The sequence below is a fragment of the Naasia lichenicola genome, from assembly GCF_004801885.1.
Classification (GTDB): domain Bacteria; phylum Actinomycetota; class Actinomycetes; order Actinomycetales; family Microbacteriaceae; genus Naasia; species Naasia lichenicola.
In genome coordinates this window covers 283,433-341,103 of sequence record NZ_SSSM01000001.1, presented here as the reverse complement: position 1 = coordinate 341,103, position 57,671 = coordinate 283,433, and the positions used below count along the sequence as shown (strand labels likewise).

At 70.0% G+C, this 57,671-nt stretch carries 50 protein-coding genes, 1 tRNA gene and 1 pseudogene (2 of these 52 running past the window's edge); 3 read left to right on the top strand and 49 right to left on the bottom strand.

Annotated features, from left to right (window positions below; genetic code table 11):
- The 4 genes from rpsA to polA all read right to left on the bottom strand — a co-directional run.
- Window positions 1-1,397: the 5' portion of a 30S ribosomal protein S1 gene (gene rpsA, locus E6C64_RS01620; RefSeq protein WP_136425866.1), read on the bottom strand. The gene continues 61 nt to the left of window position 1, outside the view; the window shows 1,397 of its 1,458 coding nt (coding positions 1-1,397); it begins with the start codon at window positions 1,395-1,397; the stop codon falls past the left edge of the window.
- 345 nt (window positions 1,398-1,742) lie between these two features.
- On the bottom strand, window positions 1,743-3,449 hold the full coding sequence (locus E6C64_RS01615) for a DUF885 domain-containing protein (protein WP_136425865.1): 1,707 nt from the start codon (window positions 3,447-3,449) through the stop codon (window positions 1,743-1,745).
- A 187-nt stretch (window positions 3,450-3,636) separates the two neighbouring features.
- On the bottom strand, window positions 3,637-4,086 hold the full coding sequence (locus E6C64_RS01610; protein WP_136425864.1) for a PTS mannitol transporter subunit IIA: 450 nt from the start codon (window positions 4,084-4,086) through the stop codon (window positions 3,637-3,639).
- A gap of 47 nt (window positions 4,087-4,133) precedes the next feature.
- The gene (polA, locus tag E6C64_RS01605) at window positions 4,134-6,839 is read right to left on the bottom strand and encodes a DNA polymerase I (protein WP_136425863.1); all 2,706 of its coding nucleotides are present in this window, start codon (window positions 6,837-6,839) and stop codon (window positions 4,134-4,136) included.
- Between the two features lie 168 nt (window positions 6,840-7,007).
- Here polA and E6C64_RS01600 point away from each other — a divergent pair, with 168 nt between their 5' ends.
- Window positions 7,008-7,352: a PaaI family thioesterase gene (locus tag E6C64_RS01600; RefSeq protein WP_438941835.1), complete on the top strand. Its 345-nt coding sequence runs from the start codon at window positions 7,008-7,010 to the stop codon at window positions 7,350-7,352.
- An 86-nt stretch (window positions 7,353-7,438) separates the two neighbouring features.
- Here E6C64_RS01600 and E6C64_RS01595 read toward each other — a convergent pair whose 3' ends face one another.
- Window positions 7,439-8,197 carry an SDR family NAD(P)-dependent oxidoreductase gene (locus tag E6C64_RS01595; protein ID WP_136425861.1) on the bottom strand — a complete coding sequence of 253 codons (759 nt, stop codon included), beginning with the start codon at window positions 8,195-8,197 and terminating at the stop codon, window positions 7,439-7,441.
- Between the two features lie 30 nt (window positions 8,198-8,227).
- Window positions 8,228-8,833, bottom strand: a complete 606-nt coding sequence (locus tag E6C64_RS01590) for an ANTAR domain-containing response regulator (protein WP_136425860.1) — start codon at window positions 8,831-8,833, stop codon at window positions 8,228-8,230.
- A 97-nt stretch (window positions 8,834-8,930) separates the two neighbouring features.
- On the opposite strand from E6C64_RS01590, the gene E6C64_RS01585 reads away from it, so the two are divergent.
- Window positions 8,931-9,011, top strand: a tRNA-Leu gene (locus tag E6C64_RS01585).
- An 80-nt stretch (window positions 9,012-9,091) separates the two neighbouring features.
- Here the strand turns inward: E6C64_RS01585 and E6C64_RS01580 are convergent.
- From E6C64_RS01580 to pyrR, 32 genes and pseudogenes are all read right to left on the bottom strand, one after another.
- Window positions 9,092-9,415, bottom strand: a complete 324-nt coding sequence (locus E6C64_RS01580; RefSeq protein WP_136425859.1) for a hypothetical protein — start codon at window positions 9,413-9,415, stop codon at window positions 9,092-9,094.
- A gap of 134 nt (window positions 9,416-9,549) precedes the next feature.
- Window positions 9,550-10,308 (bottom strand): alpha/beta fold hydrolase, encoded by a 759-nt coding sequence (locus E6C64_RS01575; RefSeq protein ID WP_136425858.1) that lies wholly within the window; start codon window positions 10,306-10,308, stop codon window positions 9,550-9,552.
- Between the two features lie 5 nt (window positions 10,309-10,313).
- Window positions 10,314-11,756 carry a pyruvate kinase gene (gene pyk, locus E6C64_RS01570; protein ID WP_136425857.1) on the bottom strand — a complete coding sequence of 481 codons (1,443 nt, stop codon included), beginning with the start codon at window positions 11,754-11,756 and terminating at the stop codon, window positions 10,314-10,316.
- Window positions 11,757-11,842: 86 nt separating this feature from the next.
- Window positions 11,843-13,300 (bottom strand): glutamate synthase subunit beta, encoded by a 1,458-nt coding sequence (locus E6C64_RS01565; protein WP_136425856.1) that lies wholly within the window; start codon window positions 13,298-13,300, stop codon window positions 11,843-11,845.
- Window positions 13,301-13,344: 44 nt separating this feature from the next.
- Complete coding sequence (gltB, locus tag E6C64_RS01560) at window positions 13,345-17,874, bottom strand: glutamate synthase large subunit (protein WP_136426367.1); 4,530 nt, start codon at window positions 17,872-17,874, stop codon at window positions 13,345-13,347.
- 427 nt (window positions 17,875-18,301) lie between these two features.
- Entirely contained in the window at window positions 18,302-19,324 is a 1,023-nt protein-coding gene (gene lgt, locus E6C64_RS01555) for a prolipoprotein diacylglyceryl transferase (protein WP_136425855.1), read from the bottom strand.
- Complete coding sequence (trpA, locus tag E6C64_RS01550; protein WP_136425854.1) at window positions 19,321-20,199, bottom strand: tryptophan synthase subunit alpha; 879 nt, start codon at window positions 20,197-20,199, stop codon at window positions 19,321-19,323. Before trpA ends, lgt begins: the two co-directional genes overlap by 4 nt.
- A complete protein-coding gene (trpB, locus tag E6C64_RS01545) occupies window positions 20,196-21,485 on the bottom strand; it encodes a tryptophan synthase subunit beta (RefSeq protein WP_136425853.1) in 1,290 nt (429 codons plus the stop codon). Before trpB ends, trpA begins: the two co-directional genes overlap by 4 nt.
- A complete protein-coding gene (gene trpC, locus E6C64_RS01540) occupies window positions 21,482-22,258 on the bottom strand; it encodes an indole-3-glycerol phosphate synthase TrpC (RefSeq protein WP_136425852.1) in 777 nt (258 codons plus the stop codon). The genes trpB and trpC overlap by 4 nt, the downstream gene beginning before the upstream one ends.
- A 6-nt stretch (window positions 22,259-22,264) precedes the next feature.
- Window positions 22,265-22,498: an HGxxPAAW family protein gene (locus E6C64_RS01535; RefSeq protein ID WP_136425851.1), complete on the bottom strand. Its 234-nt coding sequence runs from the start codon at window positions 22,496-22,498 to the stop codon at window positions 22,265-22,267.
- 154 nt (window positions 22,499-22,652) lie between these two features.
- Window positions 22,653-23,240 carry a Trp biosynthesis-associated membrane protein gene (locus E6C64_RS01530; RefSeq protein WP_136425850.1) on the bottom strand — a complete coding sequence of 196 codons (588 nt, stop codon included), beginning with the start codon at window positions 23,238-23,240 and terminating at the stop codon, window positions 22,653-22,655.
- Window positions 23,241-23,356: 116 nt separating this feature from the next.
- Window positions 23,357-24,910, bottom strand: coding sequence for an anthranilate synthase component I (locus E6C64_RS01525; protein ID WP_136425849.1), 1,554 nt, complete (start codon window positions 24,908-24,910; stop codon window positions 23,357-23,359).
- Window positions 24,911-24,989: 79 nt separating this feature from the next.
- Window positions 24,990-25,376 carry a phosphoribosyl-AMP cyclohydrolase gene (gene hisI / locus E6C64_RS01520; protein ID WP_438941834.1) on the bottom strand — a complete coding sequence of 129 codons (387 nt, stop codon included), beginning with the start codon at window positions 25,374-25,376 and terminating at the stop codon, window positions 24,990-24,992.
- A 2-nt stretch (window positions 25,377-25,378) separates the two neighbouring features.
- On the bottom strand, window positions 25,379-26,143 hold the full coding sequence (hisF, locus tag E6C64_RS01515; RefSeq protein WP_136425847.1) for an imidazole glycerol phosphate synthase subunit HisF: 765 nt from the start codon (window positions 26,141-26,143) through the stop codon (window positions 25,379-25,381).
- 5 nt (window positions 26,144-26,148) lie between these two features.
- Complete coding sequence (gene hisG, locus E6C64_RS01510) at window positions 26,149-26,988, bottom strand: ATP phosphoribosyltransferase (RefSeq protein ID WP_136425846.1); 840 nt, start codon at window positions 26,986-26,988, stop codon at window positions 26,149-26,151.
- A 96-nt stretch (window positions 26,989-27,084) separates the two neighbouring features.
- On the bottom strand, window positions 27,085-27,348 hold the full coding sequence (locus tag E6C64_RS01505) for a phosphoribosyl-ATP diphosphatase (RefSeq protein ID WP_136425845.1): 264 nt from the start codon (window positions 27,346-27,348) through the stop codon (window positions 27,085-27,087).
- Window positions 27,349-27,504: 156 nt separating this feature from the next.
- Window positions 27,505-28,191: a ribulose-phosphate 3-epimerase gene (gene rpe, locus E6C64_RS01500; RefSeq protein ID WP_136425844.1), complete on the bottom strand. Its 687-nt coding sequence runs from the start codon at window positions 28,189-28,191 to the stop codon at window positions 27,505-27,507.
- 10 nt (window positions 28,192-28,201) lie between these two features.
- Window positions 28,202-29,812, bottom strand: coding sequence for an RsmB/NOP family class I SAM-dependent RNA methyltransferase (locus E6C64_RS01495; protein WP_136425843.1), 1,611 nt, complete (start codon window positions 29,810-29,812; stop codon window positions 28,202-28,204).
- Window positions 29,809-30,756 (bottom strand): methionyl-tRNA formyltransferase, encoded by a 948-nt coding sequence (locus E6C64_RS01490; protein WP_136425842.1) that lies wholly within the window; start codon window positions 30,754-30,756, stop codon window positions 29,809-29,811. Before E6C64_RS01490 ends, E6C64_RS01495 begins: the two co-directional genes overlap by 4 nt.
- Window positions 30,757-30,834: 78 nt before the next feature.
- Entirely contained in the window at window positions 30,835-32,790 is a 1,956-nt protein-coding gene (locus tag E6C64_RS01485; RefSeq protein ID WP_332908208.1) for a primosomal protein N' family DNA-binding protein, read from the bottom strand.
- Window positions 32,791-32,793: 3 nt separating this feature from the next.
- Window positions 32,794-33,999, bottom strand: a complete 1,206-nt coding sequence (gene metK / locus E6C64_RS01480; RefSeq protein ID WP_136425841.1) for a methionine adenosyltransferase — start codon at window positions 33,997-33,999, stop codon at window positions 32,794-32,796.
- 138 nt (window positions 34,000-34,137) lie between these two features.
- The gene (gene coaBC, locus E6C64_RS01475) at window positions 34,138-35,322 is read right to left on the bottom strand and encodes a bifunctional phosphopantothenoylcysteine decarboxylase/phosphopantothenate--cysteine ligase CoaBC (protein WP_233255402.1); all 1,185 of its coding nucleotides are present in this window, start codon (window positions 35,320-35,322) and stop codon (window positions 34,138-34,140) included.
- 53 nt (window positions 35,323-35,375) lie between these two features.
- On the bottom strand, window positions 35,376-35,630 hold the full coding sequence (gene rpoZ / locus E6C64_RS01470; RefSeq protein ID WP_136425839.1) for a DNA-directed RNA polymerase subunit omega: 255 nt from the start codon (window positions 35,628-35,630) through the stop codon (window positions 35,376-35,378).
- Window positions 35,631-35,754: 124 nt separating this feature from the next.
- A pseudogene (gmk, locus tag E6C64_RS01465) lies at window positions 35,755-36,312 on the bottom strand (guanylate kinase); the annotation flags it as partial.
- Between the two features lie 109 nt (window positions 36,313-36,421).
- Entirely contained in the window at window positions 36,422-36,859 is a 438-nt protein-coding gene (gene mihF, locus E6C64_RS01460; protein ID WP_136425838.1) for an integration host factor, actinobacterial type, read from the bottom strand.
- Window positions 36,856-37,734, bottom strand: a complete 879-nt coding sequence (gene pyrF / locus E6C64_RS01455) for an orotidine-5'-phosphate decarboxylase (RefSeq protein ID WP_136425837.1) — start codon at window positions 37,732-37,734, stop codon at window positions 36,856-36,858. Before pyrF ends, mihF begins: the two co-directional genes overlap by 4 nt.
- Window positions 37,731-41,114, bottom strand: a complete 3,384-nt coding sequence (gene carB, locus E6C64_RS01450) for a carbamoyl-phosphate synthase large subunit (RefSeq protein ID WP_136425836.1) — start codon at window positions 41,112-41,114, stop codon at window positions 37,731-37,733. The genes pyrF and carB overlap by 4 nt, the downstream gene beginning before the upstream one ends.
- Window positions 41,114-42,343 carry a glutamine-hydrolyzing carbamoyl-phosphate synthase small subunit gene (gene carA / locus E6C64_RS01445; protein WP_233255401.1) on the bottom strand — a complete coding sequence of 410 codons (1,230 nt, stop codon included), beginning with the start codon at window positions 42,341-42,343 and terminating at the stop codon, window positions 41,114-41,116. Before carA ends, carB begins: the two co-directional genes overlap by 1 nt.
- A complete protein-coding gene (locus E6C64_RS01440; protein WP_136425835.1) occupies window positions 42,344-42,895 on the bottom strand; it encodes a PH-like domain-containing protein in 552 nt (183 codons plus the stop codon).
- Complete coding sequence (locus tag E6C64_RS01435; protein ID WP_136425834.1) at window positions 42,888-44,255, bottom strand: dihydroorotase; 1,368 nt, start codon at window positions 44,253-44,255, stop codon at window positions 42,888-42,890. The genes E6C64_RS01440 and E6C64_RS01435 overlap by 8 nt, the downstream gene beginning before the upstream one ends.
- Window positions 44,252-45,199 (bottom strand): aspartate carbamoyltransferase catalytic subunit, encoded by a 948-nt coding sequence (locus E6C64_RS01430; RefSeq protein WP_136425833.1) that lies wholly within the window; start codon window positions 45,197-45,199, stop codon window positions 44,252-44,254. Before E6C64_RS01430 ends, E6C64_RS01435 begins: the two co-directional genes overlap by 4 nt.
- Window positions 45,196-45,843, bottom strand: coding sequence for a bifunctional pyr operon transcriptional regulator/uracil phosphoribosyltransferase PyrR (gene pyrR, locus E6C64_RS01425; protein WP_136425832.1), 648 nt, complete (start codon window positions 45,841-45,843; stop codon window positions 45,196-45,198). Before pyrR ends, E6C64_RS01430 begins: the two co-directional genes overlap by 4 nt.
- A 249-nt stretch (window positions 45,844-46,092) precedes the next feature.
- Here pyrR and E6C64_RS01420 point away from each other — a divergent pair, with 249 nt between their 5' ends.
- The gene (locus tag E6C64_RS01420) at window positions 46,093-47,370 is read left to right on the top strand and encodes a glycosyltransferase (RefSeq protein ID WP_136425831.1); all 1,278 of its coding nucleotides are present in this window, start codon (window positions 46,093-46,095) and stop codon (window positions 47,368-47,370) included.
- Window positions 47,371-47,383: 13 nt separating this feature from the next.
- On the opposite strand, the gene E6C64_RS01415 is transcribed toward E6C64_RS01420, so the two are convergent.
- The 11 genes from E6C64_RS01415 to alaS form a co-directional block, all read right to left on the bottom strand.
- Entirely contained in the window at window positions 47,384-48,271 is an 888-nt protein-coding gene (locus tag E6C64_RS01415; RefSeq protein ID WP_158437697.1) for an endonuclease domain-containing protein, read from the bottom strand.
- 250 nt (window positions 48,272-48,521) lie between these two features.
- Entirely contained in the window at window positions 48,522-48,944 is a 423-nt protein-coding gene (gene nusB, locus E6C64_RS01410; protein ID WP_136425829.1) for a transcription antitermination factor NusB, read from the bottom strand.
- Between the two features lies 1 nt (window position 48,945).
- On the bottom strand, window positions 48,946-49,509 hold the full coding sequence (efp, locus tag E6C64_RS01405; protein ID WP_136425828.1) for an elongation factor P: 564 nt from the start codon (window positions 49,507-49,509) through the stop codon (window positions 48,946-48,948).
- A gap of 60 nt (window positions 49,510-49,569) precedes the next feature.
- Window positions 49,570-50,010: a type II 3-dehydroquinate dehydratase gene (gene aroQ / locus E6C64_RS01400; RefSeq protein ID WP_136425827.1), complete on the bottom strand. Its 441-nt coding sequence runs from the start codon at window positions 50,008-50,010 to the stop codon at window positions 49,570-49,572.
- A gap of 122 nt (window positions 50,011-50,132) precedes the next feature.
- Complete coding sequence (gene aroB, locus E6C64_RS01395) at window positions 50,133-51,230, bottom strand: 3-dehydroquinate synthase (RefSeq protein ID WP_136425826.1); 1,098 nt, start codon at window positions 51,228-51,230, stop codon at window positions 50,133-50,135.
- On the bottom strand, window positions 51,223-51,882 hold the full coding sequence (locus E6C64_RS01390; RefSeq protein ID WP_136425825.1) for a shikimate kinase: 660 nt from the start codon (window positions 51,880-51,882) through the stop codon (window positions 51,223-51,225). Before E6C64_RS01390 ends, aroB begins: the two co-directional genes overlap by 8 nt.
- The gene (aroC, locus tag E6C64_RS01385) at window positions 51,875-53,077 is read right to left on the bottom strand and encodes a chorismate synthase (protein ID WP_136425824.1); all 1,203 of its coding nucleotides are present in this window, start codon (window positions 53,075-53,077) and stop codon (window positions 51,875-51,877) included. The genes E6C64_RS01390 and aroC overlap by 8 nt, the downstream gene beginning before the upstream one ends.
- A gap of 2 nt (window positions 53,078-53,079) precedes the next feature.
- A complete protein-coding gene (locus tag E6C64_RS01380; RefSeq protein WP_158437696.1) occupies window positions 53,080-53,904 on the bottom strand; it encodes a shikimate dehydrogenase family protein in 825 nt (274 codons plus the stop codon).
- Complete coding sequence (mltG, locus tag E6C64_RS01375; RefSeq protein ID WP_136425822.1) at window positions 53,904-55,433, bottom strand: endolytic transglycosylase MltG; 1,530 nt, start codon at window positions 55,431-55,433, stop codon at window positions 53,904-53,906. The genes E6C64_RS01380 and mltG overlap by 1 nt, the downstream gene beginning before the upstream one ends.
- A gap of 11 nt (window positions 55,434-55,444) precedes the next feature.
- A complete protein-coding gene (gene ruvX, locus E6C64_RS01370; RefSeq protein ID WP_136426363.1) occupies window positions 55,445-55,906 on the bottom strand; it encodes a Holliday junction resolvase RuvX in 462 nt (153 codons plus the stop codon).
- Window positions 55,907-55,945: 39 nt separating this feature from the next.
- Window positions 55,946-57,671, bottom strand: partial view of an alanine--tRNA ligase gene (alaS, locus tag E6C64_RS01365; protein ID WP_136425821.1) — the 3' portion only. 932 nt of this gene lie beyond the right edge of the window; only the last 1,726 of its 2,658 coding nucleotides appear in the window; its start codon lies off the right edge, out of view; it ends in the stop codon at window positions 55,946-55,948.

Sequence of the window (57,671 nt, the reverse complement as noted above, 5' to 3'; positions counted from 1 at the left end):
CCGGCCGAACGGGTCTCGCTGGTGAAGGTGTTCGGCGTCTCGGTGATGCCGGCCGCCTCGTCCGCGATGCCCTTGACGATCTGCTCCTTGTGCTGCTCCCAGCGGGCCTGAGCATCTGCATACTCCTGCTCCCACTTGGCGCGCTGCTCCTCGAAGCCTTCCTTCCACTCGTTCGTCTCGGGGTCGAAGCCCTCCGGGAACTTGTAGTTGCCGGCCTCGTCGTACTCCGTGACCATGCCGTACAGGGCGGCGAGGCCGGAGTCGAACTCGGTGTTGGCCGGGTCGATGCTCTCGCTGGCCTGCTTGAGGCTGAGCGAGATGCGGCGACGCTCGAGATCGATGTCGATGATCTTGACGAAGACCTCGTCGCCCACCGAGACGACCTGCTCGGCCAGCTCGACGTGCTTGTTCGACAGCTCGGAGATGTGCACGAGGCCCTCGATGCCGTCCGCGACACGCACGAAGGCGCCGAACGGAACCAGCTTGGTGACCTTGCCCGGTGCGATCTGGCCGATCGCGTGGGTGCGGGCGAAGACCTGCCACGGGTCCTCCTGCGTCGCCTTGAGCGACAGCGAGACGCGCTCGCGGTCGAGCTCGACGGAGAGCACCTCGACGGTGACCTCCTGGCCGACCTCGACGACCTCGCTCGCGTGCTCGATGTGCTTCCAGGAGAGCTCGGAGACGTGGACGAGTCCGTCGACGCCGCCCAGGTCGACGAACGCACCGAAGTTGACGATCGACGAGATGACGCCCTTGCGGACCTGTCCCGGGTGGAGGTTGGCGAGGAAGGTGCTGCGGCTCTCGGACTGGGTCTGCTCGAGCAGGGCACGGCGCGACAGGACCACGTTGTTGCGGTTCTTGTCGAGCTCGAGGATCTTGGCCTCGAGCTCCTGGCCGAGGTACGGCGTGAGGTCGCGGACGCGGCGCAGCTCGATGAGCGAGGCCGGCAGGAAGCCGCGGAGGCCGATGTCGACGATCAGGCCGCCCTTGACGACCTCGATGACCGTACCGGTGACGACACCGTCGACCTCCTTGATCTTCTCGACGTCTCCCCATGCGCGCTCGTACTGGGCGCGCTTCTTGGAGAGGATCAGACGACCCTCCTTGTCCTCCTTCTGGAGAACGAGGGCCTCGACCATGTCGCCGACCTTGACGACCTCGTTGGGGTCGACGTCGTGCTTGATGGAGAGTTCGCGGGAGGGGATGACGCCCTCGGTCTTGTAGCCGACGTCGAGGAGGACCTCGTCGCGGTCGATCTTGACGACGGTGCCCTCGATGAGGTCTCCGTCGTTGAAGAACTTGAGGGTCTTCTCGACCGCGGCCAGGAAGTCTTCAGCAGATCCGATGTCGTTGATGGCGACCTGCTTGGTGGCCGGGGCGGTCGTAAGGGTTGACATGTAGTAGTAGCTCCAGGGATGGACATGATTCAGGCCACGGTGGAGGAGCAGGTTCCAAGGCATGGTTCCGTGGAACGCGTGCTCAGGGATGCTCCGCCGTGACGAGCGGACAGGATGTTGCGGGACTCGCACCGCGTAACCAGAAGGCACAGCACTCGGAAGCACAGCAGCACTTCTCGGCGCAACGGCGCAGAAGCAACACAACAGTCTAACCCGCGGGACGCCCCACCTCTACCGGTTCGGACGGCCGAACTGCGTGTTCGACGAACCGTGACGCCGAGCTGCCGAGTTCTGCCGCCGGGAAGCGCGGGCAGGCAGTAGAACTGGGCAGATCGGCCTCCGAAGCTAGTCTGCGAGCGCCTCGCGGAGGGTGTCGAGGCCGACCCCGCCGACGTCGAGCGCCCGCCGGTGGAAGCGCTTGATCGAGAAGTCGGCGCCCTCCCGCTCGCGAGCCTCGTCGCGCAGCTGCTCCCAGATCCGCTGGCCGACCTTGTAGGCGGGCGCCTGCCCGGGCCAGCCGAGGTAGCGATTGACCTCGAACCGGATGAAGGCGTCGTCCATGTTCACGTTGGCCCGCATGAACTCGAGCGCATAGTCGGCATCCCACAGTCCCTGGCCGTCCGGGCGCTGCTTGCCGAGGTGCACGCCGATGTCGAGGACGACGCGGGCGGCGCGCATCCGCTGGCCGTCGAGCATGCCGAGCCGGTCGCCCGGGTCGCTGAGATAGCCGAGCTCGTCCATCAGCCGCTCCGCATAGAGGGCCCATCCTTCGGCGTGCCCGGAGGTGCCGGCGATCCGCCGCCACGAGTTGAGCTGCGCCTTGTTGTAGGTCGCGATGCCGATCTGCAGATGGTGCCCGGGGACGCCCTCGTGGTAGACGGTGGTCGTCTCCCGCCAGGTGTCGAACTCGGTGACCCCCTCGGGGACGGACCACCACATCCGCCCGGGACGGGAGAAGTCGTCGGACGGGCCGGTGTAGTAGATCCCGCCGCTCTGGGTCGGCGCGATTCGGCACTCGAGGGCACGCACCTCGACGGGGATGTCGAAGTGGCTGCGGCCGAGCTCCTCGATGGCCCGGTCGCTGAGGTCCTGCATCCACGCCTGCAGCCCCGCGGTGCCGTCGAGCTTGCGGGACACGTCCTGGTCGAGGTGGGCGATCGCCTCGGCGATGGTGCCATCGGGATCGCCGAGGATCTCGCGGGCGATCTGCTCCTGCTCCGCCGTCATCCGCGCGAGCTCGGCGAGGCCCCACTCGTAGGTCTCATCGAGGTCGACCGTCGCACCGAGGAAGTCGCGCGAGGCCAGCGAGTAGAGCTCTCGGCCGACGCCGTCCTGCTCCACGGCGGCGGGCGCGAGCTCCGTCTCGAGGAAATCGGCGAACTCCGCGTAGGCGGTCGCCGCGGCGAGAGCACCTGCGTCGAGGTCGCGGCGGAGCGCATCGGTGACGGGCACTCCCCCGACCTCGGCCGCACCGACGAGGGAGTAGAAGAAGCCGTCGGACGCGGCATGCCCTCGGCATTCGGTGATCACCTCGGTCACCTGGCGGATCGCCGGGGTGATCCCCTGACGGATGCCCTCGCGCAGCGTCTCGGTATAGCCCTCGAGGGCGCCCGCGACATTGCCGAGCCGGCGAGCGATGTGCTCGTAGGCGCCCTCGGTGTCCGTCGGCATGAGGTCGAAGATCTCGCGGATGCCCTGAGCCGGTGACGCGATGACGTTGAGGTCGCGCAGCTGGAAGCCCGCTTCGTGCTTCTCAACCTTGAGCCGCAGCTCGCGGGTCAGATCCGCCTTCGTGACCCGGTCGATCGCATCGACCGGATCGGTCGCATCCAGCTCGGCGAGCGTCGCGCGGATCGCCGCCAGCATCCGTTCATCGCCCGCTGGGGAGTAGTCGCTGTATTCGCCTTCGCCGCCGGGGCGACCGAGCCAGACGGCCCATTCCGGTGACAGCGCGACCATGGTGTCGACCCAGCGCTCGGCGACGGCGTCGATGGCCGTGGGCGTGCGCCCGGCCGGCTGTTCGGCAGGTGCGGAGTGGGATTGGTCGGTCATCCTCCGAGCCTATTGACGTCGGCCTGCGCCCTCGCCGCGATCATCTTCACGGTTCAGGCTTTCGACCACGGATCAGGAGAAAATCGCCTGATCCACGTTCGAAATCGCAGAATCACCTGAACGGTGAAGATCGCCTGAACGGTGGAGATCTTCTGAACGGTGGAACCGGGGCGAGGCGGACGCGCGGCTACGCGGAGAAGAGTTCGATGATGTCCTCGGGGGCGGCCGCTGTCCGGAGTCGGGTCGCCAGGGCCGGATCGAGGAGGATCTCCGCGAGCCGGGCAACCAGAGCGACGTGGCCGCCGGCCGATGCGGCGATGCCGACGCAGATGAAGGCGAGCTCGTCGCCCCACTCGATCCCCTCGGGGAAGCCCAACACCACCATCGCGCTGCGGTGCACGGCGTCCTTGCCTGCGAGGGTGCCGTGCGGGATCGCGACTCCCTCGCCGATGTAGGTGGAGACGGAGTGCTCGCGTTCGAGCATCGAGTCGAGGTACACCGACGTGGCGGCACCGGCGGCGATCAGCGCCTCACCGCACTGCCGCACCGCGTCGAAGCGATCGACGGCCGTGAGGCCCAGCTGGATCGACGAGTCGCCGAGCAGCTCGGTCAGCGGACGTCGCGTCGGCCCTGCCATCGTGCCGTCTCCGTCCCGCCTTCTGACCTGCGTCAGACGCTCGCCGCTCAGTGCGCGGCCTGATCCCAATTCTGGCCGCGGCCGACCTGGACGTCGAGCGGCACCCGCAGCTGTGCGGCGTGCGACATCCGATCGGTGACGATCTGGGCCACGCTGTCCCACTCCCCCGCCGCGACCTCGAACACCAGCTCGTCGTGCACCTGCATCAGCATCCGGGAGCGAAGGTCCTGCTTCTGCATGTCGGCGTCGATGTCGATCATCGCGATCTTCATGATGTCGGCGGCCGAGCCCTGGATCGGCGAGTTGAGCGCCTGGCGCTCGGCGTTGTCGCGGAGCACCCGGTTGGCGCTGTTGAGGTCGGGGAAGGGCCGCCGGCGACCGTAGATGGTCTCGGTGAACCCGTCGGCCCGCGCCTGCTCGACGACGTTGCGCAGGTAGTCGCGCACGGCGCCGAACCGCGCGAAGTAGTCGGTCATCAGGCGCTTGGCCTCGTTCGTGTCGATCCGCAGCTGCTTGGACAGGCCGAAGGCGCTGAGACCGTATGCGAGGCCGTAGGACATGGCCTTGACCTTGGTGCGCATCAGCGGGGTCACATCGGCGGGTTCGACGTCGAAGATGCGCGCGCCGACGAAGCGGTGCAGGTCTTCGCCTCCGTTGAAGGCCTCGATCAGGCCGGCGTCCTCGGAGAGGTGCGCCATGATCCGCATCTCGATCTGGGAGTAGTCGGCGGTGAGCATCGACTCGAACTCGGCCCCGTGCACGAAGGCGGCCCGCATCCGCCTGCCCTCTTCTGCCCGCACCGGGATGTTCTGCAGGTTCGGGTCGTTCGACGAGATGCGGCCGGTGGTCGTGCCGTTCTGGACGTAGGTCGTATGGATGCGCCGGTCGGGACCGATGCCGCGTTCGAGCGTCTCGATGATCTGGCGGAGCTTGGTGGCATCGCGGTGCTGGAGCAGCACATCGAGGAACGGGTGCGGGCTCTTGTCCATGAGGTCGGCCAGCGAGTCGGCGTCGGTGGAGAACCCGGTCTTCGTCGAGCGGGTCTTCGGCATGCCGAGCTCCTCGAAGAGCACCTGCTGCAGCTGCTTGGGCGAGCCCAGGTTCATCTCGCGGCCGATGACCGAGTACGCCTCCTGCGCGAGCCCCTCGATGCGGGTCGAGAGCTCGGCGCCGAGGCTGGAGAGCAGGTCGGTGTCGATCGCCACCCCGCTCGTCTCGATGGTGGCGAGCACGCGCAGGGTCGGCAGCTCGATGTCGGTGAGCACGCGGAGATCCCGCTCGTCCATCACGTGGTGCAGCGCGTGCACGACGCGGCGGACGTACCAGGCCTGCGCGGGCGATCCGGTGTCGCCCTCGTCGTCGGGCACGAGCTGGTTGGGATCGCTCTCGGGCAGCTGCTCGGCGAGATAGCGCTGGACGAGGCTGGCGAGCGTCTTGTCGACGCCGGAGGGGCGGAGCAGCCAGCCGGCGATCAGCGTGTCGAAGGCGAGGCCCCCGAGCTCGAGTCCGGAGGCCCGCATGGCCTTGAGCTGCGGCTTGGCGTCGTGGAAGAGCTTGGCCGAATCGCCCGCGAGCCAGGCGACGAGCGGTTCGAGCCCGGCGCGCGCGGCCTCGTCGGTGCTGGGTGGCCAGGACAACGACAGGGAGTCGTCGGCGCCGGCGATACCGAAGCCGATCGCCCGCCCCTCCTGGCGTTCGACGACCACGCCGATGCCGTCGGGGTTCGCCGCCGTCTGCTCGGCAAGCCATGCCTGGAGCTGCTCGCCGCGGAGCTCACGCTGCGGCACCGGAGCCTTGGGGGCGGTGCTCGGCTCGCCCTCGATGACACCCTCGGGGGTGTCGGCGGACGACTGGGAGCCCATCGACCCCTCGAGCTTGAAGACCCGCTCGAGCAGGGTGCGGAACTCGAGGCGGCCGAACAGCTCGCGGACCGCGGGCTCGTCCATCGGCCTGCGCACGAGATCGGCGGGGCTGAACTCCAGCTCGAGATCGGTGCGCAGCCGGTTGAGGCGTCGGTTGCGCTCGACCCGGTCGCGCTGCTCGCGGAGGTTGTTGCCGACGACGCCCTTGATCTCATCGGCGTGGGCGAGGATCTCCTCGAGCCCGCCGTACTGCAGGATCCACTTGACCGCGGTCTTCTCGCCGACCTTGTCGACGCCGGGCAGGTTGTCGCTCGTCTCGCCGACCAGAGCGGCGACCTCGGGGTACTGCCATGGCTCGATGCCGTAGCGGTCGCGCACCTTGGCGGGGTCGTAGCGGGTGAGGTCGCTGACGCCCTGCCGAGACGGGTAGAGCAGCGTGACCTCGTCGTTGACCAGCTGGATGGCGTCGCGGTCGCCGGAGACCAGCAGGACCTTGAAGCCGGCGTCGGTGCCCTGCTTCGCGAGGGTGGCGAGGATGTCGTCGGCCTCGAAGTCCTCTTTGGTCATCGTGATGATGTTGAGCGCCTTGAGGGCGTCCTGCAGCAGCGGAACCTGTCCGACGAACTCGGATGGCGTCTCGCCGCGGGTCCCCTTGTACTCGGGGTAGTCGCGGGTGCGGAACGAGGCCCGGGAGATGTCGAACGCCACGCCGAGGTGGGTGGGCTTCTCCTTCTGCAGGAGGAGCAGCAGCATCGACAGGAAGCCGTGGATGGCGTTCGTGTGCTGACCGTCATGGGTCTGGAAACTGTCGACGGGAAGGGCGTAGAACGCCCGGAATGCCAGCGAGTGGCCGTCGATCAACAGGAGGGTAGGCTGATCGCTTTCTGACACCCAGCCAGCCTAGCCGGGGCGTCCGACACCGCCGATCCGGGTGCCGACGACCGCCGCGGTGCCGCTCTCGGAACGAGGACACTGCCGATGACGAAGCTTCCCGACGACCTCGATCCCGAGCTCCGTGCGCGCATCGCCGACACCCAGGGCGGGGAGCTGAGCCGCAAGATGGGCATCGACTTCGTCGAGCTGTCGGCGTCGCATTCGGTGGCCCGGATGCCGGTCGAGGGCAACCGCCAGGTGGTCGGACTGCTGCACGGCGGAGCGCATGTCGTGCTCGGCGAGTCACTCGGCTCCATCTCGGCGGCGATCCACGCGGGTCCCGGGCGCTACGCGGTGGGCATCGAGATCAACGCCAGCCACTCGCGGTCGGTGACCGACGGCTGGGTGGTCGCCACCTGTGAGGCGCTGACTCTGGGCCGCACGCTGACCACTCACGAGATCGTCGTCCGCGACGAGCAGGAGCGCCGGCTCTCCACCATCCGGATCACCAACATGCTCCGGGACGCCTGACCTCGGCTTCCGGCCACTCGAGATGCCACTTTCCGTCCCTATAGAGGCGTTTTAGGGACGGAAAGTGGCATCTCGATATTCACTGATCAGCTGATCGGGCGGTGCGACTCCGGGTCGATGCCGAGGATCGAGCGTCCGCCGTCGACGGGGATGACGGCGCCGGTCACCAGGCTCGAGGCCGGCCCGAGCAGGAACGCGATGACCTCGGCCGCCTCCTGCGGGGTTCCCACGCGGCCCAGCGCATGCACGCGGTCGAGCTCGGGGCGCTGACCCTCGTCGAAGCGAGGCGTGACGATGCTGCCGAGGGCCACGGCGTTGCAGCGGATGCCGTCGAGCCCGTAGTCGACGGCGACCGCGCGGGTGAGGCCCTCGAGCGCGGCCTTCGCGACCGCGTAGGGCAGAGCGCCGGGCACGGGCCGCTGCGCCTGATGCGATGACACGTTGACGATGGATCCGCCGGTGCCCGCGGCACGGAAGGCGCTGACGGCTGCGGCGCAGCCGGCCGTGGCCAAAGCGAGATTCACCCCGATGATGCCCAGCGCCGTGCGCTCGTCCTCGTGCAGGAAGCGGTCGTCGAAGATCGCGGCGCAGTTCACCCAGCCGCCGAGGGGCGCAAGGGTCTCGGCGAGCAGAGCGGCCCGCTCGCAGGTCTCGGGATCGGTCGCGTCGCCCGCCATCCACAGCTCGCGGCCGGGTTTGATCTCGGCGACGGCCGGAACATCGTCGGGCTCGTCGTCGTCCAGAGGACGATCGAGGATGACGACGGCGTCACCGACCGCGAGGAGGCGCTCGACGATCGCCTGGCCGACTCCTCCCCCGCCACCGGTGACGACGTGGGAGCGCATGACGGTCTCGGGAGAGGCTGGGCCGCGGAGCTACTTCTTGGCGGCGAGCTGCTCGATGATCGCGACGGCGACGTCGCGCATGGTCAGCCGGCGGTCCATGGAGGCCTTCTGGATCCAGCGGAAGGCGTCGGGCTCGCTGAGTCCCATCTTCTCGTTGAGCAGGCCCTTGGCGCGGTCGACGAGCTTGCGGGTCTCGAAGCGCTCCACCATGTCGGCGACCTCGGACTCGAGGGTGACGATCTGCTGGTAGCGGCTGAGGGCGATCTCGATGGCCGGCAGGAGGTCGTTGGGCGTGAACGGCTTGACGACGTAGGCGAGGGCGCCCGCCTCGCTGGCCCGCTCGACGAGCTCCTTCTGGCTGAACGCAGTGAGCAGGACGACCGGCGCGATGTGGTTCTTGGAGAGCCGTTCGGCGGCGGAGATGCCGTCGAGCTGCGGCATCTTGACGTCCATGACGACGAGGTCAGGGCGCAGCTCCGTGGCGAGCGCGACGGCGGTCTCGCCGTCGCCCGCCTCGCCGACGACCTCGAATCCGTTGTCGCGGAGGATCTCGACGATGTCGAGGCGGATCAGGGATTCGTCCTCGGCGACGACTACGCGGCGGGGCGCCGCGGGGGCTTCAACTGGCTCTGACACGGGGTAGAGCCTACGGTATCCTGGCCCGGGCTCGCGGTCGGAGACGGCAGGTCGAGGCGGCCCAGCGCCGCAGGGTGGAAGTATTCTGACCGAGCAGGCCGGTGTGGCGGAATGGCAGACGCGGAGCACTCAAAATGCTTTGCCGAGAGGCGTGTGGGTTCGAGTCCCACCACCGGTACCGATGCCGAACTGCCCAGTTCTGTCGCTTGGACCTCGTGCGGAGCGGCAGAACTGGGCGGTTGGGTGCCTGAAGGTGATCTAGGAGTCGCCGCCGACGGCGGGCTCCCCCACGAAGTCATGCGCCTCATGGGCCAGCTCGGGCCAGAGCTCGGCGTCGCTGACCTTGACCCAGTTGCGGTCGGGGTGGCCGTCGTGGCTGTACTCCTCTGCGACACCGCGGGCGAGCAGATCTGAGGCGCGCGCTTCGGGGACCTCGACGACGAGCTCGCCCTCGGCGAAGTAGGCGAAGAGGGTGCCGTGGACGAGCAGCCCGTCCGGGCCGACGGTGATCCCCTCGTCAGAGGTCAGGGTGGCGAGAAGGTCGTTGTAGGCGGAGGTGCTCGAGGAGGCTGAGTCGGTCATGCATCCATCCAACACCCGCGGACGGTCGCTCGGTTGCGACGGTGAACTGCCCGGTTCTGCCGCTCGGAGGGCGATTCAGGCGGCAGAACTGGGCAGCTGACCGGATCAAAAGCTCGGGTCAGCGAGTCAGCGCATCAGGCCGTCAGGATCGCGGCGGCGACCAGATCGGGGCGTTCGATCGCCGCCTGATGGCGCAGCCCGGGCAGTACGACTTCGGTGACCAACGGCAGCTCGGTCAGCGGCGCCATGGCCTCTGCCGTCGCTCCGGTGTCGAGCTCCGCACGCAGCGCCAGCACGGGCATCGCGAGTTGGGACAGTCGGGACCGGGAGTCCCAGGCGCCGAGCGCCTCGCAGCAGAGGGCGTAGCTCTCGTCGTCGGTGGCGGCCACCCCGGCGAGGACCCGCTCGACCACGGCCGCCGATGACCGGAGGAAGTCGTCGCTGAACCACCTGCCGCGCAGGGCGTCCAGCAGCCCTGCCGTCCCGTCAGCGCGGACCGCGGCCGCGCGCTCGGTCCAGCCGTGCGCATCGCCGATCTTCGGGGACGAGCAGATCACGGTGCTGGCGTCGAGCCGATCGGTCCAGGAGAGGGCCAGCTCGATGGCGAGCCCTCCGCTCAGCGAGACGCCCGCGAAGGCGAAGCTCTCCGCACCGAGCCGGGTGGCCACGCTGACCACAGCGGCGGCGAGCTCCCCCATCGCGAAGCCCTCGACCGCGGCAGCTGACGCGCCGTGCCCGGGCAGATCGAGGCCGACGACCCAGTACTCCGCGCCGAGCAGCTCCGCGGCATCCGTCCAATCGGCGACGGTGCCGCCGAGGCTCGGCATGACGATCAGCAGCGGATCGTCGACCGAGCCGGCGAGCGGCGTCGCCGCGAGCACCGGCTCGGTCATGGCCGCTACTCCTCCCAGGCGGGGGCGAGCCGATTGATGGCGTCCCCGATCCTGTGCACGCGGACGTCGTTGGTGGAGCCGGGCGAACCGGGAGGGGATCCGGAGATCACGACGACCATGTCGCCGATCTCGGCCAGGTTCTCCCTGATCAGGACCTCGTCCACCTGGCGGTACATCGCGTCGGTGTGCTTCACCCGAGGGGTCGCGAACGACTGGATGCCCCAGATGACCGCCATCTTGCGACGGGTGGCCTCCTCGGGGGTGAACGCCTTCATTGGGAACGGACTGCGCAGCCGCGACATCCGCCGGGCGGAGTCGCCGGACTCGGTGAAGACGCAGAGGTACTTGGCACCGACGAACTCGGCCACCTCTGCGGCGGCGAGGGTCATCGCGCCGCCCAGGGTGCGCGGCTTGGTGCCGAGCGGCGGGATGCGCTCGAGGCCGTGCTCTTCGGTGGACTCGACGATGCGCGCCATGGTCTGGACGGTGACGACGGGGTACTCCCCCACGCTCGTCTCGCCGGACAGCATGACCGCGTCGGCGCCGTCGAGGACGGCGTTGGCGACGTCGGAGGTCTCTGCGCGGGTCGGGACGGGGCTGTGGATCATCGACTCGAGCATCTGGGTCGCGACGATGACCGGCTTGGCCATCCGCCGTGCCAGCTCGATGGCCCGCTTCTGCACGATGGGCACGGCCTCGAGCGGAAGCTCGACGCCGAGGTCGCCGCGGGCGACCATGAGCGCGTCGAAGGCGTCGATGATGCCCTCGAGGTTGTCGACGGCCTGCGGCTTCTCGATCTTGGCGATGACGGGGACGCGCTTGCCCTCTTCATCCATGATCTGGTGCACGCGGTCGATGTCGGCCGCGTTGCGGACGAAGGACAGGGCGATCATGTCGGCGCCGATCCTGAGACCCCAGCGGAGGTCGGCCTCGTCCTTCTCGGACAGGGCGGGCACGTTGACGGCGACCCCGGGCAGGTTGATGCCCTTGTTGTTCGACACGGGTCCGGCGACGATCACCTTGGTGGTGACGACGACGCCGTCGGTCTCGACGACCTCGACGCGCACCTTGCCGTCGTCGATCAGCAGGAAGTCGCCCGCCTTCACATCGTGCGGCAGGCCCTTGAAGGTCGTGCCGACGATCTCCTTGGTGCCGAGGATGTCCTCGGTGGTGATCTTGAAGATGTCGCCCTCGGCGAGCTCGTGCGGCCCGTCGGCGAACTTGCCGAGCCGGATCTTCGGCCCCTGCAGGTCGACGAGGATGCCGACCGCGCGGCCCGCGTCCTCGGCCGCCTTGCGGACGGTCGCGAACACGCCCTCGTGGACGTCGTAGGTGCCGTGGCTCAGGTTCAGCCGGGCGACATCGACACCGGCATCGATGATGGCCCGGATCGATTCATAGCTCGAGGTTGCGGGCCCGAGGGTCGCAACGATCTTGGCGCGTCTCATGACGAAGGGTCCTCCAGAGGACGTAGTGGTGTGTCCAGCCTAGGCACGATGCCCGACCGGTGAGGAAACGTCGGATTGATGCTGAATCAGATCGCGATCGCGTGGTCGGTCGGACGGACCGGGAAGGGCAGCTCGGTGCTGCCTTCGAGGTAGGCGTCCACCGCAGAGGCCGCGGCGCGGCCCTCGGCGATCGCCCAGACGATGAGCGACTGGCCGCGGCCCGCGTCGCCAGCCACGAACACGCCGGGCAGGCTGGTCTGGTAGTCGCCGGCGCGCTCGACGTTGCCGCGCTGGTCGAACGGGATCGCGAGCTGGTCGATGAGCTGATCGCTCTCGGGGCCGGTGAAGCCGAGGGCGAGCAGCACGAGGTCCGCGGGGATCTCGCGCTCGGTGCCCGCCTTGGGCACGCGCCTGCCGTCGAGGAACTCCGTCTCCGCGACGCGGATCGCCCGGACGTTGCCGTCGCCGTCGCCGAGGAACTCGACGGTGGAGGCCAGGTACTCGCGCACTCCGCCCTCCTCGTGGGCGCTGGCGACCTCGAACAGGGTCGGGAAGGTCGGCCAGGGCTGGCCTTCGATGCGCTCGCTCGGCGGCTGCTTGCCGATCGCCAGGGTGGTGACCGAGGCGGCCTTCTGGCGGTTGGCGGTGCCGAGGCAGTCGGCTCCCGTGTCGCCGCCGCCGAGGATGACGACGTGCTTGTCCTCCGCGACGATCTGACTGTCGACCACATCGCCCGCGACGGCCTTGTTGGCCTGGACCAGGTACTCCATGGCGAAATGCACGCCGTCGAGGTCGCGTCCGGGGATGGGCAGATCGCGCGGGACCATGGCGCCGGTCGCGATGACGACGGCGTCGTAGCGGGCCCGAAGGTCGCTCCAGGAGATGTCCACGCCGATGTTGACGCCGGCGCGGAAGCGGGTGCCCTCGGCGAGCATCTGGCCCAGGCGGGTCTCGAGGACCTTCTTCTCCATCTTGAACTCGGGGATGCCGTAGCGCAGCAGTCCGCCGATCCGGTCGTCGCGCTCGTAGACCGCGACGGTGTGGCCGGCACGGGTCAGCTGCTGGGCGGCCGCGAGGCCTGCCGGGCCGGACCCGACGACGGCGACCGTCTTGCCGGTGAGGCGCTGCGGCGGGTGGGGCTCGATCCAGCCGTTGCTGAACGCCATGTCGGCGATCGACACCTCGACCTGCTTGATGGTGACAGCAGGCTGGTTGATGCCCAGCACGCAGCTCGCCTCGCAGGGCGCCGGGCAGAGGCGCCCGGTGAACTCGGGGAAGTTATTCGTGGCATGCAGCCGATCGCTGGCCTGGCGACCCTCGCCACGCCAGGTGAGGTCGTTCCACTCCGGGATGAGGTTGCCGAGCGGGCAGCCCTGGTGGCAGAACGGGATGCCGCAGTCCATGCAGCGTCCGGCCTGTCGAATGAGCTCGCCGCTCTTCTGCTTCTCGTAGACCTCTTTCCAGTCCATGAGCCGCACGGGCACGGGGCGCCGCTTCGGCAGCTCGCGCTTCTGGACCTTGAGGAATCCCTTGGGATCAGCCATTCAGAACAACCTTCTCGAGAACCGGACGCGAAGACTCATACCCCTCAGCCACCGGTCACCTCCATGATGCGTCCCCAGACGACGTCGCCGTCGGGGTCGAGTCCCTCGTCGACCGCCGTCTGACGGGTGGCGAGCACCGCGGCGTAGTCGCGCGGCAGCACCTTGGTGAAGCCGGCGACGGATGCGTCGAAGTCGGCCAGCATCCGCTCCGCCACGGCGGAGCCCGTCTCGGCGAGGTGCCGTTCGAGCAGGTCGCGGACGATCTCGACATCGGCGGAGTCGAGGGCGGACAGGGTGAGCTCGCCGGTCGCGATGGCATCGCGGTTGACGCTCTCCGTCTCGAGTCCGTACACGTAGGCGGTGCCGCCCGACATGCCGGCGCCGAGGTTGCGGCCGACGGAGCCGAGGATGAGCGCGAGCCCACCCGTCATGTACTCGAGGGCGTGGTCGCCCACTCCCTCGACGACCGCCGTTGCGCCCGAGTTGCGGACCAGGAAGCGCTCGCCGACGATGCCGCGCAGGAACATGACGCCCTGCGTGGCGCCGTAGCCGATGACGTTGCCGGCGATCACGTTGTCCTCGGCGACGAAGCCGGCGTTCGCCGGCGGCCGCAGGATGATCGAGCCGCCCGAGAGCCCCTTGCCGACGTAGTCGTTGCTGTCGCCGATGAGGCGCAGCGTGATGCCGCCCGGCATGAAGGCGCCGAGCGACTGGCCGGCCGATCCCCGGAGGGTCACGTCGATCGAGCCGTCCGCGAGACCGTTGACGCCGTGGCGCTTGGTGACCTCGTGGCCGAGCATGGTCCCGACGGCGCGCTCGGTGTTGCGGATCGGCAGGTCGAGCAGGAGCCGACCGCCGTTCTCGAGCACGTCGGCGGCCTTGTGGATCAGCTGGCGGTCGAAGTGGTGCTCCAGCTCGTGGTCCTGCGCGACGGTGCCGATGCGGGGCTCGTCGGCGCTGAACTCCGGGCCGACCAGGATCGGCGACAGGTCGAGGCCGTCCGCCTTCCAGTGGTCCACGGCGCGGTCCACGTCGAGCAGGTCGTTGCGGCCGATGACCTCGTCGAGCGTCCTGTAGCCGAGCTCGGCGAGCAGCTCGCGGACCTCCTGGGCGAGGAACTCGAAGAAGTTCACGACGAACTCGGGCTTGCCCGTGAAGCGCTTGCGCAGCTCGGGGTTCTGGGTCGCGACGCCGACCGGGCAGGTGTCGAGGTGGCAGACCCGCATCAGGATGCAGCCCTCGACGACGAGAGGCGCGGTGGCGAAGCCGTACTCCTCGGCGCCGAGGAGCGCGGCGATGAGCACGTCGCGGCCGGTCTTCATCTGGCCGTCGACCTGCACGGTGACCCGGTCGCGGAGCCCGTTGAGCATGAGGGTCTGCTGGGTCTCGGCCAATCCGAGCTCCCATGGCGTTCCGGCGTGCTTCAGCGAGTTGAGCGGGCTGGCGCCCGTTCCGCCGTCGTGCCCGGAGACGAGCACGACGTCCGCCTTGGCCTTCGCGACACCGGCCGCGACGGCGCCGATCCCGTTCTGGCTGACCAGCTTGACGTGCACTCGCGCGTCGGGGTTTGCCCGCTTGAGGTCGAAGATCAGCTGCTTGAGGTCTTCGATCGAGTAGATGTCGTGATGCGGGGGCGGGGAGATGAGGCCGACGCCCGCGGTGGCGTGCCGGGTGCGGGCGATCCACGGATACACCTTGCCCGGGGGTAGCTGCCCGCCCTCACCCGGCTTGGCGCCCTGGGCGAGCTTGATCTGGATGTCCGTGGCATGGGTCAGGTACATGCTCGTGACGCCGAACCGGCCGGACGCGACCTGCTTGATGGCACTGCGGCGCTCCGGGTCGAGGAGGCGATCGACGTCCTCGCCGCCCTCACCTGTGTTGCTGCGTCCGCCGAGCTGGTTCATGGCGATCGCGAGCGTCTCGTGCGCCTCCTTGGAGATGGAGCCGTAGCTCATCGCCCCGGTGTTGAAGCGGCGGACGATGCTCTCGATCGGCTCGACGTCGTCGAGCGGGATCGGCTTCCTGTCGTGGTGCTTCACCTTGAACAGTCCGCGCAGCGTCATCAGCTTCTCGGCCTGGTCGTCGATGAGCTTGGTGTACTCGCGGAAGATGTCGTACCGGCGCTGGCGGGTGGAGTGCTGCAGCCGGAAGACGGTGTCGGGGTTGAAGAGATGGGGCGGGCCGTCGCGGCGCCACTGGTACTCGCCGCCGGTCCACAGGCGCTCGTGCGCGACGATGGCCGCGTCGTCCGGGTACGCGGAGGTGTGCCGGGCGGCGCTCTCGGCCGCGATGACGTCGATGCCGACACCGCCGAGCTTGGTGACCGTGCCCGTGAAGTACTCGTCGATGAAGGCCTGGGAGAGGCCGACGGCCTCGAACGCCTGGGCGCCCGCGTAGGACGAGACGGTCGAGATCCCCATTTTCGACATGATCTTGAGCACGCCCTTGCCGAGAGCCTTGATCACGTTCTTGACGGCCTTCTCGGGCGTGATGCCCGTGATGGCGCCGGAGCGGACGAGCTGCTCGCAGGACTCCATGGCGAGGTACGGATTCACCGCCGATGCGCCGTAGCCGATCAGCAGCGCGACGTGGTGCACCTCGCGGACGTCCCCGGCCTCGATCACGAGGCCGACCTTCATCCGGTTCTCCCTGCGGATGAGGTGGTGGTGGATCGCGGCGGTCATCAGCAGGGACGGCATGGGAGCGAGCTCGCGGGTGGAGTCGCGGTCGGATAGCACGATGAACTGGGCGCCGCTCTCGATCGCCTCGTCCACCTCGTCGCACATGGCGGCGATCCGGCGCTGCAGGGCCATGGGGCCGTCATCGACCCGGTACAGGCCGCGGACGGTCGTGGTCACCGAGCTTCCGGGCGACGGGTCGATGTGCTGGATCTTGGCGAGCTCGTCGTTGTCGATGACCGGGAACGAGAGCACGACCTGCTTGGCGTGCTCCGGCCCCGCCGAGAGCAGGTTGCGCTCCGGGCCGAGTCCGCAGCCGAGGGAGGTGACGACCTCTTCGCGGATGGAGTCGAGCGGCGGGTTGGTCACCTGGGCGAACTGCTGGGTGAAGTAGTCGAAGAGCAGCCGAGGACGGTCCGAGAGGACCGCTATCGGGGTGTCGGATCCCATGGCGCCGAGGGGCTCGGCTCCGGCGCGGGCCATGGGCGCGAGCAGGATGCGGACCTCCTCCTCGGTGTAGCCGAAGGTGCGCTGGCGGCGGGTGACGGAGGCGGGCGTGTGCACGATGTGCTCGCGCTCGGGCAGGTCGGCGAGGTGGATCCGGCCGCCTTCGAGCCACTCGGCGTACGGCTCGGCGGATGCGAGGTCGGCCTTGATCTCGTCGTCTTCGATGATCCGACCGGCGACGGTGTCGACGATGAGCATCCGGCCGGGACGGAGGCGGCCCTTGCGGACGACCTTGGCGGGGTCGACGTCGATGACGCCCATCTCGCTGGCGGCGACGACGAGTCCGTCGTCGGTGACGAGGAATCGTCCGGGGCGCAGCCCGTTGCGGTCGAGTGTGCCGCCGACGAGCGAGCCGTCGGTGAAGACGAGGGCGGCGGGCCCGTCCCACGGCTCCATGAGCATCGAGTGGTACTCGTAGAAAGCGTGACGCTCGGGGTCCATGGCGGGGTTGTTCTCCCACGCCTCGGGCACCATCATCATCACGGCGTGCGGCAGGGACCGGCCGGTGAGGCTGAGCAGCTCGACGACCTCGTCGAAGGAGGCGGAGTCGCTGGCGCCGGGGGTGACGATGGGGAGCATCGGGCCGATGTCTCCGATCAGCTCGCTCTCGAGCTGCGACTGGCGAGCGCGCATCCAGTTGCGGTTGCCCTGCACCGTGTTGATCTCGCCGTTGTGGGCGATCATCCGGAACGGCTGGGCGAGTGGCCACGACGGGAAGGTGTTCGTGGAGTAGCGGGAGTGCACGAGCGCGAGGGCGGTCGAGAAGCGCTCGTCCGACAGGTCGGGGTAGAACGGCTCGAGCTGCAGGGTCGTGACCATCCCCTTGTACACGAGGGTGCGGCTGGACAGCGAGCAGAAGAAGGCGCCGTACTCGCGTTCGGACCGCTTGCGCAGTCGGAAGGCCTGCCGGTCGAGGACGATGCCCGCGAAGGGGATCCCGCCCTTGTCGTGCCGGACGCTCTCGAGGAACAGCTGCTCGAAGACGGGCATCGCGCTGCGGGCGAGGTTGCCGACCTCCTCGGGGCGGTGGGGAACGTCGCGCCAGCCGAGGACCTTCAGGTTCTCCTCTTCGGCCAGCTTCTCGATGTTCGCCTTGAGGGCGGCGCGCTCGGCGTCGTCGGTGGGCAGGAAGGCGAGGCCGACGAGGTACTGACCGACGGGCGGCAGCTCGAACGGCACGACGGCGCGGAGGAACTCGTCGGGGATCTGGGTGAGGATGCCGGCGCCGTCACCGGTTCCGGCGTCGGAGCCGACCGCCCCGCGGTGCTCCAGGTTGCGCAGCGCGCCGAGCGCAGCGTCGATGATGTCGTGGCCGCCGTAGCCGCGCATGGTGGCGACCATCGCGAGCCCGCAGGCGTCCTTCTCCGCGGAGGGGTCGTACATGCCCATGGCCGCGGGCCGGGTGGAGAACTGGCCGAACGGAGTCGGAGCAGATGGAGCAGGCACAGATGGAACCGGTAGGGCCGTGGAGCCGTCGCGCGAGGCGACCTTGTCCTGTCCGCTGTTCATCGGCACGCCTTCCTCGAGGGATGGTGGTGGGGCAGGGACGTCGATGGCCCTCTAAGAGTGTGTGGTGCTGGCAGGTGGTGCTGGCAGGGTGCTGCCGGCTTCGTTCGCGTGGATCGCTGTCAGGGTGCGGGCGGTCCGTGAGGTCGTCGCCGGTTCGGCGAGGTCCATCCATTGTGCGGCACGGCGGGCCGGGTCGATGTCGCTCGACCGATGCTGGGCACTCGTTCGACGGACTGAGGCGTCTTCCCGACGTGAGGCGGAGATCCTCGGCGCTGCGTAGCGTCGAGGATCGGGTGCCGATCCGGCGCTACTTGCTTCTCGCTGCTCCGCTTGTGGCGGCTTCGCGGGGCGCGGCATCCGTGGTGTCCGGGCCGGCGCCATCCTCGAAGTCCGAGGCGGTGTAGCTGGAGCCTACCGGTTTGCGATCGCCCGCCCACTCGCGGCCGGGTCGGTAGGGGCTGGGCTCGAGGCCCGGGTGGCGACGCGACTGCACGACGAAGATCACGACGCCGATGAGGATCGCGGCGAAGCCCGCCCAGACGTTGGTGCGGATGCCGAGGAAGACCTCGCTGGTGTCGATCCGGATGGATTCGATGGCCGAGCGGCCGATGCCGTACCAGATGAGGTAGAGCGCCAGGGTCTTGCCCCACTGCAGCGAAGCCCTGCGGCCGAGCACGATCAGCAGGGCGGCGCCGATCAGGTTCCAGATCAGCTCGTAGAGGAAGGTCGGGTGGAAGAGCGTGCCGTCCGCGAGCCCTGCGGGGAAGGCGGAGTTGCTCGATGGCACCTCGAGGCCCCACGGCAGGTCGGTGGGGATCCCGTAGAGCTCGACGTTGAACCAGTTGCCGAGCCTGCCCAGGGCCTGCGCGATGAGCAGCCCGGGAGCGAGCGCGTCGGCGAAGGTCCAGAAGCGCAGTCCCGAGATCCGGCAGCCGATGAGCACGCCGATCGCTCCGCCGATCAGCGATCCGAAGATGGCGTTGCCGCCCTCCCAGATCGCGATGACGCCGATGAAGGTGTCCAGCGGGCTCTTGCCGGCCACGAAGTAGTCGGAGACGTGGGTGAACACGTGGTAGAGCCGTGCTCCGATGATGCCGAGCGGCACAGCCCAGAGGGCGATGTCGATGACGATGCCCGGCTCTGCCCCGCGGGCCGTGAGACGGCGCGAGGTGAGCACGATGGCCGCGATGATGCCGACCAGGATGATCAGCGCGTAGGCGTGGATGGTGAAGGTCAGCCCGCCGACGGGGATGACGTAGGTCACCCATTCGCTGGGAGGACTGGGGATGCTGAGCGGCGCCACGAGCGACGAGCCTACAAGACCGCTCATGCCGAGACCGAGCCTTCGCGCGCGACGTCGGCGACGGCTGCGATGGCGTCGTCGGCGCCGACCGGCGCCGTGCCTTCGGAGAGCCCGGCGGCACAGGCCGCGACCGCGCTGACTCCGCCTTCGGCGAGGGCGGCAACGAGCGCCGATCCGACGATCGCGCCGTCGGCGTAGCCGAGCACCTCACGGACCTGCTTGCCGGTCGAGATGCCGATTCCGACGCAGGTGAAGGCGCTCTCGCCGTCCACTCCGACATCTCGGAGTCGGCCGACGAGTCCGCGGGCAGCGCGGTCGACGTCGGCGCGCGCACCGGTGATGCCCATGGTCGAGACCGCGTAGACGAAGCCGCGACTGACCTCGGCCGTGCGGCGGAGGCGGGTCTCGGAGGAGGACGGGGCCGCGAGGAAGACGCGGTCGAGTCCGGTGCGGTCGGACGCGGCGAGCCAGCCTGTCGCCTCGTCCGGTACGAGGTCGGGCGTGATGAGCCCCGCTCCCCCGGCCGCCTGCAGCTGGTCGGCGAAGCTGTCGACGCCGAACTGGATGATCGGGTTCCAGTAGGTCATCAGCAGGACCGGCGCCGAGACCCGCTCCTTCACCGCGCGGACGGCGTCGAACGCGTGGCGGAGCTTGAAGCCGTTCGCGAGGGACTGCTGAGCTGCGGCCTGGATGACCGGGCCGTCCATGACGGGGTCCGAATACGGCAGCCCCAGCTCGAGGATGTCGACGCCGTTCTCGACCAGCGCGACGGCGGCCTCGATGCTCGTGTCGAGGTCGGGGAATCCGATGGGGAGGTAGCCGACCAGCGCGCCCGTGCCGTCGTCGCGGCGTTGACTGATCCTGGCGGCGACCGGGCTGGTGCTCGAAGAGGCGCCGCTCACTGCTGCTCCGCTCCCGCGTCGAGGAGGTCGAAGTAGGTGCCGGCGGTCGTCATGTCCTTGTCGCCGCGGCCGGAGAGATTGACCAGGATGACGGACTCGGGGCCGAGCTCCTTGCCGAGCTCCAGGGCACCGGCCAGGGCATGGGCCGACTCGATGGCCGGGATGATGCCCTCGGTGCGGCTCAGCAGGCGCAGGGCGTTCATGGCCTGGGCGTCGGTGATCGGCCGGTAGTTCGCGCGGCCGATGTCGGCAAGCCAGGCGTGCTCCGGTCCGACGCCCGGGTAGTCGAGGCCGGCGGAGATCGAGTGCGACTCGACGGTCTGACCGTCCTCGTCCTGCAGCAGGTAGCTGCGCGCTCCGTGCAGCACGCCGGGGCGGCCCTTGGTGATGGTGGCTGCATGGCGCGGGGTGTCCGCTCCGTCGCCCGCCGCCTCGTAGCCGTAGAGCGCGACCTCGGGGTCGTCGATGAAGGCGGTGAAGATGCCCATCGCGTTGCTGCCGCCGCCGACGCAGGCGGCCACTGCGGACGGCAGCGATCCGGTCAGCTCGATGACCTGCTCACGGGCCTCGTCGCCGATGATCCGTTGCAGATCGCGGACCATGGCCGGGAACGGGTGGGGGCCGGCGACGGTGCCGAAGATGTAGTTGGTGGTCTCGACGTTGGTGACCCAGTCGCGCATCGCGTCGTTGATGGCGTCCTTGAGCGTGCGCGATCCCGAGGTGACGGCGACGACCTCGGCACCCAGCAGACGCATCCGCGCCACGTTGAGCGCCTGGCGCTCGGTGTCGACCTCGCCCATGTAGATGACGCAGTCCATGCCGAACAGCGCGGCGGCGGTCGCGGTGGCGACCCCGTGCTGTCCCGCCCCGGTCTCGGCGATGACTCGGGTCTTGCCGATCCGCTTCGTGAGCAGCGCCTGGCCGAGCACGTTGTTGATCTTGTGCGAGCCGGTGTGGTTGAGATCCTCGCGCTTGAGGATGATCCGGGCGCCGCCGGCATGCGCCGCGAAGCGCGGCACCTCGGTGATGATCGACGGGCGTCCGGTGTAGGTCCTGTGCAGGTCGGACAGTTCGAGACCGAAGGCGGGGTCGGCCTTGGCCGCCTCCCACGCGGCCGTCAGCTCGTCGAGGGCGGCGATGAGCGACTCGGGGACGAAGCGTCCTCCGTACTCGCCGAAATAGGGGCCCGGCTGCTGCAGGCCGGCACTGACCTCCACCGGCGCGCCCGGCACGGTCTGGGTCGTTGAGGTGTGGGTTGCTGACGAGAGTGCTGATGTATCCGTCATGCGTTGCGGAACTCCTCGAGTCGGGCCACCGGGTCACCGGTGACGAGTGCCTCTCCGACGAGCACGACGTCTGCTCCGGCACGGCGGTAGTGGGCGACGTCGGCGGCGGTCTTGACCGCCGACTCCGCGACGCGGATCACCGAGCCGGGGATGCCGTCGGCCAGGCGGCCGAACAGCTCCTGGTCGAGCTCGAAGGTGGCGAGGTCGCGGGCGTTGACCCCGACCAGTTGCGCTCCGATGTCCAAGGCCCGTTCGACCTCGTCGGCGGAGTGGGTCTCGACGAGGGCGGTCATCCCGAGCTCGGACACCAGTGCGAAGAGCTCGGCGAGCTGCTTCTGCTCCAATGCGGCGACGATGAGCAGCACGAGGTCCGCCCCTGCTGCTCGCGCTTCGAACACCTGGTACGGCTCGGCGATGAAGTCCTTGCGCAGCACCGGCAGCGACACTGCGTCGCGGACGTCGCGGAGGTCCTGCAGGGAACCCAGGAAGCGACGCTCCTCGGTGAGCACGCTGATTGCGCTGGCTCCTCCGACCTCGTAGGAGGCCGCGAGAGCCGCGGGGTCGGGGATGTCCGCGAGGCGCCCGCGGGAGGGGCTCGATCGCTTCACCTCGGCGATGATCTTGACCTTGTCCGCGGGGCGCAGGAAGTCGAGGGCGTCGAGGGGTGCGGGGGCCTCAGCTGCCAGTCGCTCCACCGCGGAGAGCGGGAGGTCGACCCGGCGCGCTTCGGCGTCGGTCAGTGCGCCGGCGACGAGCTCGGTGAGTAGGGACACGACGGGTCAGCTATGCGCTTTCGAGGTGTAGCGCGGGCCGTTCACGCCGAAGCCCGCCTTGGCCAGAACCGGCCAGAGGATGAAGCCGATGACGATGATCGCGACGCCGACGAAGACGATGGGCACGATGGCCAGGAAGAACGCGACGGTGCCGACGGCGAAGCCCACCAGCATGACCACGACGGAGATCCAGGCGGCCGGCGAATCGCCGTGGTGGTCCGGGGACACAGGTGCGCTCATGGGACCCAATTCTAGAGGTAGTCGGCAGTGAGCCTCGATAGGCGTGCGTCACAGGACGCGGTGCTGCGGACACGACGCGGCGCTGCGGACGAAACGCGCTGGTACCCGGGTGCGTAATGTCCGCACGGCCGCGTTCCGCCGCTGCGAACGGATCTCAGTCCGTCGGGTCGTTGCCGCCGGTCAGCGAGTCCCAGTCGTCCGCGGTGTTGTGCACGACGTCGCGAGGAGTCGGAGCGGCCGCCGGCTTCGCGGCTGCGGCGCCGGGTTCGACCTGCGGGCTCGCGTACCGTCGCCCGGACGCCGGCCAGGAGTGGGCGGTCGCGGCGATGCCTGCGGCGAGGAGGACCAGCAGCACTCCCCCGACGATGGCGACGTAGGGCCAGAAGCTCAGCTCGGTCGACGAGACGAGGGAACGGACCGAGGCGCTGCCCGCCACCCCGGTGACCGTGGAGATGCTGCCTTCGGCGCCCGCCAGCGGGTCGGCGATCACCGACTGGGACGCGAGCACCACGCCGAGGCCGAGCCCGGCGAGCAGCACGGCGGCGACGTAGCGGAGGATCCGTGCGGCGATGCTCAGAGCGCCGGCGAGGGCGACGCAGGCGATCGCGATGGCGCTGAGGGCGGGAGCCGCGGAGGCGCCGCGCACCTCCAGCGCGCTCGAGTCCGCCGCGAGCGTCACCGTCATCCACGGCGCGTTCCAGGCGACGAGGACCAGCCCGCCCGCGACGACGATTCCGGCCATGAGCAGGTACTTCGCCTGGCGGCCGCCGACCCGGCGCGAGCGCGTCGGGTTCCCGGCCCCGACTGTCCGCTCCGCTCCGCCCGCCGCGCCGCCCGCGGCGGCGGCGCCCCCGGAGGTCAGCGCACCCTCGCGAGCGAGTTGGCGATGGCGACGGCGCGGAGGGGCGCTGCGGCCTTGTTCTGCGACTCGATGAACTCGGTGTCCGGATCGGAATCCGCGACCAGGCCCGCGCCCGCCTGCACCCGGGCGGTGCCGTGCGAGATCAGCGCCGTGCGGATGGCGATCGCCAGGTCCGCATCGCCCGCGAAGTCGAAGTAGCCGACCACTCCGCCGTAGACGCCCCGCTGGGCGGGCTCGAGCTCGTCGATGATCTCCAGCGCCCGCGGCTTCGGCGCCCCGGACAGCGTGCCGGCCGGGAAGGTGGCGCGGAACACGTCGACCGCGTTCCGGTCGTCGCGCAGCTCGCCCTCCACCGAGGAGACGAGGTGCATGATGTGGCTGAATCGCTCGACCTGCATGAACTCGGTCACCTCGACGCTGCCCGCCTGACACACCTTGAGCATGTCGTTGCGGGACAGGTCGACCAGCATGAGGTGCTCGGCCCGCTCCTTGGGGTCGGCGAGCAGATCGTCCGCCAGCGCCTGGTCGTCTTCGGGGGTCGCTCCGCGCGGCCGTGAGCCGGCGATCGGATGGGTGAAGACGTGCCGCTCCTGGATCTTCACCAGGGCCTCGGGCGACGAGCCGACCACCGCGTATGCGGAGCCGTCCGGCGCCGCCAGTGCGAGCAGGTACATGTACGGGCTCGGGTTCAGGGCGCGCAGCACGCGATAGACGTCGAGGGCCGATGCGGTGGTCTCGAGCTCGAAGCGCTGGGAGATGACCACCTGGAACACGTCGCCGTCGCGGATGTACTGCTTGGCCGCCACGACGGAGTCGAGGAAGTCGCCGCGCTCGGTGCGAGCGATCGGCTCCGCCTGGACCGTCAGGTCGACCTCGGCGAGGTAAGCCTCGACCGGGCGGGAGAGCCGCTTCTGCAGCGAGTCGAGGCGGCGCTGGGCATCGGCCCAGAGCTCGTCGTTGCCCACCCCTGCGGCGCCCTCGTCGGTCAGCGCGGTGGCGACGAGCAGCACGGTGCCCGCCTGGTGGTCGACGACGACCAGCTCTGAGACGAAGCTCATGGCCTGTCCGGGGACGGCGAAGTCCGCCGGCGGCGCGTCGGGCAGGCGCTCGATCTGGCGCACCGCCTCCCAGCCGATGAAGCCGACCAGCCCGCCGGTCAGTGGCGGCATCCCCGGGATCTTCGGAGTGCTCCAGCGCTCCGTGAGGGTGGCGATCGCCTCGAGCGGGGTGCCGACGACGGGTGCTCCCGCCGCGGCGCCGAAGGCGCGCTCGGCGGGCAGGCCGTAGTCGAGCCAGACCGGTGCGCCCTCGTCCTCCGACAGCACGCCGAACGAGGCGACCCCGACGAAGGAGTAGCGGGACCAGATGCCACCCTGCGCCGCCGATTCGAGCAGGAACGTGCCAGGACGGGGATCGCCCTCCGCACGCAGGGCCAGCTTGCGGAAGATGCCGATCGGCGTCTCCTCGCCGGCGAACAGCTCGCGGACGACCGGCACCACGAGATGATCGGCGGCGAGCGTCTCGAACTGCTCGCGGGTGCTACTGGGCATCGGTGCCTCCGGTGATTCTTGCCAGATCGAGGAGTTTCTGGTCCGTCGAGACCGACTCAAGCGGATCGGAGGCCCTCATTCAGAGAATCCCCGTGACTTGGTCGGTTCCGGGATCGGAAACGAAGGGATCGAGCGGCTCTACGTCGAAGCAGGCGTGCGCTCCGGTGTGGCAGGCCGGGCCGATCTGGTGGACGGTCACGAGCACGGTGTCGGCATCGCAGTCCAGCGCGGCGCCCCGGACGTACTGCGCGTTGCCCGAGGTGTCGCCCTTGCGCCAGTACTCCTGCCGGCTGCGCGACCAGAAGGTGACCCGGCCCTCGCTGAGCGTGCGGCGCAGCGCCTCGGCGTTCATGTAGCCCAGCATGAGGACGTCCTTCGTGGACTCCTCCTGGATGATGGCGGGAAGCAGCCCCGCATCGTCGAATCTGGCGTGGCCGACGACCTCGTCGATCTGCTCTGCGGTCATGCTCATGCGCGCACCTCCACGCCTTCCGCTGCCAATTCTCGCTTGACGTCGCCCACGGTCAGCTGCCCCGAGTGGAAGACCGACGCGGCGAGCACGGCGTCCGCGCCCGCGGCGATGGCGGGTGGGAAGTGGGATACCGCCCCTGCACCGCCCGAGGCGATCACGGGGACCGTGCTGACCTCCCGCATGGCGCGGATCAGAGGCAGATCGAAGCCCTGCTTGGTGCCGTCCGCGTCGATGGAGTTGACGAGCAGCTCACCCGCACCGAGCTGGATCGCGCTCGCCGCCCATTCGAGCGCATCGAGGTCGGTGAGGCGTCGCCCACCGTGCGTGGTGACGGCGAAGCCCGACGGAGTGCTCGCGGAGCGCGTGACGTCGAGCGAGAGCACGATCACCTGGGCGCCGAATCGATCCGCGATGTCGGCGATCAGCGCGGGGCGGGCGATGGCGGCGCTGTTGACGCCGATCTTGTCCGCGCCGCTGGCCAGCAGCCGCGCGACATCCTCCGGCGAGCGCACTCCCCCGCCGACGGTGAGCGGGATGAAGACCTGCTCGGCGGTGCGGCGGACGACGTCGTACGTCGTGGCCCGCTCTTCGGTGGTGGCCGTGACGTCGAGGAAGGTGAGCTCGTCCGCGCCCTGCTCGTAGTAGCGCCGGGAGAGCTCCACCGGGTCGCCGGCATCGCGGAGGTCCTTGAAGTTGACGCCCTTCACCACACGCCCCGCCGAGACGTCGAGGCAGGGGATGACGCGGGTCGCGAGGGACATCGGCGTCAGATCCGGGCGGCGTGGATGGGACTGACGAGGATCGCCCGCGCCCCGAGCTCGTAGAGGGCATCCATGAGCTGGTTCGTGTCGTGCCTCGGCACCATGACCCGCACGGCGACCCAGTCGGACCCGCGCAGCGGCGAGATCGTGGGCGATTCGAAGCCCGGGGTGATCTGCGATGCCTGGTCGATGAGAGCGCTCGGCAGGTCGTAGTCCATCAGCACGTACTGGTGGGCGACCATCACGCCCTGCAAGCGACGGGTGAGCGTGCCGATCGCCGGGTCGTCCAGGCGGGTGCTGATCAGGACGGCATTCGACTGCAGGATCACCGGCCCGAAGATCTCGAGCCCCTGCTTGCGCAGGGTGGATCCCGTCTCGACGACATCGGCCACCGCATCGGCGACACCGAGGCGCACGGCGGATTCGACGGCGCCGTCGAGGTGGATGAGGGTGACGTCGACGCCCTGCTGGCTGAGATAGTCGCCGACCAGGCTCGTGTAGCTGGTGGCCACCCGCTTGCCCTTGAGCGACTCGAGGCCGTCGAAGGCGCCGATGGGTCCCGCGAACCGGAAGGTGGATGCTCCGAAGTCGAGCTCCTTGATCTCCTGCGCCGTCGAGTGGGAGTCGAGGAGCAGATCGCGGCCGGTGATGCCGACGTCGAGCGCTCCGGATCCGACGTAGGTGGCGATGTCACGCGGGCGCAGGTAGAAGAACTCGACGTCGTTGCGGGGGTCGGCGACGATCAGCTCCTTCGGGTCGCGGCGGCCGGCGTAGCCCGCCTCGCGGAGCATGTCGGCGGCGCTCTCGCTCAGGGTGCCCTTGTTGGGCACGGCGATCTTCAGCATGGAGGTCTCTTCTCGTCGTGGTCGTGAGCCAGCAGGGGGATGTCGTCCGTCTCCGGACCGGGTGCCGCGTCGCTGCCGTGCAGCGCGCGATGCCGGTCACAGATGTCGGTAGACGTCCTCCGTGCTGAGGCCGCGGGCGAGCAGGACGACCTGCAGGTGGTAGATCAGCTGCGAGACCTCTTCGGCGAGGCGCTCGTCGGACTCGTACTCGGCGGCCATCCACACCTCGGCGGCCTCTTCGACGATCTTCTTGCCGATGGCGTGCACGCCGGCATCGAGCTCGGCGACGGTGGCCGACCCTTCGGGGCGCGTCTCGGCCTTGCTCGCGAGCTCAGCGAACAGGTCGTCGAACGTCTTCACGTCTCACAGGGTACCGGGGATCCCCCATCGCGTTGATCGACTCGATCGAGGGCCTCGATACGGCCGCGGGCGGCCTACTCGACCGACGAATCTGTCCCGTGGTCGGGCAGGGCGCCGCGCGCCCGCATGGAGGCCCGTGCGACCGGCCAACCGGGCTCAGCCGTCCTCGGGCTCCGCCCCGGCCTCGGGCCCCGGCGCCGCGGCGACCCGCAGCGCCTCGATCGCGGCGTTCGGATCGTCGGAGCCGAAGACCGCCGACCCGGCGACGAAAGTGTTCGCCCCGCTGGCTGCCGCGATGCCGATGGTCGCAGTTGTGATCCCGCCGTCGACCTGGAGCAGCAGGTCGCTGCCGGCGGCCTCGACCGCATCGGCGAGGCTCCGCAGCTTGGGCATGGTCTCGCTCATGAAGGACTGACCGCCGAAGCCGGGCTCGACGGTCATGACCAGGAACATGTCGAACTCGGCGATGCTCGCCAGCCACGGCTCCACGGGCGTGCCGGGCTTGAGCGCCAGACCGACGAAGGCGCCTTTCGCGCGGATGGCGCGGGCGAGCCGGATCGGATCCGCGGAGCCCTCGACATGGAAGGTCACCGAGGCGGCTCCGGCGGACGCGAAGCCGGGTGCCCAGCGATCCGGATCGTCGATCATCAGGTGCACGTCGAGCGGGAGCGCGGTGACCTCGAGCAGGCGCTCGACCATGGGCTGGCCGAAGGTGAGGTTCGGCACGAAGTGGTTGTCCATGACGTCGACGTGCACGGCGTCGGCATTGCCGATGCGCCCCACCTCGTGCTCGAGGTTGACGAAGTCGGCCGACAGGATGCTCGGGTGGATGCGAGGGCGCACGATCGAAAGCCTAGGGCGTGACGTCGGAGGAGCGATCGGGTCGGTCCGCCCCTCGCGCCTCGTCGTCCACCGTGTCCATCGTCGTCTCGATCGACGGGTCGCCGTGCGCCGCCGTGGTCAGGAGCGCGATGAACATCGCGTCGGTCCCGTGTCGGTGCGGCCAGAGCTGTGCCGCGAGGCCGACGGCGGCGGCGGGCAGAGCCCCGTCGGTGATCTCGGCCAGGACACGGCCGGTGTCGAGCTGTCGCAGCTCGGGATGCGCGGCGAGCGCGCCCGCGACGATGTCCCGTGTCTCGGCGAGGTGCGGCGAGCAGGTGACGTAGGCCAGCACGCCGCCGGGGCGGAGCGCGGTCAGCCCGGACTCGAGCAGCTCGGACTGCAGTCGGGTCAGCTCGACGACGTCGTCGGGCGACTTGCGCCAGCGGGACTCCGGGCGGCGGCGCAGCGCACCGAGCCCGGTGCACGGCGCGTCGATCAGCACGCGGTCGAACGCGCCGACGTTCTGCGGGCCGACCACCCGCCCGTCGAGCTCGAGCACCCGCGTCTCTCCGGGAACGGCGGCGATCGCATTGCGGACCAGCTGGGCGCGGGCGGGCGCCACCTCGTTGGCGAGCACCACCGCACCGTGCACTGCCGCCTCGGCTGCGAGCACGGCGGTCTTGCCGCCCGGCCCCGCGCAGAGATCGAGCCAGCGCTCCCCCGCCGCGACGGGCCGGGCACGGCTGAGCGCCAGCGCCGCGAGCTGCGAGCCCTCGTCCTGAACGCGCACGGTTCCGGCGCGGACCTCGGCGATGTCGAGCGGATCGCCCGCGGCGAGGGCGAGTCCGATCGGCGAGAACTCGGTGTTCGGCAGCCGCGCGGAGACGGTCCTGCGATCGGCGAGTCCGGGAAGGGCGACGAGCCCGACGCGGGGCGGGGAGTTGTCGGCGTCGAGCAGGTAGGTGAGCTCCGACTCGCGGCCTTGCGCGGCGAGGGCGTCGCGCAGCGCCCCGATGATCCAGACCGGGTGGGAGTGCAGCACGGCCAGCCGGTCGTCCTCGGAGGCGGCCTCGCCCTGGACGCGGTGCAGCCACTCCTCGCGGTCGGTGCGGGTGATGGTGCGGAGCACGCCGTTCACGAAGCCGCTCGCCGAGCTCTTGCCGAGGGATCGGACCTGCTGCACGGCCTCGTGCACCGCGGCGTGCGGCGCGACCCGCATCGACAGCAGCTGGTGCGCGGCGAGGCGCAGCACATCGCGCACGGGAGCGTCGATCTTGGCGACAGGGCGGCCGGCCACCATCTCGATGATCCGGTCGTAGTAGCCCGATCGGCGCAGTGTGCCGTAGGTCAGCTCGGTCGCCAGGGCGGCGTCGGCGGTGTTGAGGCCCGCCCGGCGGACCCGGGCCGGCAGCAGGAGGTTGGCGTAGGCATCGTCGGCGTTGACGGCACGGATGACATCCAGCGCGACCCGACGGGCGGGCTGGACTGCCGACTCGGACGACTCGTGAGCTCCCGGGCCGTCGCCGGCCGCCGCGCCCTCCCGGGGGCCGCCGCTCCGACCGGCGCCGCTCTGGGGCCCGCTCCGCCGTGGCCCACCGTGCCGGGGACCACCGCTTCGGGGAGCGCCGCTTCTCGGGCTCACGGCTCCCAGAGCTCCACGGTCAGCTCGGATTCCGAGCGACCGCGCCACCAGTCCGCGGCGGGCATCGGCCGCTTGCCGGCCGGATGCACCTGGAGCAGCTCGATCGCCACCCGGTCACGTCCGGGAGCGTCGCCGACGCCGAGCAGGATCCGGCCGTCGCTCGCTGTGATGGTGCCGGAGGGCAGCGTGACATCGCGGGCGAGGATCGCCTCGAGCACCTTCAGGCGGGCGCCGCCGTCGAGCAGGAGGAACGCGCCGGGCTCGGGGGTCGTGCCCAGGATCCGCGCCAGGACCTCCGCGGCGGGACGACGCCAGTCGATGGCCGCATCGGCCAGGCTGAGTTTGGGCGCGAGCGTCGGCTCTCCGGTCTGGGGAACGCCGACGGCCCGCCCGGCGGCGATCCGGTCCACCACCGAGGCCAGGAGCTCCGCCCCCGTGTCGGCCAGAACGCCGAGCAGATGGCCCGCGCTCTCGTTGCGGCCGATCGGGCACTCCACGCTGGCGTAGACGGGGCCGGTGTCGAGGCCCTCCTCGAGCTGGAAGACGCTGGCGCCGGTGCGCTCGTCACCCGCCATCACCGCGCGCTGAACGGGTGCCGCTCCGCGCCAGCGCGGCAGCAGCGAGAAGTGCAGGTTGATCCAGCCGAGTCGGGGTGCGGCGAGCGCGGGTGCGCGCAGCAGGGCTCCGTAGGCGACGATGACCCCGAGGTCCGCCTCGAGTGCGGTGAGCTCGGACACCGCATCCCGGTCAAGGCGATGCGGGCGGAGCACGGGCAGCTCGAGCTCGAGGGCTCGGCGTGCGACATCGGACGGGGTGAGCACCCGCTTGCGGCCGACCTCGGCGTCCGGTCGGGTGAGGACCGCTGCGACCTCGTGCGTGCCGCGCGCGAGCAGGTCGAGGCTGGGAACCGCAGCGGAGGGGGTGCCGGCGAAGATCAGGCGCACCGCTCTCCTCCCCTGCTGCATCGTCCGGTCGACGGGTGAGCGCCCATCAACCCGGAACTGGGCCATGTGCGCGCTGCCTCAGAGCGCATCGGGGTCATCCATCCGAACTCTGAGTGTAGGAGGAGGTCGGCGATCGCCTCCGTCGCGGGCGCGCGGGCGAGACCTGCTCGCGGCCGCGATCACCGCGGCCTTCAGGGTGCCGGCGACGGCGTGGCCGTGGCCGTAGTCGAAGCGCAGGATGCTGCGCACGGTGCCGTCCTCGGCGGGGAGGGTGTTGAGCACCGAGGCTCCTGCCGACTCGGCATCTGCGGTCGCGCGCTCGACGAGCGCGAGCGGACCTGTGACGGTGGCGATGCGCACGGAGGGCGGGAAGCGCAGCTGTCGACGGTCGGCGAGCTCGCGGGCGACGAACTCGGCCTGCCGCCAGGTCGCCATGGCCACCGCGATCGGCCCCGTCACGCCGACCAGGTGCACCGGGGCCCCGGGGGCCGCGAGGGTGGCGGCGGCCGACCACCAGCGCAGGCAGTCCTCTGCGACTCGGGCGCTCTCCCGCATCATCATCCGCTCGCCGTCGAGCAGCAGGACGGCCGCGTATCCGCCGTCGGCGATGGGCTCGGCCCCGCGGGTGGCGATGACGAGCGCGGGATCGCGGGGCACTCGGTCGCGAGGACGCTCGCCGTCGGAGATCAGCACCTTCACGCCGGGAAAGGCGCGCCCGAGGTCGTGCGCGGTCCGACCCGCGTCGGGTGCGATCGGGTCGCCCTTGCTGCGCAGGGCGTCGAGGGCGGCATTGCCCGGCCGGGCGACCTGGACGAGCACGGGACCGTGAGTGATCGCCTCCGTGGCCGCCCGCCAGGCGCCGCGCGGGATGCGCGGGCTGCCGGGGTCTTCGGGAGTGAGCACCATGTTCGGCGTGCGTGGTCGGGTGGGTGCCACGGCCCGGAGCCAGCCGAGCTCGACGAGCCGCTCGGCGGCGATGGACCGCGCGTGATCGAGCAGCACGAGGGCGGCCCCGCTCTGCTCCTGGCGCAGGAGAGCGACGTCCCGGGCATGCGCGTAGGGGGCGAGCTGCTCTCCGTAGAGGCTGTCGCCGTCGTTCCAGAGCGCGATCAGTCCGAGGTGGTGCGCCGGTGCGTAGACGATCGATCGGTTGCCGACCAGGATCCTCGGCCGGGGGTCGAGAGCTCCGAGGAATCCGCGGTAGCGCAGCGCCGGCGGTTGGCGGGCGTCGAGCCGGATCACATCCTCGGGCCGGGCGGTGTGCGCGAGCGCGATCATGATCTGGTCGATGTCGCGGTAGTCAGGGGCGGCGAGGATGGCGCTCCTGCCGGCGGCGAGCTCGCGCACGGCGAGCTGCGCGAGGGTGATCGCCCATTCGCCGATCCACTCCCCGCCGATCTCGACGAGTCCGGTGAGCGCGGACAGCGCGATCCGGCTGCCCGGCTGGATGGCCGCGTCATCGCCGTACCCTGTCAGCTCGGGACTGTCGGGACGGGTGAAGTCGGGGACGGTCTCGCGCGCCAGCCATGCCTTCTCCTCGCGCACGTAGCGCTTGGGGATGGCCAGGCGCAGCACATCGCTGGCGTTGCCGGCGGAGCGATCGGCGACCGCCCGAGCCAGGGCGAACACCTCGGCGGTGAGCACGGGCTGCGCCGACACGAGGGCCTCGAGCTCGCTGAGGCCGCCCGGGACCTCGGTGGTGGCCGCGGTCTCGACCACGAAGCCGTCGGCGATGCGCCGCGCCACCCGCAGCGGCACGCGCACCCGCATGCCGGCCTGCACCTGCCCGATCAGCCCGTCGGGCACCCGGTAGTCGAACAGGTGGTCGAGCTGCGGAAGCGGCGAGTCGATCAGCACCCGCGCGACGCTGTGCGGCCGATCCCCGTCCGACGAAGCGTCGGTGGCCGGGTCGAGGGCGGTGTCGAGGGCGCCGTCGGCCGCGCCGTCGACACCCGGACCGAAGTCGAGATCGACCTCCAGCTCGAGTCGCGTCGAAGAGTGCCCGGGTGTCTCGGGCTCAGCCGGACCGGTCACCGCTCAGAGACCGACGGCGCTTCGGAGGTCGTCGGTGCGATCGAGGCGCTCCCAGGTGAAGTCAGGCAGCTCGCGACCGAAGTGCCCGTATGCCGCGGTCTGCGCATAGATGGGCCGACGCAGATCGAGATCGCGGATGATCGCGGCGGGACGCAGGTCGAAGACCTCGCGGATGGCGCCGATGATCGCCTCGTCGGAGACGCGGCCGGTGCCGAAGCTCTCGACGTACAGGCCGACGGGTGCGGCACGGCCGATCGCATAGGCGACCTGGATCTCCAGCCGATCGGCGAGCCCGGCGGCGACCGCGTTCTTGGCCACCCACCGCATGGCGTAGGCGGCCGAGCGGTCGACCTTGGACGGGTCCTTGCCACTGAACGCGCCGCCGCCGTGACGGGCCGCGCCGCCGTATGTGTCGACGATGATCTTGCGTCCGGTGAGCCCTGCGTCGCCCTTGGGCCCGCCGATCTCGAAGCGGCCGGTCGGGTTGATCAGGAGTTGCACGTGCGAGGTGTCGAGCTCGACGAGGTCGAGGACCGGGCGGATGACGTGGGCTTCGACCTCGGCGGCGATCTGCGCGTTGCTGACCCACGGCGCGTGCTGGGTGGAGAGCACCACCGTCTCGACGGAGACCGGGACGAGGCCGTCGTAGCCGACCGTGACCTGGGTCTTGCCGTCGGGTCGCAGGTAGGCGAGAACTCCGTCGCGGCGGACGGCGGCGAGCCGCTCGGCGAGCCGGTGGGCCAGCCAGATCGGCAGCGGCAGCAGCACGGCGGTCTCGGTGGTGGCGAAGCCGAACATGATGCCCTGGTCACCGGCGCCCTGGGTGCTCAGCAGGTCGATGCCCTCCCCTGCCTCATCGGCCTCGCGGGCCTCGAGGGCGCGGTCGACTCCCCCGGCGATGTCGGGCGACTGCGAGCCGATGGAGACGGAGACACCGCAGCTCTCGGCGTCGAAGCTCTTCTCGGAGGAGTCGTATCCGATCTCCTTGATCTTCTTGCGCACGATCCCGGGGATGTCGGCGTAGCCGGCGGTGGTGACCTCACCCGCCACGTGCACGAGACCCGTGGTGACGAGGGTCTCAACGGCCACCCGGCTGTTCGGATCCTGCTCGATGAGGGCGTCGAGGATCGAGTCGGAGATCTGGTCGCAGATCTTGTCGGGGTGGCCCTCGGTGACGGATTCCGACGTGAAGAGGCGCAGTGCGGCCATGGGGGCTCCAGAGGTTCGCAGCGTCATGGACGCGGCAGGTCGATCGGGCGGCGGCTGAGACGGACGGAAGCGCCCGACTCGATGATGGCTTCGCGCGGCACCGCGAGCTGTCCGACGATCGGCCCTGCGAGGGCCGGATCAGACGAGCAGATCGAGTATCCGATGCGCCACCGACATCTTGTCGCCCACGGCGTCCCCCACTATAGAACCGGCCCGATCGAGCAGCGTCACACGGGTGTCATCGGCAGCGAAGACCTCGGTCCAGCCGACCCGATTGACCACCAGGAAGTCCACGCCCTTGCGGACCGCCTTCGCGCTCGCGATCGCCAGCAGCGCTGCATCGTCCGTCTCGGTCTCGGCGGCGAAGCCGATCACCACCTGACCCGGCAGCCGCTTCGGGGTGAGGGTGCCGTTCGTCAGGCTCGCGAGGATGTCCGGATTCTTGACCAGGCGCAGCTCGAGGACATCGCCGGTCGCGTCCTTCTTGATCTTGTCGTCGGCGACCGTCTCGGGCCGGTAGTCGGCCACGGCGGCGGCCATCACGACGGCGTCGGCGACCTGTGCGGCGTCCGCCACCGCGACGGCCAGCTCCTGGGCGGTCTGCACCTCGACCAGAGCGACTCCGGCGGGCACGGGCACCTCGAGATGGGCGGCGATGAGCGTGACGTGCGCACCGCGGTCGCGTGCGGCGGCGGCGAGGGCGACGCCCTGCTTGCCGCTGGATCTGTTGCCGAGGAAGCGCACCGGGTCGAGCGGCTCGCGGGTGCCCCCCGCGGTGATGGCGATGCGCCGTCCGGCCAGGTCCTGAGGCCTCAGGGCGGCGAGTGCGGCCGCGACGATGTCGTCGGGCTCGGACATCCGTCCGGGGCCCGCGTCCTTGCCGGTCAGCTGGCCGCTGGCCGGGCCGACGATGCGCACGCCGCGGGCGCGCAGGGTCGCGACGTTGGCCACGGTCGCCGGGTTCTGCCACATCTCCGTGTGCATCGCGGGTGCGACCACCAGGGGTGCGCGGCTGGCGAGCACGGTGTTGCCGAGGAGGTCGTCGGCGAGCCCGCTCGCGAGCTTGGCGAGGGTGTTCGCGGTCGCGGGGGCGATCACGATCAGATCGGCGGACTGGCCGATCGCCACATGCCGGACCTCGGCGACGCCCTCGTAGAGCTCGGTGTGCACCGGGTTGCGGCTGAGCGCCTCGAGGGTGGGCCGTCCCACGAAGCGCAGGGCGGCCTCGGTCGCGACGACCTGGACGTCGTGACCGGCGAGCACGAGCAGCCGGACGACGCCGACCGCCTTGTAGGCGGCGATGCCGCCGGTGATGCCGACCACGACGCGAAGGCGCCGCCCCGATGGGGCGACGCCTTCGCGGAGTGCGGTCTCGGTCAGAGCGCCCGCATCTCGAGCTTGTTCTCGTTGATCTCGTGCAGTGCCACGGTCAGCGGCTTGTCGTCGATCGACGAGTCGACCAGCGGTCCGACGTTGTCGAAGAGGCTTCCCTCGTGCAGATCGGCGTAGTAGTCGTTGATCTGGCGCGCGCGCTTCGAGGCGAAGAGCACGAGCGCGTACTTGGAGTCGACCTTGCCGAGGAGGTCGTCGATGGGCGGGTCGATGATGCCCTTGAGTCGCGTGCTGGTCATGTTCGTCCTCTCGCCGGCCGGTATGGGCCGAAGTTCGTCTGCTGCGGGATGCCGAATGGCCCGATACTCATTGGGACATCAGGGCTGCCCGTGCTCTGCGGGCAGATCCGGGCGTGCACAGCGTTCAGCTGTGCGCAGCAGGCATCAAGTGTACGACCTCTTGGGCCGCTGTCTCCACGTCGGAGTTGACGACGCGATAGTCGAACTCGTCCTGAGCGGCCAGTTCGACCCGTGCGGTGGCGAGTCGACGCTCCCGCTCCTCGGCGTCCTCCGTGCCGCGGCCGACGAGTCGGCGCACCAGCTCGTCCCAGGTGGGCGGCAGCAGGAAGACCAGTCGCGCCTCGGGGAACGCCTGTCGGACCTGCCGTGCGCCCTGGATGTCGATCTCCAGCAGCACGCTGCGTCCGCGCTCCAGCGCTGCGATGATCGGCGCCTTCGGGGTGCCGTATCGCGAGGCGTTGTGCACCGTCGCCCACTCGAGGAACTCCGAGTGCTCGATCATCCGATCGAACTCCGCGTCGTCGACGAAGTAGTAGTTGACGGCCTCGACCTCGCCGGGACGGGGCTTGCGGGTGGTCGCGCTCACGGAGAGCAGCACCTCGGGGTGGTGCGCGCGGATGTGCGCGGCGACCGTGCCCTTGCCGACCGCCGTGGGTCCGGCGAGGACGACGAGTGCTCCACGAACCTGCCCGCTCGACTCGGGCGGCCGAGGGTCGCCCTGGCCGCTGGAGCCCGGGTGACGCACGCCCCGACTGCTCGAGTCCGGTCCGCCGAATGCCTGATCAGTGGTGCTATTCGCCACTGGCCGGCTGATCCCCATCAGCACTGCGACCGCTGCCGTCGGAGCCGTCGTGGTCGCCACCGCCGCCCGCGTTGACCGTCGCGCGCTCCCCTGCGCGGTGCCGGTCGACCAGCTGCTGACGCTCTACCAGGAAGGCGCGCAGGCGCTCCTTCTGGTGCACGCCGAGACCGCCGACGCGCTTGGACTGGGCGATGCCGAGATCGGTCATGATCCGCGCGGTGCGGGTCGGGCCGAGCCACGGGATGCTCGCGATCAGCTCGCTGACGCGCAGAGTCGCCTCCGCGGGATTCTCGGCGGTCGCCGCGTCGAGCACCTCGCTCGCCGTGCGGTCACCCGATGCGACCTGACGCTTCACCTCCGCCCGTGCTCGACGGGCAGCGACCGCGGCGCGACTGCCTGCGATCCTGTCGACTTCGGGGGGTTTCACTCGTATGCCTCCGACACCTGCCGAACCTGCTTGTCGATCGCTGTGCCCAACCCCCCGGGGCCAGCGGACAAGATACTGCGGGACGCCGTCACGATGGCGTGATCGGCGCTGGCCCCCAGGATGCGGCGGACGTCTCCGGCCTCCGCACCCTGAAAGCCGAAACCTGGTGCGAGGACGGGCGCCGCGGGCGACGCCGCGAGCCCTTCCACGCTGATGCCGAGCTCGTCGACGTCGACGGTGGCGCCGATGACGACGCCGATCGAGCCGAGGCGCTCAGCCTCGTAGTGCTCCGCGTTGTACGCGGCGACAGCGGCGGCGATGCTGCCCGCCACCGAGCTTCCGGCCTGCGAGCCGCGGGAGACCGTGGCGGTCTGCAGCTCACCCGCCTCGGGATTGGAGGTCGCGGCGAGCACGAAGATGCCCTTGCCGCGAGATTTCGCCTGCGCCAGCGGCGCGGCGAGCGAGCCGAAGCCCATGTAGGGCGCCACCGTCAGCGCGTCCGCCTCGAGCGGCGAGTCGGCGCCGAACCATGCGGCGGCGTACGCCTCGAAGGTCGACCCGAGATCGCCGCGCTTGGCGTCGGCGATCACCAGCAGTCCCGCATCGCGGGCGCTGGCGAGGACGTCTTCGAGGGCCCGGAAGCCGAGGGAGCCGAACCGCTCGTAGAAGGCGACCTGCGGCTTGATGATGCCCACCCGACCCGCGCACGCCTCGACGACGCGGAGGCCGAACTCGAGGGCGCCTGTGGCGCTCTGAGCGAGACCCCAGTCCGAGAGAAGGTACTCGTGCGGATCGATGCCGACGCACAGGTGTCCGTGCGCATCGAATGCCGCGCCGAGGCGCGCTCCGAAGGACTCGGGGCGGGGATGATTCATCCGGCCGGGATCCTCTCGGGTCGTGCTGCTGAGTGGGCTGCGGAGGCTGCAGCGGACGCTGCGGCTCGCGCAGAACTTACGGCGCGCTGATCAGCGTATTCCTGAAGGCTCGTCACTTCGAATCCTGTCTGGATCGCCTCGATCGATGCAACCGCTGCGGCGAGCTGCGCGATGGTCGTGAAGAGCGGCTTGTCGGCCGCGACGGCGGCCGCCCGGATCTCGTATCCGTCGGCTCTCGCCGACCGGCCGGACGGCGTGTTGATGACGACATCGACCTTGTCCTGCTCGATCAGCTCGACGATGTCGGGCAGGTCGCCGTCGGATCGGCCGTCGCGTAGACCGTCACCGCGGGTCGAGTACTTGCCGACGACGCCGGCTTCGATCCCGTTGCGGCGCAGCACCTCGGCCGTGCCCTCGGTGGCGAGCAGGGAGAACCCCAGCTGCTGCAGGCGGAGCACGGGCAGGATGATCGCCCGCTTGTCGCGATCCGCCACCGAGACGAAGACCGTCCCGGTGGGCGGCAGGCCGCCGTATGCGGCCTCCTGGCTCTTGGCGAAGGCTCGTGGGAAGTCCCGGTCGATGCCCATCACCTCACCGGTCGAGCGCATCTCCGGGCCGAGCACCGAGTCGACGACGCGCCCCTCGGTCGTGCGGAACCGCTTGAAGGGCAGCACGGCCTCCTTGACGGCGACCGGCGAGTCGAACGGCACGATCGAGCCGTCCTGCTCGGGCAGCAGGCCGTCGGCGACGAGCGAGTCGATGCTGCGGCCGACCATGATCAGCGAGGCCGCCTTGGCGAGCGGGATGCCGAGCGCCTTGGCGACGAACGGCACCGTGCGAGAGGCCCGCGGGTTGGCCTCAAGCACGTAGAGCACGCCTGCGCCGATGGCGAACTGGACGTTGAGCAGCCCCCGCACGCCGATCCCCTTGGCGATGGCGAGGGTCGCGTCGCGCACGGCGTCGATCTGGCCGCGCCCGAGGGTCACCGGCGGAAGCGTGCAGCTCGAGTCGCCGGAATGCACGCCGGCCTCCTCGATGTGCTCCATCACGCCGCCGACGTACAGCCGCTCGCCGTCGAAGAGCGCGTCGATGTCGATCTCGATCGCGTCGTCGAGGAACCGGTCGACGAGCAGCGGGTGGCTCGGGCCGACGATCCCCTGACCCTCGATGCGGTCGAAGTAATCGGCGAGGGAGGCGGAGTCGTAGATGATCTCCATCCCCCGGCCGCCCAGCACGTAGGAGGGTCGGACGAGGACCGGGTAGCCGATCGAGGTGGCGACGTCCAGCGCGCCGGTGAGCTCGATGGCCGTGCCGTTCTTCGGCGCCACGAGGCCGGCGTCGTCGAGGATGCCGGAGAACAGGCCGCGCTCCTCGGCGAGGTCGATCGCGGCGGGAGTGGTGCCGAGGATCGGCACGCCGGCCGCCTCGAGGCCCTTGGCGAGGCCGAGAGCGGTCTGGCCGCCCAGCTGCACGACGACGCCGACGAGCTCGCCGCTGGCGGACTCGGCGTGGATGACCTCCAGCACGTCCTCGAGGGTCAGCGGCTCGAAGTAGAGCCGGTCCGAGGTGTCGTAGTCGGTCGACACCGTCTCGGGGTTGCAGTTGATCATGATCGTCTCGTAGCCCGCGTCCGAGAGGGCGAAGGCCGCGTGCACGCAGGAGTAGTCGAACTCGACGCCCTGGCCGATCCGGTTCGGTCCTGAGCCGAGGATGACGACCTTGCGACGATCGCTCGGGATCACCTCGGTCTCCTCGTCGTACGACGAGTAGTGGTACGGCGTCAGGGCGGGGAACTCCCCCGCGCAGGTGTCGACGGTCTTGAAGACGGGACGCACGCCGGCGTTCCAGCGGATGGCGCGCACCTCGTGCTCGTCGAGCCCGCGCAGCTCGGCCAACTGGGCGTCGGAGAATCCGTGGTCCTTCGCGTGCCGGAGCAGGTCGGCGTCGAGCGAGTCGGCGGCCTGGATCTCGGCCGCGACCTCGTTGATCAGCACGATCTGGTCGAGGAACCACGGATCGATGCCCGTCACCTCGAACAGCTCGTCGACCGTGGCACCGGCGAGCAGTGCGCGCTGCACGGAGCCGATGCGTCCATCCGTGGGGATCTCGGCGAGGACGAGGAGCTCCTCCTTGGTGGCATTCGTCGGGGCCCAGCTGAAGGACGAGCCGCGCTTCTCGAGCGAGCGGAGGGCCTTCTGCAGGGCGGTGGAGAAGTTTCGGCCGATGGCCATCGCCTCGCCGACCGACTTCATGGTGGTGGTCAGGCGTGCGTCCGCTGCGGGGAACTTCTCGAAGGCGAACCGGGGCACCTTGACGACGACGTAGTCGAGGGTCGGCTCGAAGCTCGCCGGGGTGACGCCCGTGATGTCGTTCGGGATCTCGTCGAGGCGGTAGCCGATGGCCAGCTTGGCGGCGATCTTGGCGATCGGGAATCCCGTCGCCTTGCTGGCCAGGGCGCTGGACCGGCTGACCCGCGGGTTCATCTCGATCACGATCACCCGCCCGGTGGCCGGGTCGATGGCGAACTGGATGTTGCAGCCGCCGGTGTCGACGCCGACGGCGCGGATGATGTCCATGCCGATGTCGCGGAGGTTCTGGTACTCGCGGTCGGTCAGCGTGAGGGCCGGGGCGACGGTGATCGAGTCGCCCGTGTGCACGCCGACGGGGTCGACGTTCTCGATCGAGCAGACGACCACCGTGTTGTCGGAGGTGTCGCGCATCAGCTCGAGCTCGTACTCCTTCCACCCGATGATCGACTCCTCCATCAGCACCTCGCTGGTGGGGCTCTGGTGCAGGCCGTCGCCGACCATCCGCAGCAGGTCCTGGCGGGTGTAGGCGAAGCCGGATCCGAGGCCGCCCATCGTGAAGGAGGGCCGGATGACGAGCGGGTATCCGAGGTCGTCGGCAGCGGCGAGCGCCTCGTCGATGGTGTGCGCGATGTGGCTGCGCGCCACGTCGCCACCTGCGTCGAGGACCAGCTGCTTGAAGATCTGCCGATCCTCGCCCTTGTTGATCGCCTCGAAGTTGGCCCCGATCAGCTCGACGTCGTACTTCTCGAGGATGCCGTGGGTGTGCAGGTCGATCGCGGCGTTGAGCGCGGTCTGGCCGCCGAGGGTCGGCAGGATCGCGTCGGGCTTCTCCTTGGCGATGATGGTCTCGATGACCTGCCAGGTGATGGGCTCGATGTAGGTCGCGTCGGCGAAGTCGGGGTCGGTCATGATCGTGGCCGGGTTGGAGTTCACGAGGATGACGCGCACGCCCTCCTCGCGGAGCACGCGGCAGGCCTGGGTGCCCGAGTAGTCGAACTCGCAGGCCTGGCCGATCACGATCGGGCCCGATCCGATGACGAGGACGCTGTTGATGTCGTCGCGCTTGGGCATCAGACGTCCTCTCCGGCGAGGCGGGCGCCGTCTCGGGGCGAGCGGTCCGTCGGCAGCACGTCAGGGCTGGATTCGACCTCGATGGCCGCCTCTGCGCTCTCGCCGCTCGCGATCACCATCGCCCGGAAGCGGTCGAACAGGTACGCGGAGTCGTGCGGCCCCGCTGCGGCCTCGGGGTGGTACTGGACCGAGAAGGCGGGGATGTCGAGGCAGGCGAGGCCTTCGACGACCTGGTCGTTGAGTCCGACGTGGCTGACCTCGACCCGTCCGAAGCCGGCGGGCGACTCGACGGGACCGTCGAGCGGGGCGTCGACCGCGAAGCCGTGGTTGTGCGCGGTGATCTCCACCCGTCCGGTGCGGCGGTCGAGCACCGGCTGATTGATCCCCCGGTGACCGAAGGGCAGCTTGTAGGTGCCGAAGCCGAGGGCGCGGCCGAGCAGCTGGTTGCCGAAGCAGATGCCGAAGAACGGGATCCCGCGCTTCAGGACCTGCTGGAGGAGCGCGATGTGGTGATCGGACGCCTCAGGGTCTCCCGGGCCGTTCGAGTAGAAGACGGCGGTCGGGTCGAGGGCGAAGAGATCATCGGCGCTGATCGATTCGGGCACGACGTGCACGTCGAACCCGCGGGCGGCGAGCGCGTGGATGGTCGCGGCCTTGATGCCGAGGTCCAGGATGGCGACCGAGCCGATCCGCTCGGCGGTCGCGTCCACCGTGTACGCGGTGTCGGTGGACACCTCGGCGGACAGATTGAGTCCGCTCATCTCGGGGCTGGAGGTGACGAGCGTCAGCTGCTCGGCGGGGTCGAGGTCGGCATCCGGACCCGAGAAGATCGCCGAGCGCATGGCGCCGCGGTCGCGCAGGTGCCGGGTGAGGGCGCGGGTGTCGATGCCCGAGATGCCGACGATGCCCTGAGCGGTCAGATCGTCGTCGAGGCTGCGCTTCGCGCGGTGGTTGGAGACCACGCGAGAGGGATCGCGGACGACGTAGCCGGCGACCCAGATGCGGGCGGACTCGGGATCCTCGTCGTTGACGCCGGTGTTGCCGATGTGCGGCGCGGTCTGGGCGACGATCTGCCCGGCGTAGGAGGGATCCGTGATGGTCTCCTGATAGCCGGTCATCCCGGTGGTGAAGACGGCTTCGCCGAATGCGCGTCCGACTGCGCCGTAGGCGCGGCCGCGGAATCGCCGTCCGTCCTCGAGCACGAACACGGCGGGGGCTGACGGGGCCACTCAGAGCTCACTTTCTTCGTTCGATGATGCGTGCGAGTCCTCATCGAACCGAGACGACGCTACCGAACCAGGTCGGATCGCGTGAATCGTGTCGAGGATGCGCGTCTTGTCGTCGCCCGAGAGGGGGCGGAGGTAGGTGTCGACGGGGGTGCTGCCGAGGATCCAGGTGATCACGATCATCCCGCCGGGCTCCACGACCCGATCCACGGTGACCGTGCCGGTGCCGAGGCCCGTGATCGAGGTGGTGGGGATGAAGACGGCGTCCTGACCGGGCAGGGCGAGCGAGACGCCCGACCAGAAGACCTGGACGGTCGCGCGTCCGCGCACGGCGAGACCGCGGGAGGCGACGCGTTGAAGGGCCTGCGCCTCGAGGGTCGTCGAGACGTAGAACACGTCGGCGGTCAGCAGATCCTGACCCGGGTCGTCGGGCAGCTGAGCGACCTCGCCATACTGCACGGAGCGACGCTTGCTGGCTCGCCAGCCGAGGGCCATGCCGATCAGGACGAGCACGATGAGGGCGACGACGATGAGCACCGGGGTGAGTTCAGGCATGGGCTGTCGCATTCGGTTCGAGGGAGCTGCGTCCGAGAGGGCCGCGTTCGACGATATGTCCGTTCAGCACGGTCGGCGCACCGAGGTGGAACGTCGCGACGACCGCACCCGGCAGGCTGCGGCCGAGATAGGGCGAGTTGACGCTCTTGCCGGCGAGATCGGCGATGCCGAAGTCGCGCCGAGCCGACGGGTCGATGAGGATGATCTCCGCGGCGGATCCCACCGCGATCGGCTGACCGTGTCCCTCCACGCCGCCGATCCTCGCGGGAGCCACCGACAGCACGCGCTCGACGTCTGCCCAGACGAGCAGACCCGTCTCCACCATCGCCTCCTGCACCACGGACAGCGCGGACTCGAGGCCCACCATCCCGTTGGCCGCGGCGCTCCACTCGCAGTGCTTGGCATCGTGGCCGTGCGGGGCGTGGTCGGTCGCGACGATGTCGATGGTGCCGTCGGCGAGCCCGGCGCGCACCGCCTCGACATCCGCATCGGAGCGCAGGGGCGGGTTGACCTTGAAGCGCGCGTCATAGCCCGCGGCGAGGCGGTCGGTGAGCAGCAGGTGGTGCGGGGTCACCTCGGCGGTGACCCGGATGCCGCGGGCCTTGGCCCAGCGGATGACTTCCACGCTGCCCGCGGTCGAGAGGTGGCAGACGTGCAGTCGGGCGCCGGTGTGCTGGGCGAGCAGCACGTCGCGAGCGATGATCGTCTCCTCGGCGACGGCAGGCCAGCCGGCGAGCCCGAGCTCCGCGCTCATCGGTCCCTCGTTGAGCTGGGCACCCTCGGTGAGGCGCGGCTCCTGGGCGTGCTGGGCGAGCACGCCGTCGAAGGTGCGGATGTACTCCAGTGCCCTGCGCATCAGCAGCGGGTCGGCGACGCAGCTGCCGTCGTCGCTGAACACCCGCACCCGCGCCTTGGAGCGGGCCATCCCGCCGATGTCGGCGAGCTGGGTGCCGGCGAGGCCCTTCGTGACGGCGCCGATGGGCCGGACGGTGACGTACCCGGCGGCGTCGCCGAGGGCCTGGACCTGCTCGACGATGCTGGCGGTGTCGGCGACGGGAGTCGTGTTCGCCATCGCGTTGACCGCCGTGAAGCCGCCGACGGCTGCCGCCCGCGATCCGCTGAGCACGGTCTCGGCTCCCTCTCCCCCTGGCTCGCGGAGGTGGGTGTGCAGGTCGACGAGGCCGGGCAGCGCGATCAGCCCGTCGGCGTCGATCCTCGTCGCGCCGCCGGCGTCGACGCGATCGCCGACAGCGGTGACGACGCCGCTCTCGAGACGGATGTCCACCGTCCGCCCGTCGCTGAGGCGCGCGCCCGCCAGCAGGTAGGCCGTCGTGCCGTTTCCCGCACTCGTCGGGCTCATGCTGCTCCTCCGGTGGCGGTGAGGTAAAGAGCGGCCATCCGGGTGGACACGCCGTTGGCGACCTGCTCGCGCACGGTAGAGCGCGCAGAGTCGGCCGCGACCGAGGCGATCTCGAAGCCGCGGTTCATCGGGCCGGGATGCATCACCACGGCGCGCTCGGGCAGTGCCGCGAACCGGGCGGCGGTCAGGCCCCAAAGGCTCGCGTATTCGCGCGTGCTCGGGAAGTAGGCGTCGTGCATCCGCTCGGTCTGCACCCGGAGCATCATCACGGCGTCCGGATCGGTGTCGGCGATGGCGGCGTCGAGGTCGAATGCCACGGTCACCGGCCAGCCGTCGATGCCGTGCGGGATGAGCGTCGGCGGTCCGACGAGCGTCACCTCGGCGCCGAGGGTGCTGAGCAGCCAGACGTTGGAGCGAGCGACCCGCGAGTGCAGGATGTCGCCGACGATCAGCACCGTGATTCCGTCGAGGGCGGCCCCGCGACTCGCGTCGCCATGGATCCGACGACGCAGGGTGAAGGCGTCGAGAAGAGCCTGAGTGGGGTGCTCGTGGGTGCCGTCGCCCGCGTTGAGCACGCTGGCGGCGATCCATCCGCTCTCCGCGAGGACCTTGGGCGCGCCCGAGGAGCCGTGCCGGATCACGATGACGTCGGCGCCGATGGCCTCCAGGGTCTGCGCGGTGTCCTGCAGGGACTCGCCCTTGGAGACGCTCGAGCCCTTGGCCGAGAAGTTGATGACGTCGGCGGAGAGCCGCTTGGCGGCCGCCTCGAACGAGATGCGCGTGCGGGTGGAGTCTTCGAAGAACAGGTTGACGACGGTCTTGCCGCGCAGGGTGGGCAGCTTCTTGACCTCGCGCTGCTGGGTGGCCGCCATGTCCTCGGCGATGTCGAGCAGCTGGATGGCGGTGTCCCGATCGAGGTCGCGGGTGGAGAGCAGGTGCTTCATCGGGTCGCCTCCTCGGTCGACTGGGTGTCAGCGGGGTCGGTGATGGCCTCGTCGGGATCCGGCGCCGCGGGTGCGTCCCTGCTCGTGTCCTCGATGGTGACCGCGTCGATGCCGTCCGTGCCCGTCAGGAGCACGTTGATCCGCTCGCTGGTCGCCGACGGCAGGTTCTTGCCGACGTAGTCGGGACGGATGGGCAGCTCACGGTGCCCACGGTCGACCAGGACCGCGAGGCGAACCGCGGCCGGGCGGCCGTGATCGGCGATCGCGTCGAGCGCGGACCGGATGGTGCGGCCCGAGAACAGCACGTCGTCGACGAGGACGACGGTCTTCCCGTCGATCCCGCCGGCCGGGATGCGGGTGGGCGACGGGCTGCGGGTGGGGTGCCGGGCGAGGTCGTCGCGGTACATCGTCACGTCGAGAGCACCGAATGGGACGGGGCTCGGACGGCCGTCGACGCTCTCATCGGACGAAGCGGCGAACGCGGTGATCAGCGCGGCAAGCCGCTCGGCGAGCTCGACGCCGCGGGTGGGGATCCCGAGGAGCACGAGGCCGGCGGACCCCTTGTTCGCTTCGAGGATCTCGTGAGCGATGCGGGTCAGCGCGCGGGTGATGTCAGCCTGCTGCAGCACGGTTCGTGCAGCCATCCTGACCTCCTTCCCCGCCTCACAGGACGGATTTCAAGGATGTCGATTGCACCCAGAAGCCTACCGCCTCCAACCGTCCCTTTCACCGTTCAGGCGATCTTCACGGATCAGGCGATTCTGCGATTTCGGGCATGGATCAGGCGATTTTCGCCTGAACCACGTTCGAAAGCCTGAACCGTGAAAATCAACCGATGACTTTGGCGATGGATCGGGTCATGCTGGCCCCGTGCCGAGGCCACCGTGCGGGTGATGATCGTCGCGATGCCCTTCGCCGGGCACATCGCCCCCTTCCTTCCCGTCATCGACGAGCTCGTGGCCCGCGGGCACGAGGTCGAGCTCTACAGTGGATCGGCCTTCCGCGAAGCGGTCGAGCGCCATGGCGCTATGTCCGCTGCGTGGACGGAGGCACCCGATTTCGACGAGAACGACCTCGCCGCCACCTTCCCCCGCCTTCAGGGCCGCAAGGGCATCGCGCAGCTGCTGATCAACGTCGAGGATCTCTTCGTCCGGACCGGCCCAGCCCAGGTCGCCGACCTGCAGGCGATCTGGAATGCGCGTCCGTGGGATGTGCTCCTCGCGGACGGCCTGAGCGTCGGCGCTTCGCTGATCGCCGAGCTGACGCCCGCGCCGTGGGTCTCGCTGAGCGTCACGCCGCTCAACATGCCGAGCCGCGACATGCCGCCTTCCGGCATGGGCATCGTGCCCGGACGCACGCCGATCGGGCGTGCACGCGATGCGCTGCTGCGTTCCGTGGTGCCGTTGATGGATGGACGGTTGACCAGGGCTCTCAACGAGGCACGGACAGCCGTCGGCCTGACTCCCACCGAGGACCGCTTCGGAGCCGCTCTGCTGTCGAAGACGCGCGTGCTCGCGCTCGGCTCTCCGGGCACCGACTTCCCGAGATCGGACATGCCCGGTCATGTCCGATGGATAGGCCGGGTGGTCACCTCGTCGCTCGGTCGGCCGTTCGATCGGCCGGGTTGGTGGCAGGAGCTCGAGACGCCCGATCGCCTCGTCGTGCTGGTGACCCAGGGCACCCAGAACGTGGATGCATCCGACCTCATCCGACCGGCCATCGACGCGCTGGCGCTCGACACCAACGTGCTGGTCGTCGTGACCACCGGGCAGCGCCAGCTGACGACCCTTCCGTTCCCCATCCCGCCCAACGTCCGGGTTGCGGACTTCCTGCCCTTCGAGGAGCTGCTCCCCCACGTCGACGTGATGATCACCAACGGCGGGTGGGGTGGCACTCTGGCGGGTCTGGCCCACGGAGTGCCGCTGATCATCGCGGGCGGCGACCTCGACAAGCCCGAGATCGCGGCCCGGATCGCCTACCGCGGCGCCGGGGTCGACCTGCGCACCGGGCGACCGACGGCGAAGAATGTGGCCGAGGCGTTCCAGCGCATGCGGTCGGATGGCAGCTTCCGGGTCGCCGCGGGAGCCATCGGCGATGAGCTGGCTCAGCTGGGTGGAGCGGCGACGATCGCCGACGAGGTCGAGTCGGCCGCCCGGCGAGCGGTTCCCTGACGGCAATCGCTCGCTAGCGGAGAGCCGGACGCCCCTCCCCGAGGACCGCGAGGATGGTGCGAAGTGTCCCGGGCCAGTCGTCGACGATCTGGGCGTAGGTGAATCGGAGCACGCGCAGGTTGCGCTGGGCCAGTTGGGCGTCCCGAGCCCGATCGCTCGCGAATCGCTCGCTCTCGGCGTGCAGCCTGCCATCGCATTCGATGACCAGCCAGCCGTCGATCATGAAGTCGACGCGGGACCTGCCGACGACGACCTGTTCGGCAGGATTCAGGCCGGCATCCTCCAGTCGAACGCGCAGCACCGACTCCAGCACGCTTTCGGCCTTGTCGGAGCACCTCTCGAGGATGCGTCGCTTGTCCGGGCTGACCGCAGCGGACAGCCGCGCGAACTCGGTGCCGCTGATGGGGCGAAGTCCGGTGGCATCTACTCCATAGAGCGCCGCATCGACCATGCCGACCGCCCAGTCCCGATCCACACAGCCGAGCGCGGTGCTCAGCGCGTCGAGCAGTCCGACTCGGAACTGCCCGCGCGGCTGCGGCGCACCCCAGTGGCGGACGATGCCGTTGTCATCGCCAGCCGCCACTCGGCGGTATCCGTCGTCCGTCGCGCGGAGTCGGGCGGCGTTGGGGGCGAGCCCGACATGCACGCGATGGTCCCGCGGCACCGGAAGCCCGTAGCTGGCGGCCGCTGAGACGCAGTCCAACACGCCACCGGCTCTGACCGCCCGGATCACGGCGCTGTCATGGGTCGGGGTGACGTACCACCCCACCCGCGGTCGAAGCAGCTGGCCCGATCGGTGCAGTGCGGCCACCTGGTAGCGGGTGAAGCCCGACCCGAGGAGATCCTGGATGTGCGCGACGCCATTCACGCGGGCCATCGCGGCCGCCAGCTTCCTGTCCATGGCGAGCATGGTGCAGCATCGGACCAGCCTGATTCGGGGCACGGCGACATCTGTGAAGAAGTCGCGCCGCCGTCCGCCTGTTGAGGAACGGCCCTCACTTTCACCGTTCAGGCTTTCGCACACCGTTCAGGCGAAAATCACCTGAACGATGGCCGAAACCCACGAATCACCTGATCGGTAAAAATCACCTGATCCGCGGAGGTGGACCAGCGCGGCGACGGCGGCCGATTAGCGGAGCAGCCGAGGCGGCCTAGGCGGTGGGGGTGGCGGTGCGGGCGATCGCGGCGAGGACTCCGTGCACGAACTTGGCGGAGTCGTCGGTGCTGAGCTCCTTGGCTGCCTCGACCGCCTCATCGATGGCGACCGCGGTGGGCACCTCGTCGTTGAAGAGGATCTCCCAGGCGCCGATCCGAAGGATCGCGCGGTCGACGGCCGGCATCCGCTCGATGGTCCACGCGGCCGAGTTGCCGGAGATCAGCTCGTCGATGCGCACGTTGTTGTCGATGATGCCCTCGATGATGTCGCGGGCGTAGCGCCAGCTCGCGGCACGATCGGGCTCGCTCTGCGCGCGGACGGACTCCGCGTCGACGAGCGAGATCACCGGCACGTCGCGGACATCCGCCGCGAACAGCAGGTCGAGTGCCCGCTTGCGGGCCTTGCTGCGTGCGCTCACGTCAGTCGTTGACCCGGCCGAGGTAGTCGCCCGTGCGGGTGTCGACCTTGACCTTCGTGCCGATGCCGACGAATAGCGGGACCTGGATCTCGTAGCCGGTCTCGATCGTGGCCGGCTTGGTGCCGGCGTTCGAGCGGTCGCCCTGCAGCCCTGGCTCGGTGTAGGTGATCTCCATCACGACCGAGGCGGGCAGCTCGACGTACAGCGGGTTGCCGTTGTTGAGCGCGACGGTGGCGACCTGATTCTCGAGCAGGAAGTTCGCGGCCTCCCCGACGACCGGTCCCGGCACGGTGATCTGCTCGTAGTCGGCGGTGTCCATGAAGACGAAGTCGGCGCCGTCCTGGTACAGGTACTGGAAGTCGCGGCGATCCACGTTCTCGGTCTCGATCTTCGCGCCCGCGTTGTAGGTGCGGTCGACGACCTTGCCGGTCACCACGTTCTTCAGCTTGGTGCGCACGAACGCGCCGCCCTTGCCGGGCTTGACGTGCTGGAACTCGATCACGTTCCAGAGCTGGCCGTCGATGTTGAGGACGACGCCATTGCGGATGTCAGCGGTTGAAGCCATGGGATTCCGTTCGATTCACGGGCGCCGGAAACACGCCCCCGACAGTGTACTCAGTACCCGTCAGGAGACGCGGGCGAGCACGGCCTGCAGCGCGAGGCGGTACGAGTCGGCACCGAGACCGGCGATGACCCCGGTCGCGACGCCCGAGATGACGCTCGTGTGCCGGAACTCCTCGCGGGCGTGCGGGTTCGACAGGTGCACCTCGACGAGCGGCAGTCCGGATGTCGTGACGATCGCGACCGCGTCCCGCAGCGCGTACGAGTAGTGGGTGAAGGCGGCGGGGTTGAGCACGACCGGGCTCTTCGTGTCGACCGCTTCATGCAGCCAGCCGATCAGTGTCGCCTCGTCGTCGGTCTGGCGGAGGTCGATCGTGGTGCCCTCGGGAGCCTCGGATTCGAGCGTGGCCTGGATGTCGTCGAGGGTGAGCGTGCCGTAGACATCCGGCTCGCGGGTGCCGAGGCGTCCGAGGTTGGGGCCGTTGAGGATGAGGACGTTGGTCACGCGATCACCCTATCCAGCGGATCAGCTCGATCCATGTGCACCAAAGCGGCGGATGTGCGCGAAATTACGTGCACATCGGGCCGGAACGTACACATGGAAGGGGGCGGGGGCGGGTCCGTCGGTCAGGAGGCGATCTCCTGGTAGGCGGCGAAGAGGAGCTGGTCCTCCGGGGCGCGGAGCACGGTGGGCTTGCCGATGTCGTCAAGGACGATGAAGCGCAGCATCGCGCCGCGGGCCTTCTTGTCGCGGCGCATCGTCGCGAGCAGGGTCGGCCACCGGCCGGCCGGATACTCGAGCGGCAGGCTGAGCGAGCCGAGGATGGCGCGGTGCCGATCGACCGCCTCGTCCGACAGGCGGCCGGCGAGCCGGCCGAGCTCGGCGGCGTAGACCATGCCGACCGCGACGGCCGCGCCGTGCCGCCAGAGATAGCGCTCCGCGTGCTCGATGGCGTGGCCCAGGGTGTGGCCGTAGTTGAGGATCTCCCGACGGCCCTGCTCGGTGAAGTCCTCGGAGACCACCTCTGCCTTCAGTCCGATCGAGAGCTCGATCAGCCGACGGAACTCGGGGGTGCTGGGATCGGTGGCGCGATCCACGTCCGCTTCGAGGATGTCGAGGATCTCGGGCACCCCGATGAAACCGCATTTGGCGACCTCGGCGAAGCCCGCGAGCAGATCGTTGCGCGGCAGCCCGTCCAGCAGATCGAGATCGGCGATAACGGCGGCCGGCGCGTAGAACGAGCCGACCAGGTTCTTGCCCTCCGCGGTGTTGATGCCCGTCTTGCCGCCGACCGACGCGTCCACCATGCCGAGGACGGAGGTCGGAAGCTGGATCAGCTTCACCCCGCGCAGCCAGGTGGCCGCCACGAAGCCCGCGACGTCGGTGGCAGCTCCGCCGCCGAAGCCGATCACGGCATCCGAGCGGGTGAAGTCGGCCTGACCCATGATCTGCCAGCAGAAGGCGGCGACCTCGACCCGCTTGGCGGCGTCGCCGTCGGGGATCTCCGCCAGCAGGACCTCGCGACCGTCGTGCAGCGCGTGACGCAGGGCATCGGCCTTGGCGCCGACGGTCGGCTGATGCACGATGAGCACCTTGCGCACATCCGGTCCGAGTGCGGCGGCGATCTCGTCGCGGAGTCCACGGCCGACCACCACGTCGTAGCCGCCGGGAGCGGACGCGCCACCGCCGACGGCGATCCGCGTTGTCGTCTCGGTGTCAGTCATCCTCTGCCTCGTTCTCCTCGACCTCGGCCGGAGCGCTCTCGGCCGGGGCCTTCGAGGACCCGGTCTCGGCGTCTCCATCGGTCAGCCAGGCGGTGACCTCTTCGGCCACGGCGTCCATCTTTCGGCGAGAGGTGTCGAAGGTGCGGCTGGCGAGCGCGGTGTAGAGCGGCATCCGCTGATCGACGAGCGCGCTCCAGGCAGCGACTCCCCCGCCGGTGAGCAGGGGGCGCTTGTCGCCCTCGATCCGGTCCGCGACCGCGTCGGCATCGACCATGATCAGCGCCACGCGCTTGCCGGACAGGTCGGCCTGGGTGCGGGGATCGAGCACCGCTCCCCCGCCCAGTGCGACGACTCCCGCGCCGGCCAGCGCGATGCGGACGGCCTCGCGCTCCAGCTCTCGGAAGTGCAGCTCGCCCTTGCTCGCCCAGATGTCGGCGATCGTGCCGTGCTCGGCCACGACGACCCTGTCCGTGTCGGTGAACGACGTGCCGAGCGCCCGTGCGACGCGCTTTCCGACCTTGGTCTTGCCCGCACCGGGCGGTCCGATGAGGACCACGACGGGCTCGGTCGGCTGTCCGGAGGCGTCGGCGACGGCAGCTGGGGGCTCGGAGGCGCCGAGGTCGGCAGCCTCTCCGGCGGCGCCGTCAGCCATGGACGGCGGGGGCGGTCTGCAGCGTCTCGGGGATGTTGGCGAGGTAGGCGTCGAGGTTGCGCCGGGTCTCGCCGACGGAGTCACCGCCGAACTTCTCGAGCACGGAGTTGGCGAGCACGAGCGCGACCATTGCTTCGGCGACGACACCGGCCGCGGGCACGGCGCAGACGTCGGAGCGCTGGTGGTGGGCGGCCGCCACGTCGCCGGTCGCGACGTCGATGGTGCGCAGCGCGCGCGGCACCGTCGAGATGGGCTTCATCGCCGCGCTCACCCGGAGCACGGTTCCCGTGGACATGCCGCCCTCGGTGCCGCCGGCGCGGTCGGTGAGGCGCTCGATCCCGCCAGGTCCCGGTACAAGCTCGTCGTGGGCAGCGGAGCCGCGACGGGTGCTGGTGAGGAAGCCGTCGCCGACCTCCACGCCCTTGATCGCCTGGATGCCCATCAGGGCGGCGGCGAGCTGGGCGTCGAGGCGACGGTCCCAGTGCACGTAGGAGCCGAGCCCGGGCGGAAGTCCGTAGGCGAGCACCTCGACGATGCCGCCCAGGGTGTCGCCCTCGCGCTTGGCGTCGTCGACTTCGGCGATCATCAGCGCGGATGTCGCGGCATCGAAGCAGCGCAGCGGATCGTCGTCGATCGCGGCGAGGTCGCCGAGGCCGGGAAGCGGCGAGCCCTCAGGCACGCGCACCGGGCCGATGGAGACGGTGTGGCTGATCAGGCCGATGCCGAGCTCGGCGAGGAACGACCGAGCCACCGCGCCGAGCGCGACTCGTGCGGCGGTCTCGCGGGCGCTCGCCCGCTCGAGCACAGGACGCGCCTCGTCGAAGTCGTACTTCTGCATGCCCGTGAGGTCGGCGTGCCCGGGGCGCGGTCGGGTCAGCGGGGCGCCGCGTCCACGGGACTTCTCGGACAGCTCGGTCGGCTCGGGGTTCATCACCTCGACCCACTTGGGCCATTCGGTGTTGCCGATCCGCAGCGCGACCGGACCGCCGATGCTCGTGCCGTGCACGACGCCACCCGAGATGTTCAGCTCGTCCTGCTCGAACTTCTGCCGCGATCCGCGCCCGTAGCCGAGCTTGCGGCGGGCGAGGTCCTCCCGGATGGCGGGAAGGGTGACGGAGACCCCGGCGGGGAGTCCTTCGAGGATCGCAACGAGTTCAGGACCGTGCGACTCCCCTGCGGTGAGCCAACGAAGCATGCTCAGAATCCTCCCACAGCCGCCTTCATGGCCTGGAGCACCTCGGCCTCCTGCGGAAGCGCACGGGTGGGATCGCCGGTGAGGAAGGCCCGCACCTGCAGCAGCGCCTGGTGGATCAGCATGTCGAGGCCGTCGACGATCGCCTCCGCCGGGATGAGGCGTGATGCCGCGCTCGGCTCGGGGCCGTAGGCGACGTCGAACAGCACCCCGGTGTGCGCCAGGATCGGCAGGTCGATCTCGGTCGAGCCGGGCAGGGTGCTGGCGATGACGTCGAACGAGTCGTGCGGCCACTGGTCGCCGAGGCGGTGCACATCGGCGCGCACGCCAAGACTCCGGGCGAGCTCCGCCACCTCCTCGGCGCGGGCTGCCGTGCGTCCGCTCACCACGAGCGAGTGGACTCCCAGGCGCTGCAGCGCCACGACGGTGGATCGCGCGGTGGCTCCCGTGCCGAGCAGCAGGCCGCGCTCGACCGAAGGGATCCCCCGCTCGCGGAACGCGGCGACGATCCCCTGCACGTCCGTGTTGAAGCCGAGCCGTCGCTCGCCGTCGAACACCACGGTGTTGGCCGCCCCCGTGAGCTCGACCAGCGGATCGACGTCGGTGAGAAGCGGGAGGACGGTCTCCTTGAGAGGCATGGTGAGCGACAGGCCTCGCCAGCTGGCATCGAGTCCGTCGACGAAGTCGGCGAGCCCGGCCTGGTCGATCTCCTGCCGGCCGTAGCTCCAGTCCAGTCCGAGCACCCGGGACGCCGCCGCGTGCAGGTCGGGCGACTTCGAGTGGGCGATGGGCGATCCGAGCACCGCGAACCGGCGGTGCTCCCGCGGCACTACTGGTACTCCGGGTGCTCGTCCATCCAGCCGAGCCACTGGTTGACCGCCGCCTCGTGCTCATCGAGCGTCTCGGAGAAGACGGTCTCGCCTGTCTCCAGGTTGACGGTCACGAAGTACAGCCACGGTCCGTCGGCCGGATGCAGCACCGCGTCGATGGCGAGGTCGCCCGGGTTCGAGATCGGCCCGATCGGCAGGCCGGGGTGCACGTAGGTGTTGTAGAGGTTCGCCTCATTGAGGCGCTCCTCGTCCGTCGTGCTGACCCGATCCGTGTTGCCGGATCCGTAGGCGACGGTCGCGTCGGACTGCAGTGCCATGCCCTGATCGAGGCGGTTCTGGAACACTCGTGCGACCTTGTAGAAGTCGTCGCGCAGCCCCGCCTCGCGCTGCACGAGGGAGGCGAACGTGATGACCCGGAAGCGGTCGTCGGGAGCGACTCCTGCGGCGTCGAGCGACTCGAACGTGCGGTTGACCATGATCTGCAGCGCATCATGCGCAGTGGTGCCCGGGTCGAAGATGTAGGTCGCCGGGAAGAGGAAGCCCTCGAGGCTCGTGGCGCCAGCCGGCAGCCCGTAGGAGCCGTAGTCGGCGGCTGCCGTCGTGAGGTCCTCGAGCGGGATGCCGGAACCCTCGGAGACCGAGACGAGCGCGTTGGACATGCTCTCGCCCTCGGGGATCACGACCTGGTTCTGCAGCTTGTTGGCCGGATCGAGCAGGGCGTCGAGGGCGGACTGTGCGCTCATCTGGGTCTTCAGCGTGTAGGCGCCCGGCTGGAACACGGGGGCCTCGTCCTCGGCGAGCAGCAGGTCGTAGAAGGAGTCGAAGGTCATCGTGACACCGGAGCGCACGAGGGTCTTGGCGACGTCGGAGCCGATGTCGCCGTCATGGATGACGACCGTCACGGGGTCGACGCCGGTGCCGGTGTAGTCGATCACCGGCGGACCGGCGAAGTACTCGTCGAGCTTGGCGGGCCAGTCGGGCACCAGGAGATAGGCGGCGCCCACCAGGCCACCGCCGATGATCCCGATGGTGACGATCGGGCCGACCACCCAGCCGACCCAGCGGTGCTTGCGCTTGGGCGGAGCGACGGAGGGGAAGCCGTAGGTCTCCTCGTTGCGGCGCAGACGCCCACGCCCACCCGCTTCGCGGTCGCGAAGTTCGCGGCGGCTCGTGGCGGGGAGCTGGTTCTCGGCGTCGGACCTGTCTCGTGCGCCGTCGGAGCCGAGGAGCTGATCCCAGGTCGGCGCGTACTCCGAGGAGGTGCGATCGTCTGCGGCGCCCTGCTGCGGTGCCGTCTGAGACGCGCCGACCCGCTGCGCTGCGGATTGACGGCGGACGCCCTGCTGCTGGACGCCCTGCTGCTGGACGCCCTGCTGCTGCGGTGCACCCTGCTGCTGCGGTGCAGCCTGACGGCGGCTGCCCTGCTGCGGGAACCCCGGCTGCGATGCGCTCTGCACGGGGATCGGGGTGGTCGCGCCCGCATCAGGTCCTTCGCCCGTCGCCGAGCTGGGAGGTGAAGAGTGGGACACGATCAGCACTTTCAGTTCGGCTCGATCGTCGTCCCGGGTGGCCCCCCGCCAGCCCGCTCGGAGTCGAGAGCGTGTTGCAGAAGTATAACTGCGGCCACTTGGTCGATCACGGGACGCGACCCGCGCGTCTTCCTACCGCTCGCATGGAGGGCGGCCTGGGCGGATACCGTGCTCAGCCGCTCGTCGATCATCCGCACCGGTATGTCGGACTTCGCGGCCAGCGCTGCCGCGAATTCCCGTGCATCCGCGGTGGACGGCGTGTCCCCTCCGGACAGGGAGATGGGCAGCCCGACCACGATCTCGATGGCCGCCCGGTCGGCTGCCTCGACCAGCACGCGGTCGAGGACAGGCGCGAGCTCCTCCCGGCGCTGGATCGTCTCCACGGGTGAGGCGAGGATGCCGTGCGGATCGCTGGCGGCGAGGCCGACGCGGGCACGCCCGACGTCGACCCCGATCCGCACTCCGCGTCGCATGCCGCCGTCCAGCCCCTGTTCCATCGCGGGCGGTGCGGCTCAGCCGCGCAGCTGAGCGGCGATGGCCTCGAGCGCTGCGGGGATCGCGGCGACGTCGGAGCCGCCGCCCTGCGCGATGTCGTCCTTGCCGCCGCCGCCTCCGCCGAGCACTCCAGCGGCGAGCTTGGCCAGCACGCCCGCCTTGATGCCGGCGGACCGGCCTTCTGCGGTGGTGGCGACGATGACCGCGGGCTTGCCGGAGACGTCGGCCGCGAGGGCCACCACACCGGCCGTCGAGCCGAGGCGCTCGCGGACCGACGTCGCGAGGCTGCGGAGCTCATCGGCACTTCGGAGGGACCCCACCATCTCGACCACAGCCGTGAGCGATCCGACAGTGTGCGCAGTCGCGACGAGCGCGGGGACGCGGCCGCTGAGCTGCGCCTGCTCGAACTCGGCGATCCGCTTCTCCGCCGCCTTGAGATTGGCGAGCAGGTCGGCGATGCGTCCCGGAATCTGGTCCTTGGGCGCCTTCAGCTCGCTCGAGAGCTGCGAGACGATCGCCCGCTCCGTGGCGAACTCGCGGAACGCCTCGGGGCCGACGAGCGACTCGATGCGACGCGCGGTGGAGCCGATCGAGGCCTCTCCCACGAGGTTGATCAGACCGATCTCGGCGCTCGAGGACACATGCGTACCCGCGCAGAGCTCGCGCGACCACGGGCCGCCGATGTCGACCATCCGGACGGTGTCGCCGTACTTCTCGCCGAACAGGGCCATGGCACCGAGCGCCTTTGCCTCGTCGATCGGAAGGATGCGGGTGACGACGTCGTAGTCCTGCTGGATCGCGTCGTTCGCGATGCCCTCGATCTCGCTCCGGGTCGCCGCGGAGAGCGGCTTGCTCCAGTTGAAGTCGAGCCGCATGTAGCCGGCCTTGTTGTACGAGCCGGCCTGGTGCGCGTCGGGGCCGAGCACCTGGCGGAGCGCCGCGTGGATGAGATGGGTCGCGGAATGCGCCTGGGTCGCACCCTTGCGCCACACCGGGTCGACGACGGTGGTCGCGGCGTCGCCGACTCCGACCTCGCCCGAGACGACCTCGACGCGATGCGAGATGAGCCCCTTGATCGGGCGCTGCACATCGAGCACCTGGAGCTCGTAGCCGGCGCCGAGGATGCTGCCGGCGTCGGCCTCCTGGCCGCCGGACTCGGGATAGAGCGAGCTCTCGGTGAGGATCACCTCGGCGGTCTGGCCGACGGTCGCCCGGTCGACGGAGACGCCGTCGACGAGGATGCCGAGCACCGTGCCTTCGGCCTGCAGGTAGTCGTAGCCGGTGAAGACGGTCTCGCCCGCACTGCGGAACTCGCCGTACGCCGAGAGGTCGGCGATGGTCTTCTTCTTCGCCTTGGCATCGGCCTTGGCTCGCGCGCGCTGCTCGGACATCAGGCGGTCGAATGCGCCGCGGTCGACGCTGAGCCCGGCCTCCTCGGCCATCTCGACGGTGAGGTCGATCGGGAACCCGTACGTGTCGTGCAGCTGGAAGACGGTGTCTCCGGTGAGCTGGCTGCTGCCCTCGCGCTTGGTGGAGGCGACGGCGAGGTCGAGGATGCCCGTCCCGCTCTCGAGCGTGCGGAGGAAGGTCTCCTCCTCGGCGAAGGCGATCCGGCTGATCCGATCCCAGTCGCTCGCCACCTCGGGGTAGGCGCCCTTCATGGCATCGCGCGAGGCGAGGAACAGCTCGGGGAAGGTGGCTCCCTGCACGCCGAGCAGGCGCATGGCCCGCACCGTGCGCCGC

Bases quoted from the DNA above. Each gene is read 5' to 3' on its own strand.
- E6C64_RS01535 (WP_136425851.1), bottom strand. From the start codon at position 22,498: ATGAGCGCACCTGTGTCCCCGGACCACCACGGCGATTCGCCGGCCGCC.
- E6C64_RS01615 (WP_136425865.1), bottom strand. From the start codon at position 3,449: ATGACCGACCAATCCCACTCCGCACCTGCCGAACAGCCGGCCGGGCGC.
- pyrF (WP_136425837.1), bottom strand. From the start codon at position 37,734: ATGAATCATCCCCGCCCCGAGTCCTTCGGAGCGCGCCTCGGCGCGGCA.
- E6C64_RS01580 (WP_136425859.1), bottom strand. From the start codon at position 9,415: ATGACCGACTCAGCCTCCTCGAGCACCTCCGCCTACAACGACCTTCTC.
- pyk (WP_136425857.1), bottom strand. From the start codon at position 11,756: ATGAGACGCGCCAAGATCGTTGCGACCCTCGGGCCCGCAACCTCGAGC.
- E6C64_RS01530 (WP_136425850.1), bottom strand. From the start codon at position 23,240: ATGGCCGGAATCGTCGTCGCGGGCGGGCTGGTCCTCGTCGCCTGGAAC.
- hisG (WP_136425846.1), bottom strand. From the start codon at position 26,988: ATGCTGAAGATCGCCGTGCCCAACAAGGGCACCCTGAGCGAGAGCGCC.
- E6C64_RS01390 (WP_136425825.1), bottom strand. From the start codon at position 51,882: ATGGCTGACGGCGCCGCCGGAGAGGCTGCCGACCTCGGCGCCTCCGAG.
- metK (WP_136425841.1), bottom strand. From the start codon at position 33,999: ATGGCCGCACTGCGCCTCTTCACGTCGGAATCCGTCACCGAGGGCCAC.
- hisF (WP_136425847.1), bottom strand. From the start codon at position 26,143: ATGTCCCTCGCGACCCGCGTCATCCCCTGCCTCGACGTCTCGGCGGGG.
- E6C64_RS01565 (WP_136425856.1), bottom strand. From the start codon at position 13,300: ATGGCTGATCCCAAGGGATTCCTCAAGGTCCAGAAGCGCGAGCTGCCG.
- E6C64_RS01525 (WP_136425849.1), bottom strand. From the start codon at position 24,910: ATGCCCAGTAGCACCCGCGAGCAGTTCGAGACGCTCGCCGCCGATCAT.
- trpB (WP_136425853.1), bottom strand. From the start codon at position 21,485: ATGACGGATACATCAGCACTCTCGTCAGCAACCCACACCTCAACGACC.
- E6C64_RS01595 (WP_136425861.1), bottom strand. From the start codon at position 8,197: ATGCGCTCCCACGTCGTCACCGGTGGCGGGGGAGGAGTCGGCCAGGCG.
- E6C64_RS01575 (WP_136425858.1), bottom strand. From the start codon at position 10,308: ATGACCGAGCCGGTGCTCGCGGCGACGCCGCTCGCCGGCTCGGTCGAC.
- aroC (WP_136425824.1), bottom strand. From the start codon at position 53,077: ATGCTTCGTTGGCTCACCGCAGGGGAGTCGCACGGTCCTGAACTCGTT.
- carB (WP_136425836.1), bottom strand. From the start codon at position 41,114: ATGCCCAAGCGCGACGACATCAACAGCGTCCTCGTCATCGGATCGGGC.
- E6C64_RS01600 (WP_438941835.1), top strand. From the start codon at position 7,008: ATGGGCATCGACTTCGTCGAGCTGTCGGCGTCGCATTCGGTGGCCCGG.
- lgt (WP_136425855.1), bottom strand. From the start codon at position 19,324: ATGAGCGGTCTTGTAGGCTCGTCGCTCGTGGCGCCGCTCAGCATCCCC.
- pyrR (WP_136425832.1), bottom strand. From the start codon at position 45,843: ATGGCTGCACGAACCGTGCTGCAGCAGGCTGACATCACCCGCGCGCTG.
- E6C64_RS01415 (WP_158437697.1), bottom strand. From the start codon at position 48,271: ATGGACAGGAAGCTGGCGGCCGCGATGGCCCGCGTGAATGGCGTCGCG.
- E6C64_RS01610 (WP_136425864.1), bottom strand. From the start codon at position 4,086: ATGGCAGGGCCGACGCGACGTCCGCTGACCGAGCTGCTCGGCGACTCG.
- gltB (WP_136426367.1), bottom strand. From the start codon at position 17,874: ATGGGCATGTACGACCCCTCCGCGGAGAAGGACGCCTGCGGGCTCGCG.
- efp (WP_136425828.1), bottom strand. From the start codon at position 49,509: ATGGCTTCAACCGCTGACATCCGCAATGGCGTCGTCCTCAACATCGAC.
- aroB (WP_136425826.1), bottom strand. From the start codon at position 51,230: ATGACTGACACCGAGACGACAACGCGGATCGCCGTCGGCGGTGGCGCG.
- E6C64_RS01435 (WP_136425834.1), bottom strand. From the start codon at position 44,255: ATGAGCCCGACGAGTGCGGGAAACGGCACGACGGCCTACCTGCTGGCG.
- hisI (WP_438941834.1), bottom strand. From the start codon at position 25,376: ATGACCGCAGAGCAGATCGACGAGGTCGTCGGCCACGCCAGATTCGAC.
- ruvX (WP_136426363.1), bottom strand. From the start codon at position 55,906: ATGCGACGCGGAGTGCGGATCGGGGTCGACGTCGGGCGTGCCCGCGTC.
- E6C64_RS01440 (WP_136425835.1), bottom strand. From the start codon at position 42,895: ATGCCTGAACTCACCCCGGTGCTCATCGTCGTCGCCCTCATCGTGCTC.
- E6C64_RS01430 (WP_136425833.1), bottom strand. From the start codon at position 45,199: ATGAAGCACCTGCTCTCCACCCGCGACCTCGATCGGGACACCGCCATC.
- rpoZ (WP_136425839.1), bottom strand. From the start codon at position 35,630: ATGACCAGCACGCGACTCAAGGGCATCATCGACCCGCCCATCGACGAC.
- E6C64_RS01420 (WP_136425831.1), top strand. From the start codon at position 46,093: ATGATCGTCGCGATGCCCTTCGCCGGGCACATCGCCCCCTTCCTTCCC.